General features: G+C 73.9%; 57 protein-coding genes (1 of these 57 cut by a window edge). 35 read left to right on the top strand and 22 right to left on the bottom strand.

The features are described from left to right. Both HF526_RS05110 and HF526_RS05105 read left to right on the top strand, forming a co-directional pair. On the top strand, positions 1-785 hold the 3' portion of the coding sequence (locus tag HF526_RS05110; RefSeq protein ID WP_169380083.1) for an LLM class F420-dependent oxidoreductase. The gene continues 88 nt to the left of window position 1, outside the view; only the last 785 of its 873 coding nucleotides appear in the window; its start codon lies beyond the left edge, outside the window; it ends in the stop codon at positions 783-785. Between the two features lie 400 nt (positions 786-1,185). Further along, positions 1,186-3,129: an FAD/NAD(P)-binding protein gene (locus tag HF526_RS05105; RefSeq protein ID WP_169380082.1), complete on the top strand. Its 1,944-nt coding sequence runs from the start codon at positions 1,186-1,188 to the stop codon at positions 3,127-3,129. 64 nt (positions 3,130-3,193) lie between these two features. Here HF526_RS05105 and HF526_RS05100 read toward each other — a convergent pair whose 3' ends face one another. The 11 genes from HF526_RS05100 to HF526_RS37285 form a co-directional block, all read right to left on the bottom strand. Further along, entirely contained in the window at positions 3,194-3,409 is a 216-nt protein-coding gene (locus tag HF526_RS05100; protein WP_169380081.1) for a hypothetical protein, read from the bottom strand. 339 nt (positions 3,410-3,748) lie between these two features. Beyond that, entirely contained in the window at positions 3,749-4,609 is an 861-nt protein-coding gene (locus tag HF526_RS05095; protein WP_338051301.1) for a sirohydrochlorin chelatase, read from the bottom strand. Between the two features lie 59 nt (positions 4,610-4,668). Continuing rightward, on the bottom strand, positions 4,669-5,550 hold the full coding sequence (locus HF526_RS05090; RefSeq protein WP_338051300.1) for an ABC transporter permease: 882 nt from the start codon (positions 5,548-5,550) through the stop codon (positions 4,669-4,671). A 55-nt stretch (positions 5,551-5,605) separates the two neighbouring features. Next, on the bottom strand, positions 5,606-6,400 hold the full coding sequence (locus HF526_RS05085; protein ID WP_169380078.1) for an ABC transporter ATP-binding protein: 795 nt from the start codon (positions 6,398-6,400) through the stop codon (positions 5,606-5,608). 7 nt (positions 6,401-6,407) lie between these two features. Beyond that, positions 6,408-7,484: an ABC transporter substrate-binding protein gene (locus tag HF526_RS05080; protein ID WP_169380077.1), complete on the bottom strand. Its 1,077-nt coding sequence runs from the start codon at positions 7,482-7,484 to the stop codon at positions 6,408-6,410. 36 nt (positions 7,485-7,520) lie between these two features. Beyond that, positions 7,521-8,867 (bottom strand): GTP-binding protein, encoded by a 1,347-nt coding sequence (locus HF526_RS05075; RefSeq protein ID WP_169380076.1) that lies wholly within the window; start codon positions 8,865-8,867, stop codon positions 7,521-7,523. Beyond that, complete coding sequence (gene cysD, locus HF526_RS05070; protein WP_169380075.1) at positions 8,868-9,770, bottom strand: sulfate adenylyltransferase subunit CysD; 903 nt, start codon at positions 9,768-9,770, stop codon at positions 8,868-8,870. Next, the gene (locus HF526_RS05065; protein ID WP_169380074.1) at positions 9,767-10,471 is read right to left on the bottom strand and encodes a phosphoadenylyl-sulfate reductase; all 705 of its coding nucleotides are present in this window, start codon (positions 10,469-10,471) and stop codon (positions 9,767-9,769) included. The genes cysD and HF526_RS05065 overlap by 4 nt, the downstream gene beginning before the upstream one ends. After that, positions 10,468-10,635, bottom strand: a complete 168-nt coding sequence (locus HF526_RS05060; protein WP_169380073.1) for a PDDEXK family nuclease — start codon at positions 10,633-10,635, stop codon at positions 10,468-10,470. Before HF526_RS05060 ends, HF526_RS05065 begins: the two co-directional genes overlap by 4 nt. Then, positions 10,632-12,305 carry a nitrite/sulfite reductase gene (locus HF526_RS05055; RefSeq protein ID WP_169380072.1) on the bottom strand — a complete coding sequence of 558 codons (1,674 nt, stop codon included), beginning with the start codon at positions 12,303-12,305 and terminating at the stop codon, positions 10,632-10,634. The genes HF526_RS05060 and HF526_RS05055 overlap by 4 nt, the downstream gene beginning before the upstream one ends. Before the next feature lie 108 nt (positions 12,306-12,413). Further along, a complete protein-coding gene (locus HF526_RS37285) occupies positions 12,414-12,500 on the bottom strand; it encodes a putative leader peptide (protein ID WP_420821588.1) in 87 nt (28 codons plus the stop codon). Positions 12,501-12,678: 178 nt separating this feature from the next. Here HF526_RS37285 and hemW point away from each other — a divergent pair, with 178 nt between their 5' ends. Together hemW and HF526_RS05045 are read left to right on the top strand one after the other, a co-directional pair. After that, complete coding sequence (gene hemW, locus HF526_RS05050; protein WP_338051299.1) at positions 12,679-13,854, top strand: radical SAM family heme chaperone HemW; 1,176 nt, start codon at positions 12,679-12,681, stop codon at positions 13,852-13,854. 93 nt (positions 13,855-13,947) lie between these two features. Next, positions 13,948-14,754 carry a lipase family protein gene (locus tag HF526_RS05045; RefSeq protein WP_169380071.1) on the top strand — a complete coding sequence of 269 codons (807 nt, stop codon included), beginning with the start codon at positions 13,948-13,950 and terminating at the stop codon, positions 14,752-14,754. Positions 14,755-14,778: 24 nt separating this feature from the next. Here the strand turns inward: HF526_RS05045 and HF526_RS05040 are convergent, their stop codons facing one another. From HF526_RS05040 to HF526_RS05030, 3 genes are read right to left on the bottom strand one after another with little or no spacing between them, the layout of a single operon-like run. Continuing rightward, positions 14,779-15,609: an ABC transporter permease gene (locus HF526_RS05040; RefSeq protein WP_169380070.1), complete on the bottom strand. Its 831-nt coding sequence runs from the start codon at positions 15,607-15,609 to the stop codon at positions 14,779-14,781. Then, the gene (locus HF526_RS05035; RefSeq protein WP_338051298.1) at positions 15,606-16,604 is read right to left on the bottom strand and encodes an ABC transporter ATP-binding protein; all 999 of its coding nucleotides are present in this window, start codon (positions 16,602-16,604) and stop codon (positions 15,606-15,608) included. The genes HF526_RS05040 and HF526_RS05035 overlap by 4 nt, the downstream gene beginning before the upstream one ends. Beyond that, the gene (locus tag HF526_RS05030) at positions 16,601-17,728 is read right to left on the bottom strand and encodes a serine/threonine-protein kinase (RefSeq protein ID WP_169380069.1); all 1,128 of its coding nucleotides are present in this window, start codon (positions 17,726-17,728) and stop codon (positions 16,601-16,603) included. Before HF526_RS05030 ends, HF526_RS05035 begins: the two co-directional genes overlap by 4 nt. Before the next feature lie 237 nt (positions 17,729-17,965). Here HF526_RS05030 and hrcA point away from each other — a divergent pair, with 237 nt between their 5' ends. The 13 genes from hrcA (at position 17,966) to era (ending at position 31,231) form a co-directional block, all read left to right on the top strand. Next, the gene (gene hrcA / locus HF526_RS05025) at positions 17,966-18,985 is read left to right on the top strand and encodes a heat-inducible transcriptional repressor HrcA (protein ID WP_169380068.1); all 1,020 of its coding nucleotides are present in this window, start codon (positions 17,966-17,968) and stop codon (positions 18,983-18,985) included. Between the two features lie 48 nt (positions 18,986-19,033). Then, the gene (dnaJ, locus tag HF526_RS05020; protein WP_169380067.1) at positions 19,034-20,200 is read left to right on the top strand and encodes a molecular chaperone DnaJ; all 1,167 of its coding nucleotides are present in this window, start codon (positions 19,034-19,036) and stop codon (positions 20,198-20,200) included. A 22-nt stretch (positions 20,201-20,222) separates the two neighbouring features. Next, positions 20,223-20,987 (top strand): 16S rRNA (uracil(1498)-N(3))-methyltransferase, encoded by a 765-nt coding sequence (locus HF526_RS05015; RefSeq protein ID WP_169380066.1) that lies wholly within the window; start codon positions 20,223-20,225, stop codon positions 20,985-20,987. 251 nt (positions 20,988-21,238) lie between these two features. Further along, positions 21,239-22,129, top strand: a complete 891-nt coding sequence (locus HF526_RS05010; RefSeq protein WP_338051297.1) for an alpha/beta hydrolase family protein — start codon at positions 21,239-21,241, stop codon at positions 22,127-22,129. Between the two features lie 74 nt (positions 22,130-22,203). Further along, a complete protein-coding gene (locus HF526_RS05005; RefSeq protein WP_169380064.1) occupies positions 22,204-22,980 on the top strand; it encodes a cyclase family protein in 777 nt (258 codons plus the stop codon). Continuing rightward, a complete protein-coding gene (locus tag HF526_RS05000) occupies positions 22,977-24,629 on the top strand; it encodes a thiamine pyrophosphate-binding protein (protein WP_169380063.1) in 1,653 nt (550 codons plus the stop codon). Before HF526_RS05005 ends, HF526_RS05000 begins: the two co-directional genes overlap by 4 nt. Before the next feature lie 21 nt (positions 24,630-24,650). Next, positions 24,651-25,184, top strand: coding sequence for an isochorismatase family protein (locus HF526_RS04995; protein WP_169380062.1), 534 nt, complete (start codon positions 24,651-24,653; stop codon positions 25,182-25,184). 262 nt (positions 25,185-25,446) lie between these two features. Beyond that, positions 25,447-26,469, top strand: a complete 1,023-nt coding sequence (locus tag HF526_RS04990; RefSeq protein WP_239028313.1) for a PhoH family protein — start codon at positions 25,447-25,449, stop codon at positions 26,467-26,469. A 163-nt stretch (positions 26,470-26,632) separates the two neighbouring features. Then, entirely contained in the window at positions 26,633-27,169 is a 537-nt protein-coding gene (ybeY, locus tag HF526_RS04985) for an rRNA maturation RNase YbeY (protein WP_169380060.1), read from the top strand. 7 nt (positions 27,170-27,176) lie between these two features. Continuing rightward, positions 27,177-28,649, top strand: a complete 1,473-nt coding sequence (locus HF526_RS04980; RefSeq protein WP_169380059.1) for a hemolysin family protein — start codon at positions 27,177-27,179, stop codon at positions 28,647-28,649. After that, positions 28,627-28,992: a cytidine deaminase gene (locus tag HF526_RS04975; protein WP_169380058.1), complete on the top strand. Its 366-nt coding sequence runs from the start codon at positions 28,627-28,629 to the stop codon at positions 28,990-28,992. Before HF526_RS04980 ends, HF526_RS04975 begins: the two co-directional genes overlap by 23 nt. Next, on the top strand, positions 28,989-30,317 hold the full coding sequence (gene lhgO / locus HF526_RS04970; RefSeq protein WP_169380057.1) for an L-2-hydroxyglutarate oxidase: 1,329 nt from the start codon (positions 28,989-28,991) through the stop codon (positions 30,315-30,317). Before HF526_RS04975 ends, lhgO begins: the two co-directional genes overlap by 4 nt. After that, on the top strand, positions 30,314-31,231 hold the full coding sequence (gene era, locus HF526_RS04965) for a GTPase Era (RefSeq protein ID WP_169380056.1): 918 nt from the start codon (positions 30,314-30,316) through the stop codon (positions 31,229-31,231). Before lhgO ends, era begins: the two co-directional genes overlap by 4 nt. A gap of 11 nt (positions 31,232-31,242) precedes the next feature. Here era and HF526_RS36170 read toward each other — a convergent pair whose 3' ends face one another. Beyond that, complete coding sequence (locus HF526_RS36170; protein WP_169380055.1) at positions 31,243-31,935, bottom strand: DUF4190 domain-containing protein; 693 nt, start codon at positions 31,933-31,935, stop codon at positions 31,243-31,245. Between the two features lie 112 nt (positions 31,936-32,047). On the opposite strand from HF526_RS36170, the gene recO reads away from it, so the two are divergent. The 4 genes from recO to HF526_RS04940 all read left to right on the top strand — a co-directional run bounded on the left by recO (position 32,048) and on the right by HF526_RS04940 (position 34,352). Then, a complete protein-coding gene (recO, locus tag HF526_RS04955; RefSeq protein ID WP_169380054.1) occupies positions 32,048-32,809 on the top strand; it encodes a DNA repair protein RecO in 762 nt (253 codons plus the stop codon). Between the two features lie 62 nt (positions 32,810-32,871). Then, positions 32,872-33,663 (top strand): isoprenyl transferase, encoded by a 792-nt coding sequence (locus tag HF526_RS04950; protein WP_169380053.1) that lies wholly within the window; start codon positions 32,872-32,874, stop codon positions 33,661-33,663. Positions 33,664-33,719: 56 nt separating this feature from the next. Then, positions 33,720-34,097, top strand: a complete 378-nt coding sequence (locus HF526_RS04945) for a hypothetical protein (protein ID WP_169380175.1) — start codon at positions 33,720-33,722, stop codon at positions 34,095-34,097. Between the two features lie 93 nt (positions 34,098-34,190). Continuing rightward, on the top strand, positions 34,191-34,352 hold the full coding sequence (locus HF526_RS04940; protein ID WP_169380052.1) for a hypothetical protein: 162 nt from the start codon (positions 34,191-34,193) through the stop codon (positions 34,350-34,352). On the opposite strand, the gene HF526_RS04935 is transcribed toward HF526_RS04940, so the two are convergent. From HF526_RS04935 to HF526_RS04920, 4 genes are all read right to left on the bottom strand, one after another. Beyond that, positions 34,324-34,584 (bottom strand): hypothetical protein, encoded by a 261-nt coding sequence (locus HF526_RS04935; RefSeq protein WP_169380051.1) that lies wholly within the window; start codon positions 34,582-34,584, stop codon positions 34,324-34,326. The two genes, HF526_RS04940 and HF526_RS04935, sit on opposite strands and share 29 nt — an antisense overlap. A gap of 49 nt (positions 34,585-34,633) precedes the next feature. Further along, positions 34,634-35,314, bottom strand: a complete 681-nt coding sequence (locus HF526_RS04930) for a hypothetical protein (protein WP_211176782.1) — start codon at positions 35,312-35,314, stop codon at positions 34,634-34,636. 101 nt (positions 35,315-35,415) lie between these two features. Beyond that, the gene (locus HF526_RS04925; protein ID WP_169380050.1) at positions 35,416-35,835 is read right to left on the bottom strand and encodes a Fur family transcriptional regulator; all 420 of its coding nucleotides are present in this window, start codon (positions 35,833-35,835) and stop codon (positions 35,416-35,418) included. A 16-nt stretch (positions 35,836-35,851) separates the two neighbouring features. Beyond that, complete coding sequence (locus tag HF526_RS04920) at positions 35,852-36,217, bottom strand: ArsR/SmtB family transcription factor (protein ID WP_169380049.1); 366 nt, start codon at positions 36,215-36,217, stop codon at positions 35,852-35,854. Positions 36,218-36,317: 100 nt separating this feature from the next. Here HF526_RS04920 and HF526_RS04915 point away from each other — a divergent pair, with 100 nt between their 5' ends. Both HF526_RS04915 and HF526_RS04910 read left to right on the top strand, forming a co-directional pair. Then, a complete protein-coding gene (locus HF526_RS04915; RefSeq protein ID WP_169380048.1) occupies positions 36,318-36,731 on the top strand; it encodes an antibiotic biosynthesis monooxygenase in 414 nt (137 codons plus the stop codon). A 21-nt stretch (positions 36,732-36,752) separates the two neighbouring features. Further along, positions 36,753-38,150 carry a glycine--tRNA ligase gene (locus HF526_RS04910; protein WP_169380047.1) on the top strand — a complete coding sequence of 466 codons (1,398 nt, stop codon included), beginning with the start codon at positions 36,753-36,755 and terminating at the stop codon, positions 38,148-38,150. A gap of 225 nt (positions 38,151-38,375) precedes the next feature. Here HF526_RS04910 and HF526_RS04905 read toward each other — a convergent pair whose 3' ends face one another. The 3 genes from HF526_RS04905 to HF526_RS04895 all read right to left on the bottom strand — a co-directional run bounded on the left by HF526_RS04905 (position 38,376) and on the right by HF526_RS04895 (position 41,918). After that, positions 38,376-39,383, bottom strand: a complete 1,008-nt coding sequence (locus tag HF526_RS04905; RefSeq protein ID WP_169380046.1) for a hemolysin family protein — start codon at positions 39,381-39,383, stop codon at positions 38,376-38,378. Next, the gene (locus tag HF526_RS04900) at positions 39,380-40,765 is read right to left on the bottom strand and encodes a hemolysin family protein (RefSeq protein ID WP_169380045.1); all 1,386 of its coding nucleotides are present in this window, start codon (positions 40,763-40,765) and stop codon (positions 39,380-39,382) included. Before HF526_RS04900 ends, HF526_RS04905 begins: the two co-directional genes overlap by 4 nt. A 292-nt stretch (positions 40,766-41,057) precedes the next feature. Beyond that, entirely contained in the window at positions 41,058-41,918 is an 861-nt protein-coding gene (locus HF526_RS04895; protein ID WP_169380044.1) for a hypothetical protein, read from the bottom strand. Positions 41,919-42,038: 120 nt separating this feature from the next. Here HF526_RS04895 and HF526_RS04890 point away from each other — a divergent pair, with 120 nt between their 5' ends. The 12 genes from HF526_RS04890 (at position 42,039) to HF526_RS36780 (ending at position 56,701) form a co-directional block, all read left to right on the top strand. Then, positions 42,039-42,746: a response regulator transcription factor gene (locus tag HF526_RS04890; protein WP_338051296.1), complete on the top strand. Its 708-nt coding sequence runs from the start codon at positions 42,039-42,041 to the stop codon at positions 42,744-42,746. 96 nt (positions 42,747-42,842) lie between these two features. After that, positions 42,843-44,213 carry a GumC domain-containing protein gene (locus tag HF526_RS04885; RefSeq protein ID WP_169380043.1) on the top strand — a complete coding sequence of 457 codons (1,371 nt, stop codon included), beginning with the start codon at positions 42,843-42,845 and terminating at the stop codon, positions 44,211-44,213. Next, entirely contained in the window at positions 44,210-45,226 is a 1,017-nt protein-coding gene (locus tag HF526_RS04880; protein ID WP_169380042.1) for a glycosyltransferase, read from the top strand. Before HF526_RS04885 ends, HF526_RS04880 begins: the two co-directional genes overlap by 4 nt. Next, complete coding sequence (locus tag HF526_RS04875; RefSeq protein WP_169380041.1) at positions 45,223-46,392, top strand: DegT/DnrJ/EryC1/StrS family aminotransferase; 1,170 nt, start codon at positions 45,223-45,225, stop codon at positions 46,390-46,392. Before HF526_RS04880 ends, HF526_RS04875 begins: the two co-directional genes overlap by 4 nt. Beyond that, positions 46,392-47,885 (top strand): polysaccharide biosynthesis protein, encoded by a 1,494-nt coding sequence (locus HF526_RS04870; protein WP_169380040.1) that lies wholly within the window; start codon positions 46,392-46,394, stop codon positions 47,883-47,885. The genes HF526_RS04875 and HF526_RS04870 overlap by 1 nt, the downstream gene beginning before the upstream one ends. Continuing rightward, positions 47,885-48,874, top strand: a complete 990-nt coding sequence (locus HF526_RS35120) for a hypothetical protein (RefSeq protein WP_169380039.1) — start codon at positions 47,885-47,887, stop codon at positions 48,872-48,874. Before HF526_RS04870 ends, HF526_RS35120 begins: the two co-directional genes overlap by 1 nt. Beyond that, positions 48,871-50,043: a glycosyltransferase gene (locus HF526_RS36785; RefSeq protein WP_169380038.1), complete on the top strand. Its 1,173-nt coding sequence runs from the start codon at positions 48,871-48,873 to the stop codon at positions 50,041-50,043. The genes HF526_RS35120 and HF526_RS36785 overlap by 4 nt, the downstream gene beginning before the upstream one ends. Then, entirely contained in the window at positions 50,034-51,473 is a 1,440-nt protein-coding gene (locus HF526_RS04855) for an RtcB family protein (protein WP_211176780.1), read from the top strand. The genes HF526_RS36785 and HF526_RS04855 overlap by 10 nt, the downstream gene beginning before the upstream one ends. Continuing rightward, entirely contained in the window at positions 51,470-52,732 is a 1,263-nt protein-coding gene (locus HF526_RS04850; RefSeq protein ID WP_169380037.1) for a phosphotransferase family protein, read from the top strand. The genes HF526_RS04855 and HF526_RS04850 overlap by 4 nt, the downstream gene beginning before the upstream one ends. Next, complete coding sequence (locus HF526_RS04845) at positions 52,729-54,090, top strand: O-antigen ligase family protein (protein WP_169380036.1); 1,362 nt, start codon at positions 52,729-52,731, stop codon at positions 54,088-54,090. Before HF526_RS04850 ends, HF526_RS04845 begins: the two co-directional genes overlap by 4 nt. Further along, the gene (locus tag HF526_RS04840) at positions 54,087-55,397 is read left to right on the top strand and encodes an oligosaccharide flippase family protein (protein ID WP_169380035.1); all 1,311 of its coding nucleotides are present in this window, start codon (positions 54,087-54,089) and stop codon (positions 55,395-55,397) included. Before HF526_RS04845 ends, HF526_RS04840 begins: the two co-directional genes overlap by 4 nt. Then, the gene (locus HF526_RS36780) at positions 55,394-56,701 is read left to right on the top strand and encodes a metallophosphoesterase (protein ID WP_169380034.1); all 1,308 of its coding nucleotides are present in this window, start codon (positions 55,394-55,396) and stop codon (positions 56,699-56,701) included. Before HF526_RS04840 ends, HF526_RS36780 begins: the two co-directional genes overlap by 4 nt. The last annotated feature ends 30 nt before the right edge of the window (positions 56,702-56,731 follow it).

Below are 56,731 nucleotides of genomic sequence, written 5' to 3'. Positions count from 1 at the left end.
CGGAGGACGCGGGTTTCGCGCGGGTGAGCGTGATGGACCATCTGTGGCAGATCAGCGTGGTCGGCCCGCCGGAGCACGAGATGCTCGAGGCGTACACGACGCTGGGGTACCTGGCCGCGCACACCTCCCGCGTCGAGATCCTCGCCTGGGTGACCGCCGCGACCTACCGGGTGCCCGGGATGCTCGCGAAGATCGTCAGCACCCTCGATGTCCTCTCCGGCGGCCGCGCCTGGCTGGGCATCGGGGCGGGCTGGTACGAGGAGGAGGCCCGTGGGCTGGGGCTGCCGTTCCCGCCGACCGCGGAGCGCTTCGAGCGGCTGGAGGAGGCGCTGCAGATCTGCCTGCAGATGTGGAGCGACGACGACGGTCCGTACAACGGCAAGCACTACCAGCTCGAGCGGACCCTGAACGCGCCGCAGCCGCTGCGCAAGCCGCACCCGCCGATCCTGATCGGGGGCAGCGGCGAGAAGAAGACCTTGCGCTTCGTCGCCCGCTACGCCCAGGCCTGCAACCTCTTCCCCGGCCCCGAACTGGAACACAAGCTCGACGTGCTGCGCCGGCACTGTGACGCCGAGGGCCGCGACTACGACGAGATCGAGAAGACCGTCATGCTGCCGCTCGACCCCGGGGCGAACGGCGACAAGACGGGCCCGTTGCTCGCCCAGCTGCAGAAGCTGTCCGAGCTGGGCATCCAGGAGGCGCACGGCATCGTGCCGCAGGTGTACCGGATCGAACCGCTGGAGATCCTCGGGCGCGACGTCATCCCGGCCGCGGCCCGGTTCTGAGCGCTGACGCGCCCGGCGACCTCGGCGCGCACCAGCGGGACGACCTCGCGGTCGAACCCGCGGGCGTCCACGAGCCGCCGTCACCGTCCACAGTGCCCGGTCGTGGCGCTCGCCCCGCTTCGCCACCTCGAGCAGCCGCCGCAGGGCAGGCGCGACCCGCGTCACCGGGCCGTGAGGTTCGACCGATCCGCTGGCCGCAGACCTGTCGGGCCCTTACAGTCGAGGGGGTGTACGCCGCGACGCACACCCGGAGGGCCCCGGTCGCGCTGCGCACGATCTGGTCCACCCGTCGCCGGCACGTGGATTTCTGCCGCACCAGCGCAGCACTGTGAGGGGTTCGCGGTCGCCCGGCGCGACCGCGAACCGCCGTCCGTGACAGCGTTTCGGTGAGGGGAGATCGATGACCACCAGCCGTGCCGGCATCGCCATCGTCGGTGCCGGGCCGCGCGGTACCGGGATCCTGGAGCGACTGGGTGCGAGCCTGCCCGAGCTCTACCCGGACGGTGAGCTCGACGTGCACATGATCGACCCGTTTCCGGCGGGTGGCGGGCGGATCTGGCGGCACGAGCAGTCTCCGCTGCTGGCCATGAACTCGATGGCCGCCGACGTCACCATGTTCACCGACGCCACGGTGGTCTGCGCCGGCCCGATCCGTCCCGGCCCCACGTTCGCCCGGTGGGCCGAGCTGCTGCGCGACGGCGAGCTGCCCGGCGAGGACATCGGCGATCTCGGCCCGGTGCTGGCCGCCGAGCTGCGCGCCGTCACCCCGACCACCTTCCCCAGCCGCCGGCTGCAGAGCGAGTACCTCGGCTGGGTGTTCCGGCGCGTGGTCGCCGGGCTGCCCGACCGGGTGCACGTGCACGTCCACCGGGGCCGGGCCACCGCGCTCGCCGAGGACGGCGAGGACCAGCTGGTCAGCGTCGAAGGCCTGGCCGAGCCGCTGCGGGTGGACACCGTCGTGCTCGCCTCCGGGCACCTGGACGCCCGTCCGACCGACGACGAGGCCGGCCTCGTGCGCCGGGCCGGGGAGCACGGGCTGCGCTACCTGCCGCCCGAGCAGACCACCGACTCCGACCTGTCGGTGATCGAACCCGGCGAACCGGTGATCGTCCGCGGGATGGGGCTCGCGTTCGTCGACCTGGTCGTGCTGCTGTTCGAGGGACGGGGCGGCCGCTTCGAGGACCGGGGCGACGGCGAGCTGCGCTACGTCCCGTCCGGGGCCGAGCCGCGGCTGTTCGCCGGGTCGCCCCGCGGCGCGCCCTACCACTCCAAGACGCACTACCAGCTGCAGGCCGGCCGCCCGTCGTTGCCGCGGTTCTTCTCGCCCGACGTGCTCGACCGGCTGGCCGGCACCGGCCGGCCGCTGGAGCTGCGCGCCGAGCTGTGGCCGCTGATGGCCAAGGAGATCGGCTGGGGTTGGTACCACGAGCTGGTCATGGGCCACCCCGAACGCGTCCGGCTCGGGTGGGGGGAGTTCGCCGAGCGGTACGCCGCCGCCGACTGGGACAGCCCCGAGATGGCGCGGCTGCTCACCGAGGCGGTCCCGGACCCGATCGACCGGATCGACTTCGCCACGCTCGACCGGCCTCTCGACGGCCTGCGCGCCGACACCCTCGCCGGGCTGCAGCCGCTGGTCCGGGCACGGATCGCCGAGGACCTGCGCCAGCACGTCGATCCGGCGTACACCCCGCACCTCGGCGCGTTCGTCGCGATGCTGTCGGTGTACGGCGAGATCACCCGGTTGCAGGGGGAGGGCGCGCTGTCCGACCGGTCTCGCGCCCACGACGTCGGGTGGTGGCAGAGCTTCTTCAACGCGGTCACGAGCGGGCCGCCCGGATTCCGGGTCCGGGAGCTGCTCGCGCTGTCCCGGGCGGGCTACGTCGACTTCCTCGGCCCGGGCATGTGGCTCGACGTCGACGACACGGCCGGGGTCTTCCGCGCGGGCAGCGCCGCGCTGGCCGGGGCGCCGCCGGTCACCGCGCGCGTCGTCGTCGACGCGCGGCTGCCCGGCCCGAGCGCGGGCCGCACCGTCGACCCGCTGCTGGCCGGTCTGCTCCGCGACGGCGCGGCGGCCGAGGACATCCTGCTCGACGACGACGGCAGCGTGCTGCTCAACACCGGGCTGATCCGGGTCCGGCCCGCCGACGGGGCCCTGCTCGACGCCGACGGCGTGGCCCATCCGCGGCGGTTCGCGGTCGGGCCGCACACCGTCGTCAAGGTCGCCGGGGCGTTCACCCGGCCCGGCACGAACGCGCAGAGCCTGCGCTACAACGATGCCGTCGCCCGCGCGGTGCTGAGCAGCGTGGCGGAGGCGCTGCCCGAACGGATCGACCGGGCAGCCTGACGGTGATCCGCGGCCTCGTCGGCGCCCCGGGAAGCCCGGGGGCGACGAGGCCGCTGGATGGGGGTCAGCTCACCCGGCGCAGCTGCGGCTGCCGGTGCAGCGCGCTACGGGCCATCGCGAGCTCGTGCGCCACCTCGGCGGCGATCAGCTCGGTGTGCAGCTCGATGTGCTCGCCGTGCAGTGCCAGCGCGCGGTGCCGCTGCACGAGGTCGTCGAGCGAGGTCAGCAGGCGGTCGGCGACGGTCTGCTGAGCGTTGTCGTGGTCGGTGGAAACGGACATTACAACTTCTCTCCTGTGAACAGGTCGGGAAACGGCCGGGGGTGTGGTCGTCTCCTGACACAGCGCGCTCGCCGTCCGGCGATGGTCGAGGTCGCGGCGATGGGTCAACCGCGCCCCCTCCTCAGCGGCCGCCGCGCCCCGGGCGGCCGTCGGTGGCCACGCCACCGACCCGGGCCTCGGCGGCCCGGTTGTCTTCATGGGTCGGCCGGGGTCGTGCGCGGTGAGCGGTGCTCCGGCATCACTTACCGTGCACGGGCCGTCGGCGACGTTCAGCGTGCGCATGCGGGCGGCCAGGAACGTTCCAGGAGGGGTTCGCGCACATGGCCCGGTACCCGGGGCTCAGCCGACGGCATCGGCACACTCCTCGGTCTCCGCGCCGGCGGCGCGGTAGCACCCGAGCAGCACCTGGGCGACCACCGGGTGGTCGCCCAGCGGCTCGGCCGCGACGACGCCGGGCGCCGCCGCCTGCGCGGTGGTGCGGACCCGGTCGAGCAGCCGGCCGGGGGCGAGGAACCACGGGGCGACCGCGAACCGGGTGGCGCCGCGGTCCCGCAGGCTCGCCAGCGCCGCGTCGACCTTCGGGCCCGCCCCGGCGGCGAAGGCGGCCACCGTGCGCGGCCGGGAGGCCGCCAGCCCGGCGACCACCGCGTTGGCGGTGGGATCGGACGAGCCGGCCCCGGCCAGCACGATTCCCAGCCCCGGGTCGTCGGGATCGGCGCCGGCCTCACGCAGCCGGGCGAACGCGACGTCGAGGAGCGGCTGCGCCGCTCGTGCGCGGTAAGCGGCGCTGGAGCACCACGGGCCGCGCACGGGGGCGGAGCCCAGCACCTGGGAGGTCACGATGCGCAGCCTCGGGTGCCGGTGCACCGCCGCGTCCACGGCCGCGGGGACGTCGACCTTCGCGTGGTACGCCGCGCCGAGCAGCAGCGGCACCACGACGGCCTGCGAATGACCGTCGGCCGCGACGGCGGCCAGCACGTCGGGCAGCCGCGGGGCGTTGAAGTCGAGAAAGGACAGCCGCACGTCCAGCCCGGGGGCGTGCTCGCGCACAGCCCTGGTCAGCGCCGCCATGGTGGCCGCCGAGCGGCCGTCGCGGCTGCCGTGCGCGACCGCGACCAGAGCGGGGCGTGACCTGTCCACCGGGTGCCGACCCGCGTCCGGGCCCACGGCACCGGCTGCGTGATCGACCCTGATGGACACTCCGGAAACGCTACCCGGATGATCGTCACGCCGCCCGCTCATGTGGCCGATCTCCCGCCCTAGCGCCCCAGCGAGAGGCCGCGCGCCCGCAGGACCCGCCGTTCGATCGGGCGGAAGATGAGCAGCTCGATACCGATGCCCACCACGAGGATCAGGAAGATCGCGGCGATCACCTTGGGCATGTCGTTGAAGTCGCTGCCCTCCTTGAGGAAGGCGCCGAGCCCGAAGCCCAGTAGCGGGCCCGCCGCGATGATCTCGGCGGCCATCAGCGAGCGCCACGAGAACGCCCAGCCCTGCTTGCACCCGGCGATGAACCCCGGCAGTGCCGCCGGCAGCAGGATGTGCCGCGCGCTGGTCAGGCCGCGGGCGCCCAGCACCTGGCCGACCCGGGGCAGGATCGGCGGAATCTGGTCGATGCCGGCCACCAGGCCGTTGGCGATCGACGGGATCGAGCCGAGCAGCACGACGAAGTAGATCGTCGCGTCGGTCAGCCCGAACCACAGCACCGCGGCCGGTACCCACGCGACCGAGGGCAGGCTCTGCAGGCCCGACAGCAGCGGGCCGATCGCCGACCGCACCACCTTCACCTTGGCCACGAGCAGGCCCAGCGGGGTGGCGATGAGCAGGGCGATGAAGAAGCCGAGGAACGCGCGGCTGATCGAGGTCCACAGGATCGACCACACCCGGCCGTCCGTGAAGACCTCGGTGACCTGGGCCCAGACCGCGGCCGGGGCCGGGATCTTGTACTCGCTGGTGATGGCCGAGGCCCAGACGATCTGCCAGACGACGATGAACAGCACCAGCGCGACGGTGGGCGGCAGCCACACCGACAGCGCGCGCCGCCACCACGGCACTTTCTGGGCGCTCGGGGTGTCGAGCGCGTCGAGGCCGGCCACGGCCGCGGCGGCGTCCTCCAGCGCGCGGCCGTCGTCCTCGCTCACCGGGGATCCCGGCCGCGATCGGTCGTCGTCCTCGCGTCCCCCGACCGGTGTCAGCTCATGCGGCATGGCTGGTGATGACCTGGCGCAGCCGGGCCGTGATCTCGTCGTGCAGCGTGTCGCCGTCGTGCTCGACGTCCCATTCGCCGACCACGGTGCCCGGCCGGGAGGACAGCAGCACGACGCGCTGGGCCAGCCGGACGGCCTCCCTAACGTCGTGGGTCACGAAGATGACCGTGGTGCCGGTCGCCTTCCAGACCCGCAGCAGCTCGCCCTGCAGCACGTCACGGGTGATCGCGTCCAGCGCGGCGAACGGCTCGTCCATCAGCAGCAGACCCGAGGTCCCGTTCCCGTCGGCGCTGCCGTTCGCGCTGGTGGCTGCGGCGAGGGCGCGGGCCAGCGCGACGCGCTGCCGCATCCCGCCGGACAGCTCGTGCGGACGCTTGCGGCCCAGCCCGTCGAGCCGGACCAACTCCAGCAGCTCCGAGGCCCGGGTGCGGCGCGCGCCCCGGGAGACCCCGTTGAGCTGCAGCGGCAGCTCCACGTTCCTGCCGGCGTCGAGCCACGGCAGCAGCGCCGGCTCCTGGAACATGAACGACGGCCGAGTGGTGTTCAGCTCGACCCGCCCGGTCGTCGGGTCGTCGAGCCCGGCGATGAGGTTGAGCAGTGTCGACTTGCCGCACCCGGAGGCGCCGAGCAGGCAGACGAACTCGCCGGGCAGCACCTGCAGGTCGATGCTGCGCAGCGCGGTGACGGCGCCTGAGCCGGTGCCGAAGGTCTTGCCGACACCGTCGAGGTGCACGGCGGGCCGCCCGGTGCGGGCCTCGGTGCCCTTCATGATGGTCACGGTCATGCCCCGATCACCTCTGAGTCTTGTCGAGGCCGGCGGCGTCCACCGTCGGCTTTCCGGCGGCCTGCAGGACCTTGTCGAGCGCCGTGACGTCGACGAAGCCCTGCAGGTTGGTCTCCGTCGGCATGACGCCGGCGGTCACGCTGTCCTCGGACAGCCGGGGGAACGTCGCCGCCAGCGGGTCCAGGGTGAACGTCAGCTCGGTGAAGGCCCGGTCCAGCACCGCGGGGGGCAGGCTCGTGTTCGTCAGCTGCGCGATCGCGTCGTTGGTGACGGTCTTGGCCTCGGCCGGGTTGCCGGTGGCGAACTCGACCGCCTTCTGCTCGCCGCGCAGCAGCGCCTCGACGGTCTGCGGGTGCTCGGCCAGGTACTGGGTGCGCACGACCAGCACCGTCGTCGGGAACCGGCCGTTCGGCCACAGCGACCGCTCGTCCACCAGGACCTTCGCCCCGGCGTCGACCAGCCGCGAGCTCCACGGCTCCGGCAGCCAGCCGCCGGCGATCTGCCCGCTGCGGAACAGGTCCAGGGCGCGCGGGTTGTCGATGTTCTGCACCGTCACGCCGTCGGCGCCCTGCGGCAGGTTGTTCTGCTTGAGCCACGTCTTCAGCGCGACGTCCTGGGTGTTGCCGGCCTGCGGGGTGGCGATGGTCTTGCCCTTGAGCTGCGCGGGAGAGGTGATGTCCGGGCTGACGACGAGCTGCGCCCCGCCCGACGTCGAGCCCGCGACCAGCCGGACGGCCTCGCCGCCTGACTTCGCGAACGCGTTGATCGCCGGCCCGGAGCCGATGAAGGCGGCGTCCAGCGAGCCGCCGAGGAGCGCACCGACCTCGTCCGGGCCCGCGTTGAACGACTGCGGGATGATCTTCGTGCTGCCCAGCTCGCTCGCGAAGAACCCCTTGTTCAGCCCGATCAGCGCCGGCGCGTGCGTGATGTTCGGGAGGTAGCCGAGGCGCAGCTCGCCGGCCGGGGACGTGGCCACCGGCGCGGTCGAGCTGCTTGGCTCCTCCGCTCGAGAACAGGAGGCCAGCACCCCCACCGTGACGAGAACGGCCAGGACGGCGACGGGGACTCGGGAGCGGAGGGGCATGTCGTCGGGATTCCTTTCGATGGCCGCAGCGGGGGACTACGGGCCGGGAGTGGAGGGCTCGCCGGAGCCGAGCCTGCGCGGCGAACCGTCGGCCGAGCCGGGGAGATCGACCAGGACGAGCGGGCTGCCGACGAGCCCGGCCGCGAGCGTGTTGCCGGTCGGCGGGTCGATCAGCAGGAAGCTGCCGGTGGCCCGCACGTCGGCGTAGTCGTCGACGGGCAGCGGGTCTGCCGTGCGCAGGCTGACCCGCCCGATGTCGTTGATCTCCAACTGCTCGGGCGTGGAGAGCGTGAACGTGTCGGTGTCGAGCCGGTCGGACACCGCGCCCACGATCACCTGGGTGGTGCGGGTGCCGTGCTTGAGCAGCAGGCGGGCCGCGGGGCGCAGCGGCTTCTCGGCCAGCCAGCACAGGGTGGCCTCGAGCTCGTCGGTCACCCGCGGCTGGTCGGTGACGGCGGCGAGGACGTCCCCGCGGGAGATGTCGATGTCGTCGTCGAGCAGCACGGTCACGCTACGCCCGGCGCTCGCGGCGGCCAGCGGGCCGTCCGCGGTCTCGACGGCCGCGACCGTGGTGCGCCGGCCCGCCGGGAGCACCACGACCTCGTCACCGGGGCGGACGGTGCCGGCGGCGACCTGACCGGCGTAGCCGCGGTAGTCGTGCAGTTCGTCGGTGCGCGGGCGGATCACGTACTGCACCGGCATCCGGAACGGGGCGTCGACCTCGGGGCCGGTGACCGGCACCGACTCCAGGTGGCCGAGCAGCGTCGGGCCGTCGTACCAGGGCGTGCGCTCGGAGCGCTCGACGACGTTGTCGCCGACCAGCGCCGAGACCGGAATGGTGAGCACCGCGTCGTCGGCGAAACCGAGCGCGCGGGCCAGCCCGGCGAAGTCCTTGGCGATGGCCTCCAGGACGGCCTGGTCGTAGTCGACCAGGTCGATCTTGTTGATGGCCAGCACCAGCCGCGGGACGCGCAGCAGGGCGAGCACCGCGGCGTGCCGGCGGGTCTGCTCGACCACGCCGTGCCGGGCGTCGACCAGCAGCACGGCGAGCTCGGCGGTGGACGCCCCGGTCACCGTGTTGCGGGTGTACTGCACGTGGCCGGGGGTGTCGGCGAGGACGAACTCGCGGACCGGTGTGGAGAAGTACCGGTACGCGACGTCGATCGTGATGCCCTGCTCACGCTCTGCGCGCAGGCCGTCGACCAGCAGTGACAGGTCCGGGGTGGACAGTCCCTTGTCGACCGACGCGCGCCGGACGGCCTCGATCTGGTCGGCCAGCACCGACTTGGTGTCGTAGAGCAGCCGGCCCACCAGGGTGGACTTGCCGTCGTCGACGCTGCCGGCGGTGGCGAAGCGGAGGAGGTCCCGCGTCTGGCTCGTCACTTAGAAGTACCCCTCACGCTTGCGGTCCTCCATGGCGGCCTCCGAGAGCCGGTCGTCGGCCCGGGTGGCCCCACGCTCGGTCAGCCGGGACGCCATCACCTCGGCGATCACCTCGTCCAGCGTCGTCGCCGTCGACTCGACGGCGCCGGTGCACGAGCCGTCCCCGACGGTGCGGTAGCGGACGGTCTTGAGTTCGAGGGTCTCCGCGCCGCGCGGGCCGCCCCACGGGCCCTCGGCCAGCCACATGCCGTCGCGGCGGAACACCTCGCGCCGGTGCGCGTAGTAGATCGACGGCAGCTCGATGTCCTCCCGCTGGATGTAGCGCCAGACGTCGAGCTCGGTCCAGTTCGAGATCGGGAACACCCGGACGTGCTCGCCCGGGGCGTGCCGGCCGTTGTAGAGGTTCCACAGCTCGGGACGCTGCTTGCGCGGGTCCCAGCGGCCGAACGCGTCGCGCAGCGAGATGATCCGCTCCTTGGCCCGCGCCCGCTCCTCGTCGCGGCGCCCGCCGCCGAAGACCGCGTCGAAGCGGTGCTCGACGATCGAGTCCAGCAGCGGCTGGGTCTGCAGCGGGTTGCGGGTGCCGTCGGCCCGCTCGACCAGGCGGCCGTCGTCGATCCAGTCCTGCACGTGCGCGACCTCGAGGCGCAGCTTCATCCGGGCCGCGAGCCGGTCCCGGAAGTCGATGACCTCCGGGTAGTTGTGCCCGGTGTCCACGTGCAGCAGCGGGAACGGCACCGGCGCGGGCGCGAACGCCTTCGCCGCGAGGTGCACCAGCAGCGTGGAGTCCTTGCCGCCGGAGAAGAGGATCACCGGGCGGTCGAACTCGCCGGCGACCTCACGGAAGATGTGGATGGCCTCGGACTCCAGGGAGTCCAGGGCGTCGAGGGTCGCGGCGCTCATGAGACGTGCAGCCCGCACTCGATCTTGCCCGTGCCCGCCCAGCGGCCGGAGCGCTTGTCGGCGCCCGGCAGTGGCTTGGCGGTGCACGGCTTGCAGCCGATCGAGGGGTAGCCCTCGGCGACCAGCGGGTTCACCAGGATCCCGTGCTCGGCGATGTAGGTGTCCATGTCCTCGTCGCTCCAGGCGGCGATCGGGTTGATCTTCACCAGCCCGAACTTCTCGTCGTAGGTGATCAGCGGGGTGTTCGCGCGGGTCGGGGCCTCGACGCGGCGCACGCCGGTGACCCACGCGTCGTAGCCGGCCAGCGTGCGCTGCAGCGGCACGACCTTGCGCAGCCCGCAGCACCGGTTCGGGTCCCGGGCGAACAGGTCCTTGCCCAGCAGCGAGTCCTGCTCGGCGACGGAGTGCTCCGGCTCGGCGTTGACGATCCGCACGTCGTGGACGGCGCCGACGGCGTCCCGGGTGCCGATCGTCTCGGCGAAGTGGTAACCGGTGTCCAGGAACAGGACGTCCACGCCCGGCTTCGCCTTCGCCGCGAGGTCGACGAGCACCGCGTCCTGCATGTTGGACGCGACGATCAGCCGCTGGCCGAACGTCTCGGCGGCCCAGCTCAGCAGCTGCTCGGCGGTCGCGTCCGGGCCGAGCCCGGCCGCGCCGCGCTCGGCGACGGCGCGCAGGTCCGTCTCGGTGGCAACGCTCATCGGGACACCTCCGGGATTCCGATCCCCACCAGCTTCAGCGAGAACGTCCGCAGGCAGTCCGCGCAGTACCAGGCGCCGTGGGGGACGCGCTCGGTCTGCTCGGCGGGCCGCAGGTCCTCCTCGCCGCAGTACGGGCAGTAGAAGGGGACGGCGCGCTCGCTCACTTCAGGTCGTCCTCGGCGGCGCGGACGACCCACTGCGCGAAGCGCTCGCCGGGCTCGCGCTGCTCGGCGAAGCGGCGCACGACGCGGTCCACGTAGTCGCCCAGCTCCGCGGAGGTGACCTTGAGCCCGCGCAGCTTGCGTCCGAAGCCGGCGTCGAGGCCGAGGCCGCCGCCCAGGTGCACCTGGAAGCCCTCGACCTGGTTGCCCTCGGCGTCGGTGACGATCTGGCCCTTGAGCCCGATGTCGGCCACCTGGGTGCGGGCGCACGCGTTGGGACAGCCGTTGAGGTGGATCGAGATCGGGACCTCGAGGCTGTCCTGCACGTCGGCGAGGCGCTTCTCCAGCTCCTCGACCAGGCGGATCGCCCGCTCCTTGGTCTCGACGATCGCCAGCTTGCAGAACTCGATGCCGGTGCAGGCCATCGTCGCCCGCCGCCACGGTGAGGGCTCGGCCTGCAGCCCCAGCCCGGCCAGCTCGGCCTTCAGCGTCTCGACGTTCTCCTCCGGCACGTCGAGCACGACGATCTTCTGCTGCGGGGTCAGCCGGACCCGCCGCGACCCGGCCGACTCGGCGGCCTTGGCCAGCGCGATCAGCGTCGAACCGGACACCCGGCCGGACGCCGGGGCGACGCCGATGTAGGTGCGGCCGTCGGTCTGCTTGTGCACGCCGATGTGGTCGATCGGGCGCTCGGGGGTGACCGGGGCGGGGCCGTCGATCAGTGTGCGGCCGAGGTACTCGTCCTCCAGCACCCGACGGAACTTCTCGGTACCCCAGTCGGCGACCAGGAACTTGATCCGGGCGCGGTGGCGCAACCGGCGGTAGCCGTAGTCGCGGAACACCGAGATGACCCCGGCCCACACCTCGGGCACCTCGTCCAGCGGGACCCAGGCCCCGAGCCGCTGCGCGATCTTCGGGTTGGTGGACAGGCCGCCGCCGACCCAGAGGTCGAAGCCCGGCCCGTGTTCGGGGTGCTCGACGCCGATGAACGAGACGTCGTTGACCTCGTGCGCGACGTCCTGCTGCCAGGAGATCGCGGTCTTGAACTTGCGCGGCAGGTTCGAGAACTCGGGGCTGCCGATGTAGCGGTCCAGGATCGTCCGGATCGCCGGCTCCGGGTCGAGCTTGTCGTCGGCGGAGATCCCGGCGACCGGCGACCCGAGGATGACGCGCGGGGTGTCACCGCAGGCCTCGGTGGTCAGCAGGCCCAGGCCTTCGAGCTTGTCCCAGATCGCGGGCATGTCCTCGATCTGGATCCAGTGGTACTGGATGTTCTGCCGGTCGGTGACGTCCGCGGTGTCGCGGGCGTAGGTCTGCGAGACCTCGCCGACCGCGCGCAGCTGCTCGGTGGTCAGCGCGCCGCCGTCGATGCGCACCCGGAGCATGAAGTAGCGGTCGTCGAGCTCCTCGGGCTCCAGCGCCGCGGTGCGGCCGCCGTCGATCCCGGGCTTGCGCTGGGTGTACAGGCCCCACCACCGCATCCGGCCGCGCAGGTCGGACGGGTCGATCGAGTCGAAGCCCTGCTTCGAGTAGATGTTCTCGATGCGGGCGCGGACGTTGAGGCCGTCGTCGTCCTTCTTGAACCGCTCGTTCGGGTTGAGCGGCTCACGATGGCCGAGCTTCCACTGGCCTTCGCCGCGCTTGCGCGTGGGCTGCGTGGTGGTGGGGGGCAATTCGGGGCCTCCGGATCGCGGCCGAGCACACCGCGACTCCGGGACGGCCCGGAGCCCGGTGCGTCCGGCGCCGGGACGGTCAGTCCATGGAAGGGATTCGGCGCGGACCTAACGGGTCGGCCGACAAATGGCGCTGTTGACACGCTGCAGATCGACGTGACGTCGAGCCACGAGCCGCAGGGTCAGCGCTATCACCCGCTCAGCGTGCCATCTGGATCGCCGGATGGCTACCGGGCGACCGATGCTGGGAGCCGACTCACAGACCGAACTCTGCGGTATGGCGCTCGGCGCGAGCAGCCGGGTGCCGCGGCGCGGCGTTCGGCGGGTGTGCGCTGTGGGCCGCCCGGCGTCGTAGCTGGCACACTGGGATGTCGTGTCACCTGCCGTTCCCGCATCCCGGCCGCCGTTCGGGATCTACGTTCACGTGCCGTTCTGCGCGGCGCGCTGCGGCTACTGCGATTTCAACACCTACACCCCCTCCGAGCTGGACGGATCCGGTGCGTCCCCGGACGGCTGGCTGACGGCCCTGCGCCGCGAGCTCGCGCTGGCCGCCCGCACGGTCGGGCCGCGGGCGGTGGACACGGTGTTCGTCGGGGGCGGGACGCCGTCGCTGCTCGGGGCGCAGCGGCTGGGTGAGGTGCTGTCGGTGATCCGGTCGGAGTTCGGCCTCGCGCCGGGGGCCGAGGTGACCACCGAGTCCAACCCCGAGTCGACGTCGCCGGAGTTCTTCGCCGGGCTCGCCGAGGCCGGGTTCACCCGGGTCTCGCTGGGCATGCAGTCCGCCGCGCCGCACGTGCTGCGGGTGCTGGACCGGCGGCACACGCCGGGCCGGGCGGTCGCCGCGGCCCGGGAGGCCCGCGCGGCCGGGATCGGCCACGTCAACCTCGACCTGATCTACGCGACGCCGGGGGAGACGAACGATGACCTGCGGTCCTCCCTGGACGCGGTGCTCTCGGCCGGGGTCGACCACGTCTCCGCGTACTCGCTCATCGTCGAGGACGGCACCGCGCTGGCCCGGCGGGTGTCGCGCGGCGAGCTCCCCGCGCCCGACGACGACGTGGCCGCCGAGCGCTACGAGCTGATCGACGACGTGCTGAGCGGCGCCGGTTTCTCCTGGTACGAGGTGTCGAACTGGGCGTCGTCGCCGGACGCCGCCTGCCGGCACAACCTGGGCTACTGGCTCGACGGGGACTGGTGGGGCGCCGGGCCCGGCGCGCACAGCCACCTCGACGGGGCACGCTGGTGGAATGTCAAGCACCCGGCGCGGTACGCGGCGCTGCTCGGCGCCGGGGAGCCCCCCGAGGCCGGCCGCGAGGAGCTGACCACGGCCGAGCGGGCCACCGAACGGGTGATGCTGGGGCTGCGGCTGGCCACCGGACTGCCGCTCGTGCTGCTGGACGACGCCGGCCGGGCCGCCGCGGCCCGCGCCGCCGACGAGGGCCTGCTCGACCCCGGCGCGCTGGCCGCCGGGCGGGCGGTGCTCACCCGGCGCGGCCGGCTGCTGGCCGACGGAGTCGTGCAGGACCTCCTCGCCGCAGCCCCGGTGTAACCCCACCATGACCCCGCGAGTCGGCACTTTCTGGCGTGCGAGTCGGCACTTTCGGGTGGCCGAATCGGCGTTCCCGGTCGACGGGTCGCCGAGGTGAGCCCGCGCCGGCGGCTGCTGGTCGGGCTGCTCGCCCTGATGGTGCTGGCGGCCGCGGTCGGCGTCGGAGTACAGGTGCTCGGCCGCGGGAGCGTCTCCGTCGACCCACTGGCGCGCCCGGCGCAGGACCGGCCCGGCACCGTGCTGCTCGTGCCCGGCTACGGCGGTGGCCGCAGCTCGCTGCTCAGCCTGGCGAGGCGGATCGAGGCCACCGGCCGGACCGCGCAGGTCCTGACCCTGGCCGGTGACGGCACCGGCGATCTGCTCGCGCAGGTCCGGGTGCTCGACGACGGCGTCGACGCCGCACTGGCCGCGGGCGCCCCCTCGGTGGACGTGGTCGGCTACTCGGCCGGGGGCGTGGTGGCCGGGCTCTGGGTCGCGCGGGACGAGGGCGCCTCCAAGGCCCGCCGGGTCGTCACCCTGGGCGCGCCGCTGCACGGCACCACCGTGGCCGGCGCCGGCGCGCTGCTGGCCCCCGACGCGTGCCCGGTCGCGTGCCGGCAGCTCGTCCCCGGCAGTGCCGAGCTCGCGGAGCTGGAGCGGGCCCGGGTGGGATCGGCGCTGCCGTGGCTGTCGGTGTGGACCGCCGACGACGAGACCGTGACCCCGCCGGACTCCGCGCGGCTCGACGGCGCCGTGAACGTCCCCGTGCAGTCGGTGTGTGCGGGCGCCCGGGTCGGCCACTCCGCGCTGCCGACCGATCCCGTCGTCACCGGGCTGGTGCTGCGGGCGCTGTCGGCGGCGCCACTGTCCGCGGCGGGCCCGCAGGAGTGCGCGGCGGTGCGGGCGGCCGGGGCGGGCTGACCGGCACGCCGCGGGCGGCCGCCCTCAGCTGGTGACGTCCTTGGTCGCGAAGTTCGCCCACGCCGCCCCGAACGCCACCAGCACGTAGCCCAGTTGCACCTCGACCCCGGTGCGCACGCTCTCCCAGAGGATCGGGTCGCGATACAGGTCGACCCAGGCCAGCCAGTGCGAGGTCGGCAGGAACGGCTCGATCGCCGCCGCGGCGTCCAGCGGTTGCAGCGCCGCGCTGGCCACCACCAGGGCGAGCACGCCGAGTGCCGCGGCGAGCGGGGAGTCGGTCAGCGTGGAGAAGAACAGCCCCACGGCGCCCAGCGCGAGCATGCACAGCGCCAGGTATCCGACCGTCGCCGCGGTCCGCAGCACCAGGTCGAACGGGGTGAGCACCGCCCCGGACAGCGATGGGATCCCGGCGACCCCGCCCTGCGGCGTCTGCGCACCGAAACCGAACGCGGCGACCCCGACGAGGTACGAGGTCACGGTCACGAACAGCACCGCGAGCAGCACGAACGCCGCCACCGAGATCAGTTTCGCGGTGAGCAGCCGCAGTCGCCCGACCGGCCGGGCCAGCAGGTAGCGCAGCGTGCCCGCAGACGCCTCGCCGGCCACCGCGTCGCCGGCCACGATGGCCACCGTGATCGGCAGGAACACCGGAAGCACCAGCGCCAGCGCCGCGGCCGGGAACAGCTGTCCGTTCGCCACCACCGCCGACAGGAACGCCCCGCCGCGGCCCGGTGGCGGGGCCAGCCGGGTGGTCGCCAGCAACAGCGCGACCAGCGCCGGCAGCCCGCACAGCAGGATCCAGCACAGCCACACCCGGCGCCGGTGCAGCATCAGCCGAAGCTCGACCCCGATCATCGCGGCACCCCCCACCCCGCAGCGCCGGCCCGCTCGATCCGGTCCGAGCCCGCCCCGGTCACCTCCAGCACCACCTGCTCCAGCGACCGCCGCTGGGTGCTCAACCCGGTCACCGGCACGCCGTGGGCCACCAGCTCACGGTTCAGCGCGCCCGGGTCGTCGTGCCGCACGGTCAGCAGCGCGCCGTCGCGCCCATCCGCCCGGGCCTCCACGCGGCCGTCCAGCAGCGCGACCGCGGCCGCCGGGTCCGGGGTGCGCAGCAGCACCCGCCCGGTCGGCGCCCGCAGCGCGGCGAGGTCCTGGGCGAGCACCAGCCGCCCGGCGTCCATCACCCCGATCCGGGTGCACAGCGCCTCCACCTCGCCCAGCAGGTGGCTGGACAGCACGACCGTGGTGCCGGCCGCGTTCAGCTGCGTGAACAGCGCCCGCATCTCGGTGATCCCGCGTGGATCGAGCCCGTTCGTCGGCTCGTCGAGCAGCAGCAGTCGCGGTGCCCGCAGGAGGGCGGCGGCGATCCCGAGCCGCTGGCGCATGCCCAGCGAGTAGGTGCGCACCGGGCGGCGGTCCACCCCGCCGAGGCCCACCTGCTCCAGCGCGTGCTCCACCCGGGCGCGCCGGTCGCGCCGCCGCCCGCCAGGCCCGGCCGCGTCGAGCAGCCGCAGGTTCGCCCGGCCGGAGAGGTTGGCCCAGGCCGCCGGGCTCTCCACCAGGGCCCCGATCTGCGGAAGCACCCGGCCGGCGTGCCGTGGCATGGCGCGGCCGAGGACCTCCATCGACCCGGATGTCGGGTGCACCAGTCCGAGGAGCATCCGGACCAGCGTGGTCTTGCCCGACCCGTTCGGGCCGAGCAACCCGAACCGGACGCCCGCGGGGACGCGCAGGTCGACGCCGTCGACCGCGGTCACCCGCCCGAAGCGCTTGGTGAGCCCGGACGTCACGATGACCTCGTCCGCCGAGGACGCCGATGACGCCGGCGCCGCCGCCACCGTGCTCACACCCGCCCCCCGACCGGCAGCTCACGCGCCGCCTGCTCCAGCAGTTCCGGGACCACGGCGCCGGCGAGGAACGCCCCGCCGCGCCGGCCGACGGTCCGCGCGACCAGCGACAGCAGCGGGGTGCCGACGCGGACCGCCCGCGCGCCGGGGATGTCCAGCGATGTCCCACCCGCGCCGCCGGCGTCGTCGATCACCTGCGCGGCGATCCGCCGGCTCACCGGAACCAGCACGAACGCGGCCAGGCCGGTGCCGTAGAGCCCCACCCCCGGCAGTGCGTCCCCGCTGTCGCCGGGCAGCCGCACGCGGGCCCGGCCGGCCAGCTGCAACGGCGGCTCCGGGGCGCCCTGCGCCCGCAGCACGCCGGCGACGTCGGCGGCCCGGGCGGTCACCGACCCCGCACCCGGCGGCACCGTCGGGACCAGGACGTCGTCGGCGGGCGCGCGCAGGTCGACGTCGCGGAGCTCGGTGATCAGGACCGGTGCCGCGTCGCCGCGGCCGGCGACCTCGACCCGCAGCGGCAGCGCGCTCACCGGGTCGGCCCACACGTCGACCCGGCCGACCGTGGTGCCGGGGTCGGCCGGGACGACCCGCAGCCCGGCGGCGTCGCGGCCCGCGATCCGCCGGGCGGCCAGTCCCGTGACGGGGTCGGCCCGGGTCGCGCCGACGAGGCGGCGGGCCAGATCGGGCGGCACCAGATCGGCGGCGCGGGGCAGCCGGACCGGGGTGGTGCCCACGACGCGGGTGAGCTGGTTCGCGCCGAAGTCCCAGACGGCCTCGGCGTCGCCGCAGTGGTAGGTGCCGCGCTCGCCGGCCGGGGTCAGCTCGTCGACCCGCCATCGGTCGGGTCCGGCGACGAACGCCCGAATCCGGGTGGTGCCGGTGAGCAACCCGGTGACCTGCTCGAGCTGGGGGAGCTGAGGCAGCCCGAGCCGGCCGTTGCTCTCGGCGTACCCGACGTAGGGCTGCGCGGCGGACGCCCGCAGCCGGTCCCGCAGCTGCTCCGGGGCGGTACCGGCGGTGGAGACGGCGGGCAGTACCCCGGGGGCCACCCCGAGCCCGACCAGACCGGCGGCGCCGGCGGCGACCAGCAGCCATCGCCGGCTGAATCGAGGCGCGGCAACCACGCCACCCGACGATGCCACAGGAGCCGGTGAACGGGTCGGGTCCCGCGGGCCGCTACCCCTTCGGTAGCTCGACAAACGTCCGTCGGCCGCCGCCCGGCGGATCGGCGGCGGCCCGTTGTGGCGGCACTCCACCGAGGTCACACCTGCGGTGGCGATCGTGAATCGGCCCCAACGTCCGCCCAGCGCCTAGACTGGTCCGGTACATCCGGTGATCGTTGATCGACGAGGAGGTGGGCGGTGAACGCCGACGAGCGCCGATTCGCGGTGCTGCAGGCGATCGTCGCCGACTACGTGTCCACCCACGAGCCGGTCGGTTCCAAGGCGATTGTGGAGCGGCACAACCTCGGGGTCTCCAGCGCGACGGTCCGCAACGACATGGCCGTGCTCGAGGAGGACGGCCTGATCGCTCAGCCGCACACGAGCGCGGGCCGGATCCCGACGGACAAGGGCTACCGGGCGTTCGTCGACCGGCTGTCCCAGGTCAAGCCGCTGTCGGGCGCCGAGCGCAAGGCGGTGCAGACGTTCCTGGAAGGCGCCGTCGATCTCGACGACGTCCTGCGCCGCAGTGTCCGGCTGCTGGCCCAGCTGACCCGGCAGGTCGCGGTGGTGCAGTACCCCACGCTGACCCGGTCGACCGTCCGGCACCTCGAGGTGGTCTCGCTGACCCCGGCCCGGCTGATGCTGGTGCTGATCACCGACAGCGGGCGGGTTGATCAGCGGGTCGTCGACCTCGGGGAGGTGCTGCACGACGACGACGTGGCCGATCTGCGCGCCCAGATCAACGCCGCGCTCGCCGGCCGGGCGCTGACCGCCGCCTCGGCGGCGGTCGCCGAGCTGCCGGAGAAGGTCCCCGCCGAGCTGCGCGATGTCGCGACGATACTGTCCACGGTGCTCATCGAGACCCTCGTCGAGCACCCGGAGGAACGTCTGGTCCTGGGCGGCACCGCCAACCTGACGCGTAACGTGGCCGATTTCCCGGGGTCGCTGCGCCAGGTGCTGGAAGCGCTCGAGGAGCAGGTCGTGGTGCTGAAGCTGCTGGCCGCGGCGCAGGACCCGGGCCTGGTCACGGTGCGGATCGGTGAGGAGAACGAGGTCGAGGAGATGCGGGCCACCTCGGTGGTCTCCATCGGCTACGGCGCAGGCACGGTGCTGGGTGGGATGGGCGTCGTCGGACCGACGCGGATGGACTATCCGGGCACGATCGCGGCGGTGCATGCGGTCGCCCGATATGTGGGTGAGATTCTGTCCGGGCGCTGATCGCGCGCCGGCACGACTTCTAGCTGAAGGATCATGGGGAACGCAAGGGTGGCACGGGACTACTACGGGATCCTGGGCGTCGACAGCGATGCCGGCCCCGACGAGATCAAGCGGGCGTACCGCCGGCTGGCCCGGGAACTGCATCCCGACGTCAATCCCGACCCGGGTGCGCAGGAACGCTTCCGTGAGGTCAGCACCGCCTACGAGGTGCTCACGGACCCGGAGAAGCGGCGCATCGTCGATCTCGGCGGCGACCCGCTGGACAACGGTCGTGGCGGCGGCGGAGCGGGCGCGGCCGACCCGTTCAGCGCGTTCGGCTTCGGCGACATCATGGACGCCTTCTTCGGCACCGCCACCGGCGGCGGCCGGGGACGCGGACCGCGCAGCCGGGTGCAGCCCGGCGCCGACGCGCTGATCCGGATCCGGTTGACGCTCGAGGAGTGCGCCTCCGGGGTGCAGCGTGACCTCGCCGTCGACACCGCGGTGATCTGCTCGGAATGCACCGGTTCCGGCTGCGCGACGGGTACCTCGCCCACCGTGTGCGACATCTGCGGCGGCCGTGGCGAGGTGCAGAGCGTGCAGCGCTCGCTCCTCGGCCAGGTCGTCACCTCCCGGCCGTGCCCGAACTGCCGTGGCTTCGGCGAGGTCATCCCCGAGCCGTGCCGGCAGTGCGGCGGCGACGGGCGGGTCCGCGCCCGGCGCAACGTCGGGGTCCGGATCCCGGCCGGTGTCGCCGACGGCATGCGCGTCCGGCTGGCCGGACAGGGCGAGGTCGGCGCCGGCGGTGGGCCCGCCGGTGACCTGTACGTCGAGGTCGAGGAGGTGCCGCACGAGGTCTTCACCCGGGACGGCGCCGACCTGCACTGCACCGTGCAGCTGCCGATGACCGCGGCCGCACTGGGCACCACGCTGCCGCTGCCGACGCTCGACGGCGTCGAGGAGTTGCACGTCGAGGCGGGCACCCAGGCCGGGACGGTCCGCACACTGCGTGGCAAGGGCATGCCCCGGCTGCGCTCGACCGGCCGGGTCGACGGCCAGGGCGACCTGATGGTGCACATCGACGTCGCGGTGCCGACCAAGCTCGACAAGGAGCAGACCGAGTTGCTGCGGCAGCTCGCCGCGCTGCGCGGTGAGGAGCAGCCCGACCTGGCGGTGGGCGCCCGCAACGGGCACGGGCTGTTCTCCCGGCTGCGCGACTCCTTCGGCGGCCGCTGAGGCCCTCCGGGATGATCTCCCGGTGAGCACCGCACCGCTGTTCCTCGTCGACGGCACCGACGGGCTGCCCCCGGCCGGGGGCAGCACCGAGCTGACCGGCCCGGAGGGGCGGCACGCCGCGACCGTGAAGCGGCTGCGGGTCGGCGAGGAGATCCAGCTCGCCGACGGCCGCGGCGGGTTGGCCCGCGCCGTGGTCGAGGCGGTCGGCCGCGATTCGCTCGCCGTGCACGTCGTCGAGCGGGTCACCCTCGACCCGCCCGCGCCGCGCGTGGTGCTGGCCCAGGCCCTGGTCAAGGGCGACCGCGGCGAGCTCGCCGTGGAGATGGCCACCGAGGCCGGGGTGGACGAGGTGCTCCCGTGGCGGGCCGCGCGCTGCGTCGCGAAGTGGGAGGCCGGCACCCGCGGGGACAAGGCGCTGGCCCGTTGGCGCAGCACGGTGCGCGAGGCCGCCAAGCAGGCCCGCCGCCCGTGGGTGCCGCAGGTCGGCGAGCCGGTGACGACGGGCGCGCTGGCCGGCCGGGTCGGCGAGGCCGCATGCGCCCTGGTGCTGCACGAGGGCGCGACCGTCGGACTGCGCGAGCTGGCCGCCGCCGGGGAGCTGCCCGGCGGCGGGGACCTGCTGCTGGTCGTCGGCCCGGAGGGTGGCATCACCGCCGCCGAGATCGACGAGCTCGTGGCCGCCGGCGCACGGCCGGTCCGGCTCGGGCCCGAAGTGCTGCGAGCGTCCACCGCGGCGGCCGTGGCGCTCGGCGCGCTGGGCGTGCTGACCGGCCGTTGGTCCATCTGAACGACCGGTGGCGGCCGCTGCCGTCATCCGGGTGACTCGTCAACCACCCAGCAGGGGCACGGTCTATCCTCGACCGGACCGGTCGCCTCGTGCGACCAGGGCTGGGACCGCGGGTGTTCGCACCCGCCGGGCCGCCGGAGAGTCCCCCTCGTCCGGCGGCGCCACGTCGCGGTGGGTGTCCCCCCACGTCCGCCGCGGCGTGGCAACCAGAACGGCCCCACCGCCCCGGACGCCGTGTCATGATCGATGCCGTGAGCCGTCCGCGCGTCGTCTCCCTGGGCCTGGCCGCCGGCCGGCTGCTGGCACTGCCCGCGGTCCTCGCGGCGTGCGCCGTCGGGCCGGGAGCGCCGCCGGCCGGCCCTGCGCCGCTGCGAGTGCCCTACGGCCCGCATCCCAGCCAGTTCGGCGAGCTCACGTTGCCGGCCGGGCCCGTCCGGGGCGTCGTGGTGATCCTGCACGGCGGGTTCTGGCGGAACCGGTTCGGGCTCGAACTCGGCCGCCCGCTCGCCGCCGCGCTGGTCGGGACGGGCCTCGCGACCTGGAACGTCGAGTACCGCCGGGTCGGCGGCGACGGCGGCTGGACGGCCACGTTCGACGACGTCGCCGCGGCCCTGGACCTGCTGGCCGTGCTCGACACCGTGGGGCACCGGCAGGCGGCCGCGCACCTCGACCTCGACCGGGTCGTCGCGCTCGGGCACTCCGCCGGCGGGCACCTGGCCGTCTGGCTGGCCGCGCGGCCCGGGCTGCCGGCGGGTGCTCCGGGCGCGGATCCCCGGGTCCGGCTGCGCGGTGTCGTCAGTCAGGCCGGGGTGCTCGACCTCGTCGGCGCCGCCGAGCGCGGCGTCGGGGCCGGCGCCGTGCAGGACCTGCTGGGCGGCGCACCCGGCGTGGTCCCGCAGCGCTACGCGCTCGCCTCGCCTGTGGCCCGGCTCCCCATCGGGGTGCCGACGATCTGCGTGCACGGCACCGACGACACCCGGGTCCCGATCCGGCAGAGCGAGCGGTTCACGACGGCGGCCCGGGCCGCGGGCGACCGCGCGGAGCTCATCACGTTGCCCGGTGTCGACCACTTCGCCGTGATCGACCCGTCGACCGCTGCCTGGGCGCAGTGCCGGCACGCGGTGGAGCGGCTGCTCGGCTGATCGGCGTATGGCCGGGAGTGCATCGGTTCGGCGATGCTGTGCCGGTCACCCCCGCCTACTTCCGAGGAGCTGCGATGTCCGTGCTGCAGGACCTGCTCGAGGCGCTCCGTACCCGCTGCGTCGAGGTCATCGACCTCACCGCGCCGCTGCACTCCGGGACGCCGGTCCTGCGGCTGCCCGAGCCGTTCGCCAACACCATCCCGTTCGGCCTCGAGGAGATCAGCCGCTACGACGAGCGCGGCCCGGCCTGGTACTGGAACGACATCCACACCGGCGAGCACACCGGCACCCACTTCGACGCCCCGGTGCACTGGGTGACCGGCAAGGACGGCCAGGACATCTCCCAGGTGCCGCCGGACCGGCTCGTCGCCCCCGCGGTCGTGCTCGACTTCTCCGCCGAGTCGGCGAAGAACCCCGACTTCCTGCTGGAGATCTCCCACGTCCGGGCCTGGGAGGCCGAGCACGGCTCGCTGCCCGACGGCGGCTGGCTGCTCTACCGCACCGGCTGGGACGCGCGCAGCGAAGACGCCGCGCAGTTCGTGAACGCCGACGAGAGCGGCCCGCACACCCCGGGGATCTCGGTGGAGTGCGCGCGGTGGCTGGCCGAGGAGACCTCGCTGCTCGGCGTCGGCGTGGAGACGGTCGGCACCGACGCGGGCGGCGCCCACTCGTTCGACCCGCCGTTCCCCTGCCACTCGTTCCTGCTCGGCGCGGGCAAGTACGGGCTGACCCAGCTGCAGAACCTCGCCCGGCTGCCCGCCACCGGCGCGGTGGTGATCGCCGGGCCGTTGCCGATCGTCGGTGGGTCGGGCAGCCCGGCCCGGGTGCTGGCTCTGGTGGAGAACGCGTGAACGTCGCAGAACTGGTCGGTCGCACGCTCGGCGAGCTGGGCGTCGGACAGGCGTTCGGGGTCGTCGGCAGCGGGAACTTCCACGTCACGAACGCGCTGCGCGCCGCGGGCGTCCCGTTCGTCGCGGCCCGGCACGAGGGCGGCGCCGCGACGATGGCCGACGCCTACGCCCGGATGAGCGGGCGACCGGCGGTGCTGTCGGTGCACCAGGGCTGCGGGCTGACCAACGCGATGACCGGGATCACCGAGGCGGCCAAGAGCCGCACCCCGCTGATCGTGCTGGCCGCCGACACCGCCGGAGCCGCGGTGCGGTCCAACTTCCGGATCGACCAGGACGCGCTGGTGAGCGCGGTCGGAGCGGTCGCGGAGCGGGTGCACTCGCCGGCGGGCGCGATCGCCGACACGGTGCGGGCCTACCGGACCGCCGTGCAGCAGCGCCGGACCGTGGTGCTGAACCTGCCGCTCGACGTGCAGGCGATGGCGGCGCCCGGCAACGACACGGCCGGCTCCACCGCGGTCCCCGCGGTGCCGCAGCTGGCCGCGGGCCGGCCCGCCGCCGGCGCGGCGGCCGCGCTCGCCGAGCTGATCGCCGCGGCCCAGCGCCCGGTGTTCGTCGCCGGGCGCGGCGCCCGCGGTGCGCGGGAGGAGCTGCGCGCGCTGGCCGGGGCGTCGGGGGCGCTGCTGGCCACCTCGGCCGTCGCGGCCGGGCTGTTCCACGGCGACCCGTGGTCGCTGGGCATCTCCGGCGGGTTCGCCTCCCCGCCGGCCGCCGAGCTGATCAGCGGCGCCGACCTCGTCGTGGGCTGGGGCTGCGCGCTGAACATGTGGACGATGCGGCACGGCCGGTTGGTCGGCGCCGGCGCCCGCGTGGCGCAGGTCGACCTGGACCCGGACGCGATCGGCGGGAACCGCCCGGTCGATCTCGGGGTGCTCGGCGACGTCGCGGCGACCGCGACCGACGTGCTCGCCGCGCTGGGCTCACGCACCGCGACCGGCTACCGCACCGACGACGTCCGCTCGGTGATCGAGACCCGGGTGCGCTGGCGCGACGTTCCGTTCGACGACCTGACCGGCCCGGACGGGATCGACCCGCGCACGCTGTCGATCGGGCTCGACGACGTGTTGCCCGCCGAGCGGGTCGTCGCCGTCGACTCCGGCAACTTCATGGGTTACCCGAGCGCCTACCTGGCGGTGCCCGACGAGTTCGGGTTCTGCTTCACCCAGGGGTTCCAGTCGATCGGGTTGGGGCTGGCCACGGCGATCGGCGCCGCGCTGGCCCGGCCGGACCGGCTGGCGGTGGCCGCGCTGGGCGACGGCGGCGCGCTGATGGGGGTCGCCGAGCTGGAGACCGTGGTCCGGCTGGGCATCCCGATGGTCGTGGTGGTCTATGACGACCGCGGTTACGGCGCCGAAGTGCACCACTTCGGCCCGGACGGCGCCGACCTCGATGCCGTGCGCTTCCCGGAGACCGACATCGCGGCGATCGGCCGCGGCTTCGGCTTCGAGGCGGTGACGGTGCGTGCGCTCGGCGACCTGAAGGGCGTCGCCGACTGGGTCGCCGGTCCGCGCACCGCCCCCCTCCTGGTCGACGCGAAGATCGCCTCCGACGGCGGCTCGTGGTGGCTGGCGGAGGCGTTCCTGGGGCACTGACCGCCCACTACGGTGAGCACCATGCTGATCTCCGCGGCCGATTCCGTGCTGTTGCTGGTGGATCTGCAGCAGCGGTTGATGCCGGCCATCGCCGGCGGCGAGGCCGTCGTCGCCAACGCCGTGCGGCTGGCCGAGGGGGCCGGGTTGCTCGGCGTCCCGGTGGCCGCGACCGAGCAGAACCCGGACGGGCTGGGGCCGACCGTGCCCGAGGTCGCCGGCTACCCGCAGCTCGTGCTGGCCAAGACGGCCTTCGGGGCGACCGCCGAGCCGGGCTTCGACAGCTTGCTGCCGCCCGGCCGCGGCGAGATCGTGGTGGCCGGCTGCGAGGCGCACGTCTGCGTGCTGCAGACCGTGCTCGGGCTGCGTGCCGCCGGGCGGCGCGTCATGCTGGTCGCCGACGCGATCGGGTCCCGCGACCCGGCCAACCGGGCGGCGGCGATCGAGCGGGCCCGTGGCCACGGTGCGGAGATCGTCACCACCGAGATGGTGCTGTTCGAGTGGCTGGCCGACAGTACCCATCCGCGGTTCCGCGAGGTGCAGAAGCTCATCCGCTGACTCCCCGCCCGCCGCGGCGGCGGTGCGCTCGGGGGGTCGGTCGCCGTGCTGGGGATGGCCTGGTCCGGGGCGGTCGTGGGCGGCGGGGCGGCGCGGGTCACCCGGCGCGGGCGAAACGGGCAGCGGACTGTCGGGACCAGCCGGTAACATCGGGCCGGACCGACAGGTCGCCGTGGGGACCGGCGGCGACCGCGAGCAGAGCAGCAGAAGGCAGGCGTCAGACGCATTGACAGGAACCGAGCCGGAAGCCGTCCAGTCTCGGATGGCTGTCCCGGACACCGCCCTGCTCGCGCTGCTCGGCTCTCGTGACGAGAGCCTGCGCACCGCCGAAGAGCTGCTCGACGCAGACGTGCACGTTCGCGGCAACGAGCTGACCCTCTCCGGGGACCCGGCCGATGTGGCCTTCGCCGAGCGCGTCTTCACTGAGTTGATCACGCTGGCCGAACGCGGTCAGCAGGTCGGCAAGGACACGGTGCGGCGCACCGTGGAGATGCTCACCGGCGACGACCCGGCCGCGGCGGCGCTGCGCGGGGAGTCGCCCGCCGAGGTGCTGAGCCTGGACATCCTGTCCCGGCGGGGCAAGACGATCCGGCCCAAGACGCTCAACCAGAAGCGCTACGTCGACTCGATCGACGCCAACACGATCGTCTTCGGCATCGGGCCCGCCGGTACCGGCAAGACCTATCTCGCGATGGCCAAGGCGGTACAGGCGCTGCAGGCCAAGATGGTCAACCGGATCATCCTGACCCGGCCGGCGGTGGAGGCGGGGGAGCGGCTCGGGTACCTGCCCGGCACGCTCTACGAGAAGATCGACCCGTACCTGCGCCCGTTGTACGACGCGCTGCACGACATGATCGACCCGGAGTCCATCCCGAAGCTGATGGCGGCCGGGACGATCGAGGTCGCGCCGCTGGCCTACATGCGCGGGCGCACGCTCAACGACGCGTTCATCATCCTCGACGAGGCGCAGAACACCACGCCCGAGCAGATGAAGATGTTCCTCACCCGGCTCGGCTTCGGCTCGAAGATCGTGGTGACCGGTGACATCACGCAGATCGACCTGCCGGGTGGGGTGCGGTCCGGGCTGAACGTGGTGCGCGACATCCTCGACGGCGTCGACGACGTGCACTTCGCCCAGCTGACCAGCACCGACGTGGTCCGGCACCGGCTGGTGAGCGACATCGTCGACGCCTACGCGCGCTGGGACGCCAGCAACGAGCGGCGGGGTCTCGCGTCCGCCCCGCGCACCGGCCCGGAGCAGGCCCGGCGCTCGCGCCGCCGCTGATCCGCCCGCGTGCCCGCGGGTTGGCCGTGAGCCGGCCGGGGAACTCCCCGGCCGGTGCCCGGAACGGGCGCGGCGCGGGCGTCCCACCAGCACCGACTACGCTCGTCACGGTCACCGCGGCGGCCCGGCACCCGGGTCAGGCAGCAGTTCAGGGGTTCTCAGCGTGAGCATCGAGGTCTGCAACGAGTCCGGCATCGCCCTGGACGAGTCGCTGATCGTGTCCGTGGCGCGGTACGCGCTGGATGCGATGGGGGTGAGCCCGGCCGTGGAGCTGGCGATCACCGCGGTCACCACGGAGGTGATGACCGAACTGCACGAGCGGTGGATGGACGAGCCGGGGCCGACCGACGTGATGTCGTTCCCGATGGACGAGCTGGCCGACGACACCCGGCGCCCGGACGCGCCGGACATCGGCCCGGCGCTGCTCGGCGACATCGTGCTGTGCCCGGCGTTCGCCAGGGACCAGGCCCGCAAGGCCGGCCACGGGCTCGCCGACGAACTGCACCTGCTCACCGTGCACGGCGTGCTGCACCTGCTCGGCTACGACCACGCCGAGCCCGAGCAGGAACGCGAGATGTTCGGCCTGCAGAACAAGCTGCTCACCGACTGGCGCACCAGCCGCGCCCAGACCGCAGCGCGCGAGGCCCAGCGGCGCCACGACTCCCGGGTGCTCGGCACCGTCGGCCTCGAGGACGACTGAGCACCACATGAGCACCACCGTCACGCTGATCGTGATCGCCGTGCTGCTCATCCCGCTCGCCGGGGTGTTCGCGGCCGCCGACGCCGCGCTCAACTCCGTCTCCCGGGCCCGTGTCGAGGCGCTGGTACGGGCCGGGCGGCCGGGGGCGCGGGCGCTGGCCGCGGTGGCCGCCGACCGGCCCCGGCACGTCAACCTGCTGCTGCTGCTGCGGTTGATGGCCGAGACCGCGGCGACCGTCCTGCTCGCGTTCGCGCTGGCCCGCATCGTCGACCCGCCCTGGCTGGGAATCCTGCTCGCCGCGGTGATCATGGTCGTGGTCAGCTACGTGCTGATCGGCGTCGGGCCGCGCACCATGGGCCGCCAGCATCCCTACCGGGTCGGGATGCTCGTCGCCGCCCCGGTCCGGGCGCTGGCCACCCTGCTCTCGCCGCTGACCACGCTGCTGATCCTGGTCGGCAACGCGATCACCCCCGGCCCCGGTTTCCGCGAGGGGCCGTTCTCCTCCGAGGTCGAGCTGCGCGAACTGGTGGACATGGCCAGCACCCGCGGCGTCGTCGACGAGGATGAGCGGCAGATGATCCACTCGGTCTTCGAGCTGGGCGACACCCTGGTCCGCGAGGTCATGGTGCCCCGCCCCGACGTGGTGTGGGCGGACCGCGACACCCCGGTGGAGAAGGTGCTGCGGCTGGCGTTGAAGAGCGGCTATTCCCGGCTGCCGGTGCTCGGTGAGGGCATCGACGACATCGTCGGCGTCGCCTACCTCAAGGACCTCGTCGGTGCCCAGCACGGCGACCGGGAGGGTGCGACGCTCACCGAGGTGATGCGTCCCGCGGTGTTCGTCCCGGACAGCAAGCGGATCGACGAACTGCTCAAGGAGATGCAGCGGACCCGCAACCACATGGCGATCGTCGTCGACGAGTACGGCGGCACCGCCGGCGTCGTCACGATCGAGGACATCCTCGAGGAGATCGTCGGCGAGATCACCGACGAGTACGACTCCGAGGAGGTGCCGGCGGTCCAGGAGCTCGACGGACGTAGGCTGCGGGTCGCCGCGCGGCTGCCGGTGGAGGACTTCGGTGAGCTGTTCGGCGCCGGAACCGGGACCGACGCCGAGCTGGAGGCCGAGCTCGCCGAGGCGCTCGCCGCGGCCGACGTCGACACCGTCGGTGGGCTGCTGGCCCAGCGGCTGGGCCGGGTGCCGCTGCCCGGCGCCGAGGTCGAGATCGCCGGGCTGCACCTGCTCGCCGAGGGCGGCAAGGACGCCCGGGGACGGATCCGCATCACGTCGGTGCTGGTCAGTCGGGTGCGCGACGGCGAAGCCGGCACCGAGGCAGCCGGCGGCTCCGGTCCGGACAGCGGCACCAGGGACGACACCGAGCCCGCGGCACCGACCGCGGAGACGACAGAGGGGGACGGGGCGAGCGCCGCCGAGGACGCCACCCGTCGGGAAGGAACAGATGTCCGGCACGCCCAGTGGTGACCTCGACCCCGAGGACGCGAAGATCGTGACGCTGGCCCGCTCGTCGCGGGCCCGGACCGGGGCCGCCGAGGGCGCCGCCGTCCGTGACACCGACGGTCGGACCTACGCCGCCGCCACCGTCGCCCTGCCCTCGCTGCAGCTCACCGCGCTGCAGGCCGCGGTGGCCGCCGCGGTGTCCAGCGGTGCGTCCGGCCTGGAGGCCGTGGCCGTCGTGACCGATGACGGCGCCGTCGACGTCGCGTCGCTGGCCGCCGTCCGCGACCTCGCCCCCGGCGCCACCGTCCTGCTCGCCGACGCGCGCGGCACCGTTCTGCAGGCCTATCGCGCCGGAGCCTCGGCATGACCCCGCCTGCCGCCGCGCTGCCGCCCACCCCGCGGTTCGACGTCGTCGTGGTCGGCGGCGGCATCGTCGGGCTCGCCACCGCGCACGCCGTGGCCCGCACCGGGCGGTCGGTGGCCGTGGTCGAGCGGGAGCAGCGCCTCGCCGCCCACCAGACCGGCAACAACTCCAACGTCATCCACTCCGGGCTGTACTACGCCCCGGGTGGGCTCAAGGCGCGGCTCGCGGTGGCCGGTTGCGCGGAGACCGTCGCGTTCTGCCGCGAGCACGACCTGCCGCACGAGGTGACCGGCAAGCTCGTCGTGGCCACCGAGCCCGAGGAACTGCCCCGGATGGCCGAGCTGGCCCGCCGCGGCAAGGCCAACGGAGTCGAGGCCCACCAGCTCGACCAGGCCGGGATGCGCGAGCACGAGCCGCACGTTCGCGGCATCGCCGCGCTGTACGTGCCGTCCACCGGCATCTGCGACTACCGGCTGATCGCCGAGAAGATCGGCGAGCTGGTGGCCAAGGAGGGCGGCGAGATCCACACCGGGCGCGCGGTGCTACGCCTGGTCCGCCGGATCGACGACGTCGTGGTGCGCACCGACGGCGGGGACCTGCTGGCCTCTCGGGTGGTGGTCTGCGCCGGGCTGCGCTGCGACGAGCTCGCGAAGGCCTCCGGCGCCGACCCCGGCATCCGGATCGTTCCCTTCCGCGGGGAGTACTCCGGGCTCAAGGCACCCGCCGACCAGCTGGTGAGGGGCCTGATCTACCCGGTGCCCGACCCGGCGTTCCCGTTCCTCGGGGTGCACGCCACCCGCGGCGTCGACGGGCACGTGCACGCCGGCCCGAACGCGGTGCTCGCCCTGGCCCGCGAGGGCTACTCGTGGGGCACGGTCAAGCCCAAGGAGCTGGCGGCGTCGCTGGCCCACCCGGGCATGCTGCGGCTCGCACGCAAGCATTGGCGCTACGGGCTGGGCGAGGTGCACCGCTCGCTGTCCCGGGAGGCGATGGCCAAGCAGATCCAGCGGATGCTGCCCGACGTGCGTGCCGAGGATCTGGAACCCGCCGGTGCCGGGGTGCGCGCGCAGGCCGTGCGCCCTGACGGCTCGCTGGTCGACGACTTCCTGTTCGTCGACCAGCCCGGGGTCAACGGAGGCGGCGGCCCGGGTTCGGTGCTGCACGTGCTCAACGCGCCGTCGCCGGCCGCCACCGCCGCCCTGCCGATCGGCCGGGAGATCCTCGAGCGCCTGACCGGCGAGCGACTCGCGCCTGCGGCGCCCGTGCGCGGAAACAGTCGCCCTGGCAGCTATTTCCGCGCACGAGCCGAGCGGAGCGAGGCGCGATGAACGGCTTCGCGCAGGTCCCCGAGGGCTTCCGGTCGGGCTTCGCCTGCTTCGTCGGGCGGCCCAACGCGGGCAAGTCCACGCTGACCAACGCGCTGATCGGGTCCAAGATCGCGATCACGTCGAGCCGTCCGCAGACCACCCGGCACGCGATCCGGGGCATCCTGCACCGCCCGGACGCGCAGCTCGTCGTCGTCGACACGCCGGGCCTGCACAAGCCGCGCACGCTGCTCGGCAGCCGGCTCAACGACCTGGTCCGCGAGACCTGGGCCGAGGTCGACGTGATCGGGTTCTGCGTGCCGGCGGACGTGCCGGTGGGTCGCGGTGACGAGTTCATCGCGGGCGAGCTGCGGTCCGTCGCCGGCCGCACGCCGGTGATCGGGATCGTCACCAAGACCGACCTGGCCCCGCCCGAGCAGGTCGCGCAGCGGCTCACCGAGCTGAGCGGGCTGATGGACTTCGCCGAGATCGTGCCGGTCTCGGCCGTCGACGGGTTCCAGGTCGGGCTGCTGTCCGACCTGCTGGTCGCCCGGCTCCCGGAGGGCCCGCCGCTCTATCCGGACGGCGAGCTGACCGACGAGCCGGAGGAGACGCTGGTCGCCGAGTTGGTCCGCGAGGCGGCGCTCGAGGGGGTGCGCGACGAGCTGCCGCACTCCATCGCCGTCGTGGTACAGGAGATGCTCCCGCGCGAGGGCCGCGACGACATGCTCGACGTGCACGCCACCGTCTACGTGGAGCGGCAGAGCCAGAAGGGCATCGTGATCGGCAAGGGCGGCGAGCGGCTGCGCGCCGTCGGCACCGCCGCGCGCCGCCAGATCGAGGCGTTGCTGGGGACGAAGGTCTACCTGGACCTGCACGTCACCGTGGCCAAGGACTGGCAGCGCGACCCGCGCCAGCTGCGCAAGCTGGGCTTCTGAGGCGCAGCCGGCTACCGGACGGGGAAGTTCGACAGGTCCGGCACCGAGTTCACGGCCGTGGTCAGGGCCACGACGATGAACACGACGTAGACGATGATCAGCACGGTGAAGATCGCGCCGATGATGATGCCGGCCAGCGCCAGTCCGTCGCCGCCCTCGCCGGTCCGCTTGATCTGACTGCGCCCGATCAGGCCGAACACCACGCCGAGCGGGGCGAACACGAACGCGAAGACCAGCGCCAGGATCGCCATCGTGTTCGTCTGCGGGACGGCCGGGTAGGTCGGCGGGTAGTAGCCGCTCGGCTGCCCGTAGCCGGGCGGCGGGGCGTAGCCGGGCGGCGGGGCGTAGCCGTAACCCGGCTGCTGCCCGTAGCCGGGCTGGCCGTAGGCCTGCTGGGGATACGCCGGCTGCTGGCCGGCGTCGAAGCCGGGGTAGGCGGCCGGGCCGCCGTTCGGTTGGCCGTAGCCCGGCTGGGCGGCGTCCGGGCCCGGGTGGCCCCAGTACGGCGCACCCTGCTGCGGCTCGGACGGCTCCGGCGCCGGCGCGGGCTGCTGCCCCCACCCCTGGGGCTGAGACTCGTGGGGGGCCGAGGCCGAAGCGGTGGCGTCCGACGCAGGCCGGGGGGACGACGGGTCGGCGGGCTGGCGCACGACCGCCGTCGGGTCGTCGTCCGGGCCGTGCTCGGACGGCCTGTCCTGGCTCATGGTGCGGATCCCCCTCGGGTCGTGGACCGGGTGATCGTAGGGCCGTGCGACCCCCGGCGGAATGACTCAGGACGTCGCGTACCCGTCCGAGGCGAGACGTACCCTGTTCGGCGTGGCTCTGTACCGCGACACCGGCATGGTGCTGCGCGTGCAGAAGCTGGGCGAAGCCGACCGCATCGTCACGCTGCTGACCCGCCGGCACGGCAAGATCCGCGCCGTGGCCAAGGGCGTGCGCCGCACCCGTTCCCGGTGGGGTGCCCGGCTGGAGCCGTTCAACCACGTCGACGTGCAGTGCTACACCGGCCGCACCCTCGACGTGATCACCCAGGCGCAGACCGTCGACGCGTTCGGCGCCGGCGTGATCGGCGACTACCCGCGCTACACCGCCGGATGCGCGGTGCTCGAGACCGCCGACCGGCTGGTGTCCGAGGAGGGCGAGCCCGCGCTGCGGGTGTATCTGCTCCTGGTCGGCGCGATCCGGGCGCTGGCCGGGCGCGAGCGCGACCCGTCGCTGGTGCTCGACGCGTTCCTGCTGCGGGCGATGAGCTACGCCGGGTGGGCGCCCGCGATCACCGAGTGCGCGCGCTGTGCCGAGCCCGGCCCGCACCGCGCGTTCAGCGTCGCGGGTGGGGGAGCGGTGTGCCCGCGCTGCCGCCCGCCCGGCTCGGTCACCCCGTCGGCCGAGACGTTCACGCTGCTCGACGCGCTGCTGCACGGCGACTGGGACGTCGCCGACGCGGCGGGCGCGGCGACCCGGCGCGACACCAGCGGCCTCGTCGCCGCGCACCTGCAGTGGCACCTGGAACGGCAACTGCGCTCACTCCCGCTGGTGGAACGCCGTCCACCCCCCGTCCCGGCCGACCGCGCCCCCTGACGTCCCCGCCGGGGCCGGGGGTGTCGCCGCCGGGCTCGCGATCGACCGTAGGGTGGGATGCGATGTCTCGCTTCCAGCCCCCTGCGCCGCACCCGTCGGGCGCCCGGCCCCCGGCCATCCCGCCCGAGCTGGTGCCGAACCACGTCGCCCTGGTGATGGACGGCAACGGGCGCTGGGCCAACGCCCGCGGCCTGCCCCGGATCGAGGGCCACCGCCGCGGTGAGGCGTCGCTGATGGACGTCGCACGCGGCTGCATCGACATCGGTGTCACGTGGCTCTCGGCGTACGCGTTCTCCACCGAGAACTGGAAGCGCAGCCCGGACGAGGTCCGCTTCCTCATGGGCTTCAACCGCGACGTCATCCGCCGCCGGGTCGACGAGATGCACGCGATGGGTGTGCGGGTGCGCTGGGCCGGGCGCCGGCCGCGACTGTGGCGCAGCGTGATCCGCGAGCTGGAGATCGCCGAGGAGAAGACGAAGCACAACGACGTGCTCAACCTGACCATGTGCGTGAACTACGGCGGCCGGGCCGAGATCGCCGACGCGGCCCGGGAGATCGGCCGGCTCGTCGCCGCCGGCAAGGTCAAGCCGGACAAGATCGACGAGAAGTTGATCGCGAAGTACCTCGACGAGCCGGACATGCCCGACGTCGACCTGTTCGTGCGCTCCTCCGGTGAGCAGCGCACGTCGAACTTCATGCTCTGGCAGTCGGCCTACGCGGAGATGGTCTTCCTGGACACGCTGTTCCCCGATTTCGACCGCCGCCACATCTGGAAGGCCATCGAGATCTACGCCCGGCGGGACCGCCGGTTCGGCGGGGCGCAGGACGCTCCGGGAGCGGGGGAGGCGTCGTGAGCGTGCCTGCGGAGTCGCAGCCGGCGCCGGAGTCCGGGCCGGGCCCGATCCCGGAGATGCTCGACACCGCCCGGCGCGCGCTGGAGCGTTACGTCGAGGTGAACGTCGACGACGACGGTGCGCTGACCTTCCGGCACGGCGACGTGCTCTGCGTGGTGCAGGGCCTCGAGCTGGCCGAGGGCCTGCCGGTGCTCAACCTGACCTGCGTGGTGGCCTGGGACCTGCCGCCGGAGATGGATGTGGCGTCGCGGGTCGGTCTGCGCGCGGGCGAGGGCCTGTTCGGCACCCTCGGCGCGGTGCGGGGCACGCACGGTTGGGACATCACGCTGCGCTATGCGTTTCCCGCCGTGGGGCTCGGCGAACAGGCGATGGGCACACTGCTGATGCTCGTGGTGAGCAATGCGTCGGCGGTGCGCGCGGAACTCACCGTATGACGCTCTCTCCGGCCCGCACGCCGATTCGGCCGGTCCTCCATCGCCCGGTCGAGCATCGCCTACGTTCCCACGAACGAGGCCCCGATTCCGGCGATGGCGAACGCACTGCTGGTCACGAGCCTGAAGAACGGCACGGTCTACGTCGCGACCGACAGCGACGGCCTGGCGGGGCCCCAGTCCGGATCACACACCGGCCTGCTCGCGAACCCCGGCGCGATCCTCGCGTTCACTCCGGCAGTTGCAGCTGGTCCATGAACCGCTGGAACTCGTCGTACTGCGCGGAGTCGAGCTCCACCGCGACGGCGGCCTCGGGCCCGCGGCGGCCCGCCAGCCCGATCTGCACCCGGTAGGTCCCGCCGGGCTGCGGCCAGACCCGCATGCCGACCTGGTCGCGGTGGAAGCGGCGGCTGCCGCCGACCGCGCCGCCGAACACCTCCAGCACGTGGCCGTCCAGCACCATGATCACGCCGTCGACCCGGAACTCCACGGCTGCATCCAACCGGGTGAACCGATCTTTCGGCAAGCGGCAGGAGGGCTCAGCTCGCCGGGTCGCCGCTGAGTTGGACCAGCGGCAACCCGCTCAGTGCCGCCGGGGCCATCTCGCCCGCCGCGGCCAGCACCCTCTGCTGCGCCTCCTGCATCCGCGCATCGATCAGTCCGCTGAGTCCGTACGCGATGCGGCCGAGCTGGCGGACCGTGGTGTCGTCGACGCTCGGCTGCGGCGCGGAGACCACGGCGACGCCGGTCGGGAGGCCGGCGTTGGACTGGGCGACCCCGATGGTGAACGTCTCGCGCGGGTTCACGTGCCGCGACGCGTAGTGGTCACGCAGCTTCTTGAGCAGGTTGTGGAAGCCGACGACGTCGCCCTCGAGGTCGAGCGCGGTCAGGTCGGTCTCGGAGAGGAGGTCGGTCCGCCCGGAGAAGCAGCGGGCATAGCCGATCAGCGCGCCCGTCCACAGTGCCTCGACCAGCGCGGTGTCGGTGTCCACCCGGACCGGCCCGGCGTCGGGGGAGCCGAGCGCGGTGACCAGGTGCTCGCAGCAGCGCAGCACGTACTGCAGGTCCTCGAACACCGCCGCGAGCTGGGCCAGCTCCCGGGACTCAGGCGTGTCGAGCCTGCGGACCGCGTTGGGTGCCGGGGCGGCGGCCTCGGCCGTGCCGTTGCCCGGCACGGCGCCGTTGCCGCCGTGCCCGCCCGTTGCGCTCGTGTCACTCACGACAACCCGCCTTCCTGCGTGCGTGCGCCGGACGGTAGCGGGGTGGGGCAGCTGCGGAGATCTCGAAATGAGACGGCTCGGTGAGCGGTCTGCGGGGTTGTTCAGCCGCGCTCGGCCGCGCACTCCCGGCACAGACCGAAGATCTCGACGGTGTGGCTGAGCTCGGTGTAGCCGTGCTCGTCGGCGACCCGCTGGGCCCAGCTCTCCACCGCGGGGCCCTCGATCTCCACCGCGCGCCCGCAGCGGCGGCAGACCAGGTGGTGGTGGTGCTCGGCGGAGTCGCAGCGCCGGTAGACGGCCTCGCCGGTGCCGGTGCGCAGCACGTCGACCTCGCCGCTGTCGGCGAGGGCCTGCAGGGTGCGGTAGACGGTGGTCAGCCCGATCCCCTCACCGGACCGGCGCAGCTGTTCGTGGATCTCCTGCGCCGACCGGAAGTCGTCGAGCCGGTCGAGCAGCGCGGACACCGCGGCACGCTGGCGGGTGGCCCGCACGATGCGGTTGGCCGGTTGGGTCTCGGTCATGTCGCTGTCATCCAGGTCATCCCGTTTCTTCCGCGTGGGCCACCGCATCGACGACGATGTGAGCGAGGTGGTCGTCGACGAGTGAGTACACCACCTCACGGCCCTGCCGCTCGCCCTGGACCACCCCGGCCGACTTGAGCACCCGTAGATGCTGGCTGATCAACGGCTGGGTGACGCCGAGCGCGTCGACCAGGTCGTGCACGCAACGCGAGGACTCCAGCAGTTGCAGCACGATGGCGATGCGCACCGGCGCGGCGAGCGCCCGCAGCAGGTCGCCGGCCGCGGCGAGGGTACGCGGCGTGCGGACCGGCGCCGGGACGGCGGCGGGACGCTCCTCGGAGTGGACGTGCTCCTCGGCGTGCCCGGCGTCCGTGATCGACATCGTCGTCCTCATCCCTCGAGGGGCGGCGGCCACGCCCCTGGCGGTGGCTGCTCATCACCGGGCCGCGCCTCCATCGTAGGCGCGTCTAGATTGACTGTTCGTGCTGCTCGTCTGCCGCTTCGTCGTGGTGCCCGCGGAGGAGCCCGCGTTCACCGCCCGCGCCCGCCGCGCCCTGGAGTTGCTGACGGCGGCCCCGGGCTGCCTGGGCGGGGAGTTCGGCCGGGCCGTCGACGACCCGCAGCGCTGGGTGCTGACCGTCCGTTTCGTCTCGGTGGACGCCTACCGCCGCGCGCTGTCGCCGTTCCCGGTGCGTGAGCACGTCGTCCCGTTGCTGTCCGAGGCGCTCGCCGACGAGCCCGCCGGTTACGAGACGTTGCTGCGCGGCGAGGCCGGCGCGGTGCGCGCGCACGAGAGCATGCTCACCGGTGACCGGCCCGCGACGGCCCGACCCGTTCGCGACGGTAACCTGGATGTGGGCGGCGTGTCGCTTCCATCTCTCCGCCCTCCCGAGTAACCCGCTTCCAGGAGTACCTCCGTGGCCAGCAAGCCGAGTTCCGCCAAGATCGAGACCATCGTCGCGCTCGCCAAGCGCCGCGGCTTCGTCTTCGCCTCGGGCGAGATCTACGGCGGAACCCGGTCGGCCTGGGACTACGGGCCCCTGGGCGTCGAGCTCAAGGAGAACATCAAGCGGCAGTGGTGGCGCTCGATGGTCACCGGCCGTGAGGACGTCGTCGGTCTGGACTCGTCGGTGATCCTGCCTCGCCAGGTGTGGGTGGCCTCCGGGCACGTCAACGCGTTCCACGACCCGCTCGTCGAGTGCGTGTCCTGCCACAAGCGCTTCCGCGCCGACCAGCTCGTCGAGGAGTACAACGAGCGCACCGGCAAGGACGTCGCCGAGGACGACCTGTCCGACGTGCCCTGCCCGAACTGCGGCACCCGCGGCCAGTACACCGAACCGCGTGAGTTCAACATGATGCTCAAGACCCACCTCGGCCCGGTCGAGTCCGAGGACGGCCTGCACTACCTGCGCCCGGAGACCGCGCAGGGCATCTTCGTGAACTTCCTGAACGTGCAGACCACGTCGCGGCGCAAGCCCCCGTTCGGCATCGGCCAGATGGGCAAGAGCTTCCGCAACGAGATCACCCCGGGCAACTTCATCTTCCGCACCCGCGAGTTCGAGCAGATGGAGATGGAGTACTTCGTCGAGCCCGGCACCGACGAGGAGCTGCACCAGTACTGGATCGACGAGCGCACGAAGTGGTACGTGGACCTGGGGATCGCGCCGGAGAACCTCCGGCAGTACGAGCACCCCAAGGAGAAGCTCTCGCACTACTCGAAGCGCACCGTCGACATCGAGTACCGGTTCGGTTTCACCGGGCAGGAGTGGGGCGAGCTCGAGGGCATCGCGAACCGCACCGACTTCGACCTGACGACGCATTCGAACCACTCCGGCGTCGACCTGTCGTTCTACGACCAGGCCACCGGCACCCGGTACCGGCCGTACGTGATCGAGCCGGCCGCGGGTGTCGGCCGCTCGATGATGGCGTTCCTCATCGAGGCCTACACCGAGGACGAAGCGCCCAACGCCAAGGGCGGGGTCGACAAGCGCGTCGTGCTGCGGCTGGACCGGCGGCTCGCCCCGGTCAAGGCCGCGGTGCTGCCGCTGTCGCGCAACGCCGACCTGTCACCGAAGGCGCGTGACCTCGCCCAGCAGCTGCGCAGGAACTGGAACGTCGACTTCGACGACGCCGGCGCGATCGGCCGCCGGTACCGCCGCCAGGACGAGATCGGCACACCGTTCGCCATCACGGTCGACTTCGACACCCTCACCGACCAGGCCGTGACGATCCGCGAGCGCGACACCATGGCCCAGGAGCGCGTCGCTCTCGACCAGGTCGAGGGCTACCTGGGCGCCCGCCTCCTGGGCGCCTGACCCCGGGCCACCCCGCCCGATGCCCGCCCCCCGTTTCCCCACGAACGGCACTTTCGTTCAAACCTATTGAACGAAAGTGCCGTTCGTGACATATAGGGGCGGGCGTCGGAACCTCCGGGGTACGTGGTCCGCTGCGGTGCGGAGGGCGCAGTCCACCGGCTCCGGGTCCCGGGCGGCAACGGGCCTTCCAGTGGCTGAAAGGAACCGCGCCGCCCGGGCCGGGTCTCAGGCCCCAGCCGGCTCCGGCTCGGCCGGCAGCAGCCGGTCCAGCAGGTCCTGCATCGTCACCAGGCCGAGCAGCCGGTCCTCGGACCGCACCAGCGCCAGGTGGCTGCGCTGCTGGCGCATGATCCCGAGCGCGGCGTAGGCGGTCTCCTCGCCGGTCAGGGTGAGCACCGGACGCATCAGATCGCGGGCGGTGGTCTCCGGAGCCCGGGTGAGGGTGTCGCGGACGTGCACCACGCCGACCGGTATCGCACCGTCGCGCACCACCAGCCGCAGGTGGCCGCTCGTCCGGGACACCTCGCGGATCTGTTGCACGCGGTCGTCGATCGCGACCGCGGCGAGCTCGTCGCGGACCAGCTCGCGCAGCGGCGCGCTGTCCAGCTCCATCGCCGTGAGCAGCTGGTCGTGGCGCCCCTGGTCGAGCGCGCCGGCGCGGGCGGAGTGGTCCACCAGCTCGCGCAGGTCGTCGGGATTGCGCCCGGCGCCGACCTCGTCCACCGGTTCCACGCCGACCCGGTGCAGGCACCAGTTCGCGATCCCGTTCAGCGCGACGAGCAGCGGCCGGGTGAGGAACATGAACCCCCGCATCGGCAGCGCGAGCAGGGTGGCCGAGCGTTCCGGGTGCGAGATCGCCCAGGACTTCGGGGCCATCTCGCCCACGACCAGGTGCAGGAACGTCACCACGACCATGGACAGCACGAACGCGAGCACGCCCGCGGTCGCGGTGGGCAGCCCCCAGCTCACCAGCAGCGGCTCCAGCGCCTCGTCGACGGCGGGCTTGGCCACGGCGCCGAGGCCCAGGGTGCACAGCGTGATACCCAGCTGCGACCCGGCCAGCAGCAGCGACAGGTCGCGGGCGCTGCGCAGCGCCGCGCGGGCCGAGGCGCTGGTCTCCGCGGCCTCCTCGAGCCGGTAGCGCCGGGCCGCGACGAGGGCGAACTCGATCGCCACGAAGAACGCGCTCAGCGCGATCAGGCCGATCGACACGATGACGGCGGTGAGGTTCATGCCCGCACCTCCGCGGCGCTCGGGGAGTCCTGATCGGATGCGTCGGCCCAGGCCAGCCGCACCGTCTCGGGCACCCGGCGGTCCACGGTCAGCACCGTCACCGAAAGCCGGGGGTCCGGTTCGTCGTCGTCGGCACCCGACGGGCGGGGCAGCGTGACGATCACGGCGTCGCCCGGCTCGGGCAGCCGCTGCAGCTCGGCGATCACCAGGCCACTGATGGTCTGGTAGTCGCCCTCGGGCATGTCGTGGTCGAGCAGCCGCTCGACCTCGTCGATGTGCAGGGTGCCGGGCACGGTCCAGTCACCGTCACCGATCGTGGCCTCGTCCTCGCCCTCCGGGTCGTGCTCGTCGGTGATCTCACCGACGAGCTCCTCGGCGATGTCCTCCATCGTCACCACGCCGGCCAGGCCGCCGTACTCGTCGACCACACAGGCGAACTCGTCGTCGGCCTCGCGCAGCTGGTGCAGCACGGCGGGCAGCGGCAGCGATGCGGGCACCAGCACGGCCTTGCGCATCACAGCGGCCACCCGGATGGCGTCGAGGTCGCGGCCCTCGAGCGCGAGCACGTCGCGCAGGCAGATCACGCCGACGACGTCGTCGGCGCCGTTGCCGAGTACCGGCAGCCGGGAGTGCCCGGACGCCATGATCTCCACCAGGTGGCCCACGGTCTCGTCGGCCGACACCGACGCCACGTGCGGGCGGGGGATCATCGCGGCCCGCGCGGTGCGGTCGGTGAAGTCCAGCACCCGGTCGAGCAGGGTGGACAGCTCCTCGGGCAGGTCGCCGCTGTCGCGGGACTCGTCGATGATCGCCTCGAGGTCGCGCGGGGTGGCCGCGTGCTCGACGTCGTGCACCGGCTCGATGCGCAGTGCCTTGAGCAGCAGCACCGAGGCCTGGTCGAACAGCCAGATCAGCCAGCCGAACAGCTTCAGGTAGATCGCGGTGGACAGGGCCAGCGCGCGGGCCACCGGCTCCGGCTCGGCGATCGCGAGGTTCTTCGGGAACAGCTCGCCGAAGACCATCTGCACGACGGTCGCGAACAGCAGTGCCAGCACGGTGCCGATCGCCACGCCGACGGCGCTCGGCACGCCGACGCCGCCGAGCAGCACCCCGATGCCGTTGCCGATCATCGGCTCGGCGACGTAACCGACGAGCAGACCGGTGACGGTGATGCCGAGCTGGGCGCCGGACAACATGAAGGAGGTGCGCCGGGTGATGGCCAGGGCCCGTTCGGCGCCGGCGTCACCGGCGGTGGCACGGGCCTTGAGCCGGGACCGGTCGACGGCCATGTAGCCGAATTCCTGGGCGACGAAATAGCCGGTCAGCGCGGTGATGGCGACGACCACCAGAACGCCGAGCATGATGCTCAGGACGGTGGTCATCGGGGGGCCGCCAGGGCGGCGGCGGGATCAAGCAGGGGAATGCAGCGTCGGTCGGCGACGCTGCCGGTACTTCGGGACGGGTCCATGGTCCTGTCTGGTCGAGGGGCCGGATCGTGCGGGCCCGCGGTGCGCGGTCACCTGGTACGACGTCGCGGATCCCGCCGGAAGTTCCCCAGCGGAATCGGACTCCTGTCACAGTACTGGCGGCCGGCCCGGTTTTCCGGGGAGGCGGCGTGGGTGCGCGCCGACCGGCGGCCCAGGACCGCCCGAACGGTTCTCCCCGGCGCGCCCGTCATGCGCACGGTGTGGTGGGAGCGGGCGGCCGGGTGTTGAACCCGCGCAGCACCGCCAGCAGGTCGGGATGGTCGACGAGCCGGCCGCCCTGGTAGGACCAGGAGAACGTCAGCGCGCCGCACCAGTCCGACGCCCGCCACTGCTCGATCATCCGCTGCAGCTCCGCGGCGGTGGGCCAGCGCCACTCCTCGCCCGAGAAGGCCTGCAGCATCCCCATGTAGTGCACGACCCCGGCGGCGTGCAGCCGGGCGATGTAGGACGGGATCAGCGACCAGTCGCAGCCGCCGCCCGCGACACACGGGTACGGGTCGGTGGCCAGCACGTCGACGGCGTCGCGGAACGCGGCGAACTGCGTGGGGTCGTCGATGTTGGCCAGCGTGATGTGCCGTGGGTTCGGGTCGAGCGAGCGGACCAGCGCCGCCCGGTTGCGCACCTGTGTGCTCGCCCCGGGGCAGTGGCCGTCGGTGTTCGGCTCGTCGGCGAGGAAGTAGCCGAGCACGCGCGCGTCGGTGGCCAGCGCGTACCGGGCGAACTCGTACCGAACCTGGTCGTCGTTCTCGCCCCACGTGCAGGTGCCGTTGTCGTACCCGCCCAGCCAGATCAGGGCCCGCTGCCCGGGCGGCACCCGGACCAGCTGGGACGGGGTGGCGTCCACGGCGGTGAAGCCGTCACCGGCGGCGGCCGGGTCCTGGGTGTCGAGCACGATCGAGGGGAACGGGTTCGCGGCCGTCCGCGCCGGCGGTGCGGCGGGGGAGCAGGCCTGCGCCGCGAGCAGGCCCGCGACCACCGCGGCGATCCGCCACACGGTGCGGCGGGCGGTGCGCGGGGATCGCGAGAAGGGCCGGGCAAGCGGACCCACTCGGGCACCTCCCTTCTTCCGTGCCGACTCTCCCCGGTACAGGCCGTCCGCGGCTCGTACAACTGCATGAGGTGTCTCGTGCAGGCGGCCGAAGACGAAATCCGTTCGGGAGGCAACGGTGTGAGCGTGTCCAGGCTGCGCGTGCTGCTCATCGACGACCACCAGATGCTCGCCGAAGCGATCGCGGCCGGGCTGGCCGCGACGTCGGATCTCTGGGTTCTCGGCCGCTGCACCACCGACGAGCCCCGGCTCGTCGAGATCGTGACGAGCTGGCGACCGGACGTCGTCACCATCGACGTGGAGTCGCTCGGGGTCGAGGCGCCCGGGCTGATCGAGCGGATCCGCGCCACTCGGCCCGAGGTGCGGATCGTGGTGCTGACCGCCACCCACGACCCGGCGGTGGCGGTCGCGGTGGCCCAGGCCGGGGCGAACGCCTGGCTGGGTATGGACGTCTCGCTCGAACGGCTCGTCACCGTCCTGCACATCGTGCACGAGGGCGGTGCCTGCTACCCCGAGGACCTGCTCGGCACGATCCTGCGCGAGTTGCGGGAGGACGCGCGCCGGGCCCGCGCCGGGGACGGTCCGCTCGAGGTGCTGAGTGCGCGGGAGCGTGAGGTCCTGCTCGGCATGATGGAGGGCAAGACGGGCACCGAGATCGCCCGTGAGCTGTTCCTGTCGGCGAACACCGTCCGCACGCACAGCCGCAGCATCCTGTCGAAGCTCGACGTGCACAGCCGGCTGGAGGCCGTCGCGCTGGCGCGCGCGGCCGGTATGCGCCCACCCGGAAACGATGCCTCGACCGTGGTGCGGTCCGTTCGAACGACGTAGGAAGTCTCATCCATCGGTGTGAGCCTTCGGTCAGATGGCGTCCCTAGCGTCGACGCAACGTCACGGCACAACTCTCGGTCTCACACGGATGGACTAATGGACGTCAACGAGATTCTCCTGCGCGTGTTCCGCGGACACTGGCGACTCCTGCTCGTCTGCCTGCTGCTGCCCCCTCTCGTGCTGGGGCTGCTGGCCGCTGTCACGCCCCGGACGTACGCCTCGTGGTCGCGCATCCAGGGGGGCACCGTGCTGGCGGGTTCGGACACCGAGGCCGACGCGCTGCTGAACCTGGTCAAGGGGGTGGCCACCAGCAACGCCATGGTGCAGCGGGCGCTGGGCGAGGCCGGCGTCACCGGGCGGGACCCGACGACCACGGCCACTCGGATCGACGTCGTCCGGCTGGGCAGCTCCGCGGTGTTCGACGTGTCGGTGACCGACCGTGATCCGGCCGTGGCCACCAAGCTGGATCAGGCACTGGCGACGGATGTGGTCAGCTACCTCAACAACGCCGGCGATGCCCGCACGGCCAATCTTCTCAGCGGTCTCAGCGACCGCCAGAAGCAACTGCAGGACCAGCGGCAGAAGACGGCCACGGCGCTGGCCCTCACCAAGGACCCGGTGGCCAGCGCCGACACCGCGGCGCAGCTCGCCGGTATCGACCAGCAGCTCAACGACCTGAGCTCGACGATGCGCCAGTTGCAGCTGAGCGGGACGTCCGCAGGCTCGGCAGGCTCGGCCGCCGTCATCTCCCCGGCGGTCAGCACCGGCGCCACTCCGACGAACCTCGCCACCGACCTCGGACTGGCCCTGGTGATCGGGCTCGTCGCCGGGCTGCTGGCCGCAACCGTGGTCGAGGTGCTGCGGCCGCGGGTGCCCGACGCCCGGGCGTTCGCGCGGGGTATCGGTGTCCCGCTGATCGGGCAGCTGCCGCGGACCGATCAGGGCCGTGCCGCCGACCCCGAACTGCTGTTCGCCCTGCGCCGGGCGGCCCAGCGGCACGAGGTCCGGCGCGCGCTGCTCGTCGGGCCGGGCGACCCGCAGCGGCTGGCGGCGATCGCGGCCGCGCTGCGGGCGGCGCTGAACGAGGCGGACCCGCCGGCCGGCGGGCCGGGCATGACACCCCCGCCGTCGCCGGCGCCCCGGCCTGCCGGGACCAACGGTCTGCACGAGGCGGGCCCGGCCCGGACGGACGTCCGAACCGCCGTGCTCGAGGCGCCCTGGGAGGTCACCCGCGGCCGCACCTTCGACCGGCTCGACGTGCAGGCCCTGACGACGTGCGACACCCTCCGCTCGACCGACCACTGTGGACTGCTGCCGGTGGTGCCGGTGCTCGCCCGGCACACCGCGCTGCAGCGCCTCGACGACCTGGCCGCGGCGACCGGCTTGCCGGTCATCGGCGTCCTCGGTGATCCCGGGGCCGCCCGGCGGCCCCGGTCGTGGCGGCGTCTTCTCAGGAGGAGCTCATGACCGCGATCCACCCGGCCGGCCCGCCGGCGGTGGTCTCGCCGGTGCCGGACACGGTGCCCAGCCTGCGGCTGCAGGCCGCACCCGGTGCCGGGCCGCTGGCCGCGGCGCTGCGCGAGGCGGTCGAGCTGCTGCTGGGTGCGGGCCGGCTGCGGCTGGCCCGGCCGGGCGAGCGGGCGGATCTGCTGCACACCGTCGGCGAGGTCGACGGCGACGCCGGGCTCGCCGCGTACCGGGTGCACACCGTCGACCGGATCCCGTTGCGCGGCCACGAGCTGGTCGCGACGCGCCGCTGGGCGCGCCGCGAGCGCCGGCGCGCCGCCCGCTGCGCCGTCTGGCTCACCCACGGGCGCACCGCGGGCCGGATCGTCGTGGAGGCGGCGCTGGCCCCGGGGGAGCGGGTGCGGTGCCTGCCGGTGCTGTCCCCCTGGCACGCGCCCGGAGCCGGGAGCCGGGACGGCGGGGCCGCGGAGCGTGGCGCGGTACGCCGCGAGCTCGGGATCCGCCCCGGGGTCCGGCTGGTCGTCGGCGTGGTCCCGGCGCGTCGCACCGCGATGCTCGGAGACTGGGCCGCGGCCGTCGAGCGGCTGGGTCGTAGCGACGTGCACGTGCTGCGACTCAGCGGTGAGGCCGGCCGGGCGCCGGCGCATCCCGCGGGCCGGCTGCCGCTGCCCGCGCTGCTCGAGGCCGCCGACCTGTTCGTCGCCGCCGGGCAGGACCTGTCCGCGGTCAGCCCCGGCGTCTCCGCGCTGGCCATGGGGCTGCCGGTGGTGGCGGTGACGACCGACAGCGCGGCCGAGCTGGTGACCTCCGGGCTCAACGGCAACGTCGTCGCCCCGCGCGACGACGCGATCGCCGACGCGGTCGCGGCGCACCTGGACGAGGCACGCCCGCCACGCCGGGTCGTGCCCACCGCCGACGACCGGCCGGCCGCGCACGCGCTGGCCCGCGGGCTGCTGGAGATCTACCGGCAGGCCCTCTCCGGGCCCGGGACGAGCCGGCGGTGGACACGATGACCACCGCCGACATCGGCCGTGCGGTCCCGTTCGCCACCTGTGAGATCATCCCCGAGGCCCGGGCCGCGGCGCTGGCCGTCCTGGAGAGCGGCTGGGTCACCACCGGCCCGCGTACCGCGCAGTTCGAACACCAGCTGGCCCGCTGGGTCGGCGCCGAACACGCCGTCGCCGTGAGCTCGTGCACCGCGGCCATCGAGCTGTCGCTGCGCGCGCTGCGGCTGCCGGCCGGCTCGCCGGTGCTCAGCCCGACGCTGACGTTCTGCGGTGCGGTGCACGCGATCGTGCACGCCGGCCTGCGGCCGGTCCTGGTCGACGTGGACGAGGCGACGCTGACCCTGCGCCCCCGCGACGTCGCGAGCGCCGCCGAGCGGTCCGGTGCCCGGGCCATGGTGGTGCAGCACATGGCCGGCTACCCGGCGCCGGTCGCCGAGCTGGCCGCGGCCGCCGGGCTGGATCCCGCGCACGTCGTGGAGGACGCCGCGCACGGGCTGGGCGCGGCGGCCGGACCGGATCCGGTGGGCAGCGCACCCGGCGCGACCTGCTTCAGCTTCTACGCCACCAAGAACCTGCCGATCGGCGAGGGCGGCGCGGTGACCACCGCCGACCCCGAACTGGCCGACCTGCTGCGGCAGAGCCGTCAGCACGGGATGAGCCGTGACGCCTGGCGGCGCTACCACCCCGGTAGCGGCTGGCGGTACTCCGTCGAGGTCGACGGGATGAAGGCCAACTTCACCGACCTGCAGGCCGCGATCGGCAGCGCGCAGCTGACCCGGCTGGAGGGCTGGCAGGCCCGGCGGGCCGAGCTCGCCGACCGCTACGACGCCGCGCTGCGCGACGTCCCGGGTCTGACGCCGCCACCGCGGCCGGTGACCGGGCGGCACGCCTGGCACCTCTACGTGCTCCGCGTCGGCCCCGGCTATCGGCTCACCCGCGACGCGCTCGCCGCGGCGCTCGCCGAACGCGGTGTCGGGACCTCCGTGCACTTCATCCCGGTGCACCACTTCCCGTACTTCCGAGCCCTGCTCGGCGCCCCGCACCTGCCGGTGGCGGACCAGGTCTTCGACGGCCTGCTGTCGCTGCCGTTGCACCCCGCCCTGGCCGACGCCGATGTCGACCACGTCTGTGCCCTGATCACCGATCTGGGCCGCCGAGGAGGGTCCCCCTGATGCAGCGTCTGCGCCTGCGCCTCCGCCGCACCCCACCGCCGCCGACCGGAACCCGCACGCTCATCGTCGGCGCGGGCGCGGCCGGTCGCACCCTGGCCCGCGACCTGATGCGCAACCCCGAGTACGGCCTCACCCTCCTCGGGCACCTGGACGACGACGCGCGCAAGCGGCGGGTCAACCGGCTGCCGGTGCTCGGTCCGCTCTCCGCGCTGGCCGACACCGTGCGTGCCGAGCGGATCGACGTCGTCGTGGTGGCGATCCCGTCGATGCCGCCGGTGGAACTGGCGGCCCTGGTCCGCGAGGCCGTCCGGTCCGGGGCCCGGGTGCGCTACCTGCCGTCGTTCCACGCCGCCGTGCAGCGGGACAGCCGCGGCGGTGACCTGATGGCGGTGGCGCCGGCGGCGCTGCTGGGCCGCGACGAGGTGCACGTCGTACGGCCGACGACCCGGGCCACGGTCCGCGATCGGCGGGTGCTGGTGACCGGGGCGGGCGGGTCGATCGGCAGCGAGCTGTGCCGGCAGATCCGCTCCTACGGGCCCAGCGCGCTCTACATGCTCGACCACGACGAGTCGAACCTGCACAGCCTGCAGTTGGAGATCAGCGGCGCGGCGCTGCTCGACACCGACGAACTGCTCGTCGCCGATATCCGGGACCGCTCCCGGATGCGGCAGATCTTCGCCGAGCTGCGCCCGCAGGTCGTGTTCCACGCCGCGGCGCACAAGCACCTGCCGCTGCTGGAGCGCCATCCCTGCGAGGGCGTCAAGTCCAACGTGCTGGGCACCCAGCACCTGGTGGACGCGGCGGTGGAGCACGGCACCGAGCGTTTCATCCTCATCTCCACCGACAAGGCCGCCGCCCCGACCTCGGTGCTCGGCGCCACGAAGCGGCTGGCCGAGCTGATCGTGGCCAGCCGGGCCGGTGGCCGCACCGCGGTCGGGTCGGTGCGGTTCGGCAACGTGCTGGGCAGCCGTGGCTCGTTCCTGCACGTACTCGCCCACCAGATCGCCGCGCACGAACCCGTCACGATCACCGACCCGGACGTGGACCGGTTCTTCATGACCGTCGAAGAGGCGGTCGGGCTGGTGCTCGAGGCCGGGGCGATGGCCGAGGACGGCGAGACCTTCGTGCTCGACATGGGCCAGCCGGTACGGATCGTCTCCCTCGTCGAGTCCTACGCCGCGCAGGTCGGCGCCACCGACGTCGACATCCGGTTCACCGGGCTGCGGCCGGGCGAGAAGCTCAACGAGGCGCTGTTCAGCGACTCCGAGGACCGGACCCCGACCGCGCACCCGCGGATCTCGGCGACGCTGGGGCCGGCGCTGCCCGACGACTTCGAGGACGGTCTGCACGCGCTGTACGCCGCGGCCGAGGCCAACGCCGCGCAGGAGGTGCGCGCCCGGCTGACCCGGGTGGTGCCGGAGTACACCCCGCCCGCGCTGGCGGTCCCGGCCGCGAGCGGCCTGTTCGACGCGCCCTACCCGGACGGCTTCTGATGGACGGCGAGCTGATCCAGGCCGGGGAACGGCTGGTCGTGCACGCGCAGCCGCGCTGGCTCGACGAGGTGCTCGCCGAGGCAGCCGGCGACGCATGGCGGGCGCCGTCGGGCCGCCCGGCCGACGTCGAGGTGCTGGTCGAGCCGCATTCCGCGGGCTTCGACGTGCGGGGCTGGGAGCCGCTGACCCGGGGTGCGTACCGCCGGGGCAACCGGTGCGTCGTGCAGAACGCCTGCGGCGCCGGGTTCGACCTGCACGTGGACGCCCTGCACTCCGGGGCTCTGCAGGTGGTGGCCCGGTGGCGACCGCCGCGCCGCGAACGGCTCGCCGCGCTGCTGCTGCGCGCGCGGTTCCACCTGCTGGCCCGGGCGGTGCTCGTGCAGTACCCGGCGCTGTGGCAGGCGGGCCGGCGCGGCCGGGTGCCGTTGCACGCCGCCGCTGTGGCCATCGACGGGGGTGTGCCGCTGCTGGCCGGGCCGGGCGGGGTGGGCCGGTCGACCGTGCTGCTGGCCGCTGCGCAAGCGGGTGGCCGGGCCTGCTCGGACAACCTCGTCGCCGGCGACGTGGAGCGGGTGCACGGCCTGGTGGAGCCGATGCGCGTCGAGGGCGGTGCCGGGCGCCGGATGGCCCACGGGCGCCGGGAGCGCCCGCTGCCCGGGCGGGTCGACGAGCTCGCCCCGGACCGGATCGTCGTGCTCCGCCGCGGCGGCGGCCCCCGGCCGACCGTGGCGGGGCTCGACCCCGGCCGCGCCGCCGCGGTGCTCACCGGGGGCACCTACATGGCCGGTGAGCTGCGCCGCTACTGGGCGCTGGCCGCGACGCTGGCGATGGGCACCGGGATGGGCCCCGTGCACCCGCCGGTCGCGGACGTGGCCCGGGCGCTGGCCGCGCGGCTGCCGGCCACCGAGATCACCCTGGCCGGCCGGCCGACGCCGGACCTGGCCGGCCTGCTCACCGGGCGGCCCACCGCCACCGGGGCGCGGTCGTGAGCCCGCGGGTGCGGGTGGCGACCGTCGTCACCCGGTTCGAAGCGGGCGCCGGGGAGGTGGCGCTGCGCGGCGCGCTCGCGCTCGACCCCGACCGCTACCCGGTCACCGTGATCGCCGGCAGCGGGAACCGGCTGCTCGACGAGGCCGCGGCCGCCGGGCTCGAGGTCGTGCTGGAACCGTCGCTGCGCTCGCCGATCGCCCCGCGCGACGACATCCGGGCGCTGCGCCGATTGACCCGGCTGCTCGGCGCCCGGCGCTACGACGTGGTGCACACCCACAGCGCCAAGGCCGGCACGCTCGGCCGGCTCGCCGCCCACCGCGCCGGGGCCGGCCGGATCGTGCACACCTTCCACGGGCTGCCCTATCACGAGTTCCAGTCCGCGTCCCGGCGCGGGACCTACATCGGGATCGAACGCCGGCTCGGCCGGATCACCGACGTCGCGCTCTGTGTCGGCACCGGCGTGGCGGTCGAGGTCGTGCGCCGCCGGCTGGTCGCGCCGGAACGGGTCCGCACGATCGGCGTCGCGACGGGCGGCGCGGCGACCCCGCGCACGCCGCGCACCCGGGCCGCGGCCCGGCACGCCCTGGGGCTGCCGGTCGACGCGACCGTCGTCGGCGCCGTCGGCAGGCTCGCCTACCAGAAGGCCCCGGAGGACTTCGTCGCCGCGATGGTCGCGCTGCACCGCCCTGGCACGGTCGGGGTGTGGATCGGCGGCGGCCCGCTCGCCGAACAGGTGCGGGCGGCGGCCGCCCGGGCGCTGCCGCAGGCCCGTGTCGTGCTCCTCGGTGAGCGTCCCGACGTGCGCGAGGTGCTGCCCGCGTTCGACGTCTTCGCGCTGCCCAGCCGCTACGAGGGCCTTCCCGTGGCGATCGTCGAGGCGATGACCTGCGGCGTCCCCGTGGTGGCGACCGCGGTGAACGCGGTGCCCGACGTGGTCGTCCCCGGCCGCACCGGGCTGCTCGTGCCGCCGCAGCGGCCGGACCTGATGGCCACCGCGGTGGGTCATCTGCTCGACCACCCCGACGAGGCCGACCGGATGGCGGCGGCGGCCCGCGACTGGCTGGGCGACCGCTTCGGCGACCAGAGGCTCGGCGATGCGCTCGTCGCCGCCTACGCCCCACCCCGCTGTGCCCCTTCCCGAACCGACCAGGAGACCCCGTGCGCGTAGACATGATCAGCAGCGAGCAGACCGAGCGGGAGGACGGCCCGACCGTCTTCGACAGCGTGCTCTCGCCCGCCGACCCCACGCTGCTCGCCCGGCTGCACGACGGCACCGCCACCGCGGACCTGGCGGCGCCGCCCGTCGTGCTACCCGACTTCTGCCACAAGGCCAAGTCCGAGATGCCCTCGAGCATCGCGGTCGCCACCCGTGGTGCCATCCGGCCCACGCTCACCGACGCCGCCCTCAACTGCGGGATGGCGCTGGCCACCCTGGACGTGCCGAAGCCGAGCGAGCGGGCCGTCGGCGACTTCTACCGGCGGGTGCGTGAGCGGTTTCCCAGCCCGCCGGGCTGGAAGTTCGAGCTCACCCGCGACGAGGTGCTGCGCGCCGCCGTCGAGGGCGCGGACTTCGCCGCCGACCGCTACGGCATCGAACGCGGCGAGCTCGACCGCGTCGAGGAGTTCGGCCGGATCCCGGTCGAGGAGTTCGGCGGGGCCGAGCGCGCCCGCAAGGAACTGCCGTGGCTGTGCGTGCAGCTGGCCCGGCTGCGCTTCGGCACGATCGGCCCGAGCACGCACTTCCTCGAACTGCAGCAGGTCGAGGAGATCCTCGACCCGGCGGCCGCCGAGCGGCTCGGGGTGCACCAGGGCCAGGTCACCGTGCAATTCCACAACGGGGGCGGCGTACTGACCGGGCAGATCGGCGAGATGTACGCCCGCCGCAAGTCCGCGTCCCGGATGCTGCGCGCGGAGATGGCCGCGCAGAAGCCGCTGACCCACCTGCTCGGGGCGCGCAGCCTCGCCCGCGCCCGGCGGCGCTTCGAGCTGTACTTCACCGCGGGCTGCCCGTCGCTGCCGGTCGACGGCGACGACGGCCGCCGCGTGCTGCTGGCCCAGCGGCTGTCGATGAACTACGGGTTCGCCTACCGGCTGGCCACCTACGCGGCGCTGCGCTCCTTCGCGCGGGAGGCGTTCGGTGCGCGGATGGACCTCGTCGTCGACTCCCCGCACAACTCGATCTACGAGGAGGACATCGACGGCGCGCCGGCGTACGTGCACCGGCACAACGCCGCGCGCGCCTGGACCCCGGAGATGATGGCCGGACACCCGGCGTTCGCGGAGACGGGCCAGCCGCTGCTGCTGCCTGGCACGAACCGGACGTCGTCGTTCCTGTGCGTGCCCGCCGCCGACGCCCGGCGCAGCCTCTACACGGCCTGCCACGGGACCGGAAGCATCATCAGCGCGTTCGTCCGCGACGGCCGGTCCGGGCCGGACCCGCTGGGCCGGCACACGGCTTGCTACTCCTACAGCGACGCCGCGCCGCGCGAGGTCGCGCACCTCGACGACCTCGGCGTGGGCGAGGGCCTCGACATCCTGGTCCGCAACGGGCTGGTGCGGCCGGTGGCCCGGATGCGTCCCTTCGCGGTGCTGTCGTGAGCGCGGCGGCGGACGAGGCGGTGCGGGCGCCGTGGCAGGAACTGCTGCCGCCCGGGCGCCGCTTCGTCGCGCTGCCGTCGCGGCACCGTCCGGTGGTCGTGGCCGAGTTCGAGCGCCCGGTGCTGAGTTACGTGCGCACCTCGCTGCTCGCGGCGCCGCCGCGGTCGGGGCTGCCGAGCTGGGTCTACGCCGCGGCCAGGCAGGCCCTGCGGATCCGGCCGCTGTGGCGGCTGCTGCCGCGCCCGGCGTCGCGCGGCCCCGGGGGCGCGGAACCGGCGGGTGCGTTGGCCGGTTTCGTCGCGGACGGCGACAAGCGGCTCGTGGTGCTCCAGCACAGCCGCGACCCCGACGCCCGGTGCGTGCTGCTGCTGTTCACCCCGAACGAACCGTCGCCCAGCCACGCCGTCAAGATCGCCGGTGACGTGCGGGCGGCGGCGCGCATCGACCGCGAGGCACAGCGGCTGCTGGCCCTGCAGCGGGTGCACAGCCGCCACCTCGCCGGCAGCGTGCCCCAGGTGCTCGACGTGCTCGACCACGGCGGCCGCCCCGCGCTCGTCACGACGGCGCAGCGGGGCGTGCCGATGCTGGTCCGCTACCACCGCCGGGGCCACACGGCGGACCCGGAGGCGGTGCGCGCCGACCTGGCCGCGGCCAGCCGCTGGCTGCTGCTGGCCCAGTCGGCGACCCTGGGCCCGGCGGCGCCGCTGGACCTCGCCCCCGGGACGGCCGAGCGGCTGCGCGCCCGGCTCACCGCTGCGCCGGCCGCCGACCGCGTGCTCGACCGGCTGGGCGCGCTGCGCGCCCGGCTGGGCCGGTACGCGGCGCCGACCACCCTGGTGCACGGCGACTTCTGGCCCGGCAACCTGCTGACCGACCGTGGCGAGATCACCGGGGTGGTCGACTGGGAGCACAGCGAGCTCGCCGGCAACCCGGTGCGCGACATCGCCCGGTTCGCCCTGGCCTACTCCATCTATCTCGACCGGCACACCCGCCCGGGCCGTCCGGTGCCCGGCCATCCCCGCCTGGTCGCGGGCCGGCCCGGTGCCGGCGCCGGCTACGGGATCGACGGCACCGGCTGGTACCCCGACCTGGTCCGCGGCTTCCTCACCGCAGGCCTCACCCGGCTCGGGCTGCCTGCCGCGTGCGGGCGCGACGCCGTGCTGGCCGAGATCGCCGCGCTCGCCGCCGAGGCCACCGACCCGGACTTCGCCCGCGACCAGCTGACGCTGTTCATGACCCTGAGCGAGACGACGCCATGACCGAGCTCGACGATCGGCGCCCGGTGATCCCGGCGACCGCCGGATCCCCGGACCTCCGCACCGGCCCGGAGCCGGCCGATCCACTCCGGTTGCCACCGCGGCGCACCGCCGAGCGCGCCGCGGTGGTGCTCGGCGTGCTGTCGGTGGCACTGCAACCGTTCCTGCACCCGACCGGGCCGGGCAACAGCTCTCCGGTCGACGTGGCCATCCTGCTGACCATCCTGGCGACCGGGATCTGGGCGGCGGGCGCCTCGATCCGGCTGCGAGCGCCCTATGCGTGCGCGATGGCGCTGATGGTGCTGGGTGGGGCCATCGCCGGGTTGGCCGGCCCACTTCCGGCCAACTCGCTGCTGTCCGTCTTCCAGGACCTCGTGATCTTCTCCTGGGCCACCGCGATGACGAACCTGGCTCGCAGGCCCGGCGTCCTGCGGCTGCTCTCCTCGACCTGGGCGGTGCTGTCGGTCTGCTGGGGGACGGTACTGGTCACCGCGTCGCTGTTCGGGCTCACCGCCGTCGAGGGCATCGTGGCCCGGGAGGGCAACCGGGCGCTGTTCACCTTCGGCGACCCGAACTACGCCGCCACGTTCTGGGTGTCGTCGATCTTCATCGTCTACGCGACCCAGCGGCCACGGCGGGTGTGGCTGCGGTGGCTGGGCTACCTGGTGCTGGTCTGGTCGCTGGTGCTCAGCGAATCCAACGGTGGTGTGCTGGAGCTGCTCGCCGGCTGCGCGGTGGTGGTGCTGGTCGCCACCCACCGCCGCTTCGGCGCGATGACCACCCTGGCGGTGCTGCTGATCCTGGGCTCCGTGGTGGGCGCCGGGCTCACGGTCGTGCCGTTCACCCAGATCCAGACCTGGGCGCGTGACTCCGGGCAGCCGATCCTGGTGAACTCGCTCGGCCGCAGCGACAGCAGCAGCGCCCAGCGCAGCGAGCTGATCCACGAGTCGCTGCAGCTCTATGCGAGCGACGGGGTGCTCGGTTCCGGACCGGGGACCACCAAGGAACTGCTGTCGGACCGGCAGTACGCCTACGCCAAGGAGGCGCACGACGACTACCTGGCCGCTCTCGTCGAGCGGGGCCCCCTCGGCGTGGTCGGGATCGTCGTGCTCGTCGCCACGGCGGTGCTCCGGTCCGCCCGGGTGCTGCGCGGGCCGCCGCGCGGCTGGGCGGAGCTGCCCCGGCCCTCAGGTCTGATCGCGGCGCTGGCCGCGATGGCCCTGGCCGGCACCTACTACGAGGTGCTGCACTTCCGGTACGTCTGGCTGTTGCTGGCGTTCGTCGCCGCGGTCGCGGCCCGCTGGCCGATGCCGGTGCGACCGTTGGGCACCCCGTCGGTGCCGTCGCGGGAGACGTCGTGAGCCGCCCGCAGGCCACCGCCACCGGGTCCCGCCCGGCGCCCGGGCTGGGCCGGCGCAGCGCGACCGCCAACCTCGTCGCCCAGGGTGGGGCGCTGGCCGCCCTGTCGGTCGCGAGCCTGCTCGTGGCCCGCTGGGGCGGGGCCGCCGTGCTGGGGGAGTACGCGCTGCTGCGCGTGCTGCCCTGGCTGACCGGGGTGGTGATCAGTGCCGGGCTGCCGGTGGCGTCGACCTACTACGTCGCCGGCGAGCGCGGCGCCGACCCGCGGCTGCGGCCCACGCTGACCGCGCTCGCGATGGGCGGCTCGGTGCTGGGCGTGCTGGCCTGGACGCTCGCCGCGCCCGCCCTGGACTTCTTCTTTCCCGCGACGTCGCGCGGGCAGCTGCTGCTCGCCGGCGTCACGGTGGCCACCCAGCTGGTCACGGTGTGGGGCAAGGCGTGCTGTCAGGGCACCGCGGACATGCGCGGCTCCAATCTGATCATCGTCACCGAGGAGCTGATGTTCCTGCCGGCCTACGGCGTCGCGCTGGCCGTCGGGCTGGACGGCATCGCGGCGGTCCTGGGCGGCCTCGTCGGCGGCGGGGTGGCGGCGGCCACGGTGTCGGTGGGCCGCCTCGCGGTGACCGGCTTCTTCCGCGGCTGGGGCGCACCCTCGGCCGGCGTCGCCCGGCGGGTGATCGTCTTCGGGGCCCGGGGCCAGCTGGGAAACCTGCTGTGGCTGGTGAACCTGCGGCTGGACTTCCTCGTCCTGGGCGCGCTCGCCGGGCCGGCCGTGCTCGGCGTCTACGCGGTGGCGTCCAAGTTCGCGGAGCTGATGCGGCTGCCCGCCACTGCCTGCAACTACGTGCTCTACCCGCGCTTCGCCCGTTCGGACCGGGCGGTGGCCGACGCGGAGGTGCGCCGGCTGATGCCGCGGGCGGTCGCCCTGACCGCGGCGGCGACGCCGCTGCTGGCGCTGGCCGCGGCGTTCACGCTGCCGTTGCTCTACGGCGAGACCTTCCGCGGTGCGGTCGTACCGGCCTGCGTCCTGCTCGTCGGGCTGGCCGTCGAAGGGGCCGCCGCGGTCGCCTCGGCCTACCTGTGGGGCGTCGGACGGCCCGGTGCGAACTCGGCCGGGATGGCCGCCGGAGTGGTCGTGACCGTCGCCCTGGACGTCGTGCTCATCCCGCGGCACGGCGCTCTGGGTGCGGCGATCGCCTCCAGTGTCGCCTACCTCGTGACGGCGGCCGTGCTCGTCGGGCTGACCCGCCGCCTGGCCCGGCCGTTGCGGGCCGGGGCCACGCCGCGGGGCGCCGGAGGGACGGGGTGAGACCGCGTCCGCTCCCGGCGCTGGCCGGCCTGCTGCTGCTGGTGGTTGTCGTCGTCGTCGACGTCACCACCCGGCGGCCACCGAGCGCGCCGACCTGCACCACCGCCACGGCCCCGGCCGGATACACGGTGCAGCTGTGCATCACCGGGCCCGCGGCGGGCGCCGATGTCGCCGGCCCGGTGCCGGTGACGGCCACCACCCAGCTCACCGGCCGCGCGCCGGCGGTCAACGGGATCACCTACACCCTCGACGGCGGCTACCTGCTCTTCGACCCCCAGTCGCCGTACGCGTTCAACCTGCACACCTACCGTTACCCACCCGGCCTGCACACGCTGTCGGCCTCGGTGGCCTTCAGCGGTGGGTACGCCTCGCCGCCGCTCACCCTGCCGCTGGACTTCACCGCCACCCCGGCCCCGCCGCCGACGGCGCCGTTCCGGCCCACGCCGGGCACCGACCCGGCCCCCGGCAGTCCGCTGCTCGTCGCCGCGGCCGGCGACGGAGTCTCGGGCTTGACGGCGGAGCGCCGGGTGACGGACCTGATCGCGTCGTGGAAACCCAACCTCGTGCTCTATCTCGGCGACGTCTACGCGCACGGCGCCCCCGAGGAGTACGCCAACTGGTACGGCGAGAACGGCAGCTTCTACAGCCGGTTCCGGTCGATCACCAACCCGACGCCGGGCAACCACGAGTTCGAGAGCGACCGGACCGGCCGACCGTACTACGACTACTGGGGCGACCCACCGCCGTACTACAGCTACGACACCCACGGCTGGCACATCATCACCCTCGACAACGTCAGCCCGGCGACGGTCCTGAGCACGAGCTCGGCGCAGTATCAGTGGCTGGCCGCCGACCTGGCGCGGCACCCCGACCCGTGCACGCTGGTGACCTACCACCGGCCGCGGTTCACCGAGGGGCGCAGTGAGACCGAGGGGCCGAGCGAGGCGGCCACCGACTTCGACGCGTTCTGGCGGCTGATCGCGTCGCACCACGTGCCGCTGGTGCTCAACGGGCACTCGCACAACTACCAGCGGTGGAAGCCGATGGACGCCGACGGCGCGGTGGTCGGCGGCGGGACCACCGAGTTCGTGGTCGGCACCGGCGGACAGTGGCTCAGCCCGCTGCTCGTCCCGGACCCGCGGATGGCCGTCGGCTTCGACAACGCCACCTCGGCGTGGGGGGCGCTGCAACTGCAGCTGTCGGCCACCGGCGCGACCTACCGCTTCATCACCGAGGACGGCGTCACCGAGGACTCCGGCGTGGTGCCCTGCGCCGGGACCGTCGCCCCCGCACCCGGGCCATGACCTCCCCGACCTCCCCGACCTCCCCGACCT

It is taken from the genome of Pseudonocardia acidicola (assembly GCF_012911935.1).
GTDB lineage: Bacteria > Actinomycetota > Actinomycetes > Mycobacteriales > Pseudonocardiaceae > Pseudonocardia > Pseudonocardia acidicola.
This window is presented reverse-complemented; position numbering and strand designations above follow the sequence as displayed.

What these genes read in the sequence shown, in the direction of transcription:
- HF526_RS05105 (WP_169380082.1), top strand. Translation starts at nt 1,186, where the DNA reads ATGACCACCAGCCGTGCCGGCATCGCCATCGTCGGTGCCGGGCCGCGC.
- HF526_RS05100 (WP_169380081.1), bottom strand. Translation starts at nt 3,409, where the DNA reads ATGTCCGTTTCCACCGACCACGACAACGCTCAGCAGACCGTCGCCGAC.
- HF526_RS05085 (WP_169380078.1), bottom strand. Translation starts at nt 6,400, where the DNA reads ATGACCGTGACCATCATGAAGGGCACCGAGGCCCGCACCGGGCGGCCC.
- HF526_RS05080 (WP_169380077.1), bottom strand. Translation starts at nt 7,484, where the DNA reads ATGCCCCTCCGCTCCCGAGTCCCCGTCGCCGTCCTGGCCGTTCTCGTC.
- cysD (WP_169380075.1), bottom strand. Translation starts at nt 9,770, where the DNA reads ATGAGCGCCGCGACCCTCGACGCCCTGGACTCCCTGGAGTCCGAGGCC.
- HF526_RS05065 (WP_169380074.1), bottom strand. Translation starts at nt 10,471, where the DNA reads ATGAGCGTTGCCACCGAGACGGACCTGCGCGCCGTCGCCGAGCGCGGC.
- HF526_RS05040 (WP_169380070.1), bottom strand. Translation starts at nt 15,609, where the DNA reads ATGATCGGGGTCGAGCTTCGGCTGATGCTGCACCGGCGCCGGGTGTGG.
- HF526_RS05005 (WP_169380064.1), top strand. Translation starts at nt 22,204, where the DNA reads ATGTCCGTGCTGCAGGACCTGCTCGAGGCGCTCCGTACCCGCTGCGTC.
- HF526_RS04995 (WP_169380062.1), top strand. Translation starts at nt 24,651, where the DNA reads ATGCTGATCTCCGCGGCCGATTCCGTGCTGTTGCTGGTGGATCTGCAG.
- HF526_RS04990 (WP_239028313.1), top strand. Translation starts at nt 25,447, where the DNA reads ATGGCTGTCCCGGACACCGCCCTGCTCGCGCTGCTCGGCTCTCGTGAC.
- HF526_RS04980 (WP_169380059.1), top strand. Translation starts at nt 27,177, where the DNA reads ATGAGCACCACCGTCACGCTGATCGTGATCGCCGTGCTGCTCATCCCG.
- HF526_RS04975 (WP_169380058.1), top strand. Translation starts at nt 28,627, where the DNA reads ATGTCCGGCACGCCCAGTGGTGACCTCGACCCCGAGGACGCGAAGATC.
- lhgO (WP_169380057.1), top strand. Translation starts at nt 28,989, where the DNA reads ATGACCCCGCCTGCCGCCGCGCTGCCGCCCACCCCGCGGTTCGACGTC.
- era (WP_169380056.1), top strand. Translation starts at nt 30,314, where the DNA reads ATGAACGGCTTCGCGCAGGTCCCCGAGGGCTTCCGGTCGGGCTTCGCC.
- HF526_RS36170 (WP_169380055.1), bottom strand. Translation starts at nt 31,935, where the DNA reads ATGAGCCAGGACAGGCCGTCCGAGCACGGCCCGGACGACGACCCGACG.
- HF526_RS04950 (WP_169380053.1), top strand. Translation starts at nt 32,872, where the DNA reads ATGTCTCGCTTCCAGCCCCCTGCGCCGCACCCGTCGGGCGCCCGGCCC.
- HF526_RS04945 (WP_169380175.1), top strand. Translation starts at nt 33,720, where the DNA reads ATGCTCGACACCGCCCGGCGCGCGCTGGAGCGTTACGTCGAGGTGAAC.
- HF526_RS04940 (WP_169380052.1), top strand. Translation starts at nt 34,191, where the DNA reads ATGGCGAACGCACTGCTGGTCACGAGCCTGAAGAACGGCACGGTCTAC.
- HF526_RS04925 (WP_169380050.1), bottom strand. Translation starts at nt 35,835, where the DNA reads ATGACCGAGACCCAACCGGCCAACCGCATCGTGCGGGCCACCCGCCAG.
- HF526_RS04920 (WP_169380049.1), bottom strand. Translation starts at nt 36,217, where the DNA reads ATGTCGATCACGGACGCCGGGCACGCCGAGGAGCACGTCCACTCCGAG.
- HF526_RS04905 (WP_169380046.1), bottom strand. Translation starts at nt 39,383, where the DNA reads ATGAACCTCACCGCCGTCATCGTGTCGATCGGCCTGATCGCGCTGAGC.
- HF526_RS04900 (WP_169380045.1), bottom strand. Translation starts at nt 40,765, where the DNA reads ATGACCACCGTCCTGAGCATCATGCTCGGCGTTCTGGTGGTCGTCGCC.
- HF526_RS04885 (WP_169380043.1), top strand. Translation starts at nt 42,843, where the DNA reads ATGGACGTCAACGAGATTCTCCTGCGCGTGTTCCGCGGACACTGGCGA.
- HF526_RS04880 (WP_169380042.1), top strand. Translation starts at nt 44,210, where the DNA reads ATGACCGCGATCCACCCGGCCGGCCCGCCGGCGGTGGTCTCGCCGGTG.
- HF526_RS04875 (WP_169380041.1), top strand. Translation starts at nt 45,223, where the DNA reads ATGACCACCGCCGACATCGGCCGTGCGGTCCCGTTCGCCACCTGTGAG.
- HF526_RS04870 (WP_169380040.1), top strand. Translation starts at nt 46,392, where the DNA reads ATGCAGCGTCTGCGCCTGCGCCTCCGCCGCACCCCACCGCCGCCGACC.
- HF526_RS35120 (WP_169380039.1), top strand. Translation starts at nt 47,885, where the DNA reads ATGGACGGCGAGCTGATCCAGGCCGGGGAACGGCTGGTCGTGCACGCG.
- HF526_RS04845 (WP_169380036.1), top strand. Translation starts at nt 52,729, where the DNA reads ATGACCGAGCTCGACGATCGGCGCCCGGTGATCCCGGCGACCGCCGGA.